Below are 46,453 nucleotides of genomic sequence, written 5' to 3' on the forward strand. Positions count from 1 at the left end.
ACTACAAACCTGACTACGAACCTGTCATTTAAAACTTAGATGGAAGGACTAAAGTCCTTACTACGAACCTGTATCATTTGCCATTTTGCAACTTTCTTACCTCTTTGTGCACGCTCATCCCAATTTCCAAAGCCTCATTTAGCAAGCGCCCGTATTCGCTGGCGCGATCGCTCACATCCAATGCCATCAAAGCTGCTAAATTACTTTCAATATTAGCAAATAACTCGTAGCGGCGACCGATAAATTTCTGGTTTTCCCGGAGAATCCTCTCTGTTTTTAAAGCACAGACCAAACTTTCTCTAGTGATTTGTAATGCCTCAATTGCATCTTGTCGGTTAATTAAATTGGGTTGTAAATTGCCAGCCGCGGTTAGGCGATCGATAATATCTAAAGCCTGAATCACCTCATGATACTTCTCAACTTCGTCCAACAAACCCGCCAGGGTTTCTAAAGGCTTGGCTTTCACCCATTGATAGACATTCCAAGCAACCGCAATCGCCAGCGACAAACCCAAAGTTAATTGTAAAACTCGGACAAATATTTCAGCATCGCTAACTGAACTAACCTCATGTTTGTTGGCTAATAAAGCAACAGGGAGCGACACAACAAGCGTCACGCAAAATATCAGCAACTCATGCAACAAAAGAGCAAACAGCTTTTTGCCGTCCCGGAGTGTAGCAGGCCGATAAAAATTCCCTGAAAAACCGTCGCCCAAAGCTATTCCGCTCAAATCTTCCAATTCCTTCTCAGGAATTCTCAACCCATCCAAATCCGCTTGCATCACTATGGCAAATCTCCTTAAATTGGCATTAATTAAAATCCTCCCAGAGACCTAATTGAATCCCACACACTCAGATAAAAATTGCTGTCTCTGCCTCGGAACAGTTGAAAAGCTCTTCCAGGCGCCCCAAAAAACGGTCTCAGCGTCCATCCCAACTGACTGCCCACAAAGGCATAAAGTCCCAACCAGAAACGCAAAATATTTAGTCTGATGTCTTTGCCTTCGGAATCTTGTTCGGACAGAAAGTGCATTCCTTGATAAATGAAGCTTACCCCTAAAAATCCTGTAATTGCCATGATAGCCACATTCAACAGCAGATAAAAATTGTAATTGGTACTGCTGATTAAGAAAAACAGGCTGACAGGTGCAAATCCAAACAGCAAAACGCTAATCATCGCCATCGATGTCATCAACAAGGTCAAATACTGTTCAAAAGTGCGTCTTGAACCAAACATGACATTAAAAAAGTACAGTGTGGGAAAGCAGATAATCAGCGTCAGCAAGTAAAGTGCTGGCAACTTGATTGCTGAAACTAGACATTGCATCCACGTACTGGATGCACCTAATATTGCTCCGTAAATGCCAAAAAATATGGTACTGGCAATCAACAAACCAAAAATTTTAGATTTGAGCTTGACGCCTTCGCGAATTTCTTCGAGAAACTGTTGCCGTTCCCGCAGCAAATACATTACTACTGAAAAATATTTCACGGGTTCTCCTTGTGACTGATGCGACTCCGAATCAGTCATAGCTCAAGCTGAGGGCGATCGCCAATCTTGCCAACTGAGGACACTCTATGTTAACCGCGCTTTGGCTTGTTCTGACTCTTTGACAGGTAAGTAATTGCAAATACCGTCAAAGCAATCAAAGCAAACGAGAAAATGGTTGTCAGCGTACCCAAAGCATAAAGCGCTGGGGATGTGACGTTGGTAGTCATGCCAAAGATTTCTAGAGGGAGGGTGTTGGTGTCGCCCGATGCTAGAGAAGTGCGCGTAAATTCATCGTAGGACAAGGTAAAACTCAGCAACGCCACCCCAACTACACTCGAAGCAATTAAGGGAAACACAATCTGCCAGAATGTCGTGACATCATTGGCACCTAAATCGCGGGAGGCTTCCTCATATGCTGGATTAAACCGCCCAAAAATCCCCAGCATGATTAAGAACGCAAACGGTATAGTCCAGGTGAGATGTGCTCCTAATGCCGAAGTGTACCAGGCGTTTCCCCAGCCTAGTAAGTTAAATACTACTGCGATACCTAGGGAAATCAAAATGCTGGGGACGATTAAGCTAGAAATGGTGAGGTAAAAAATTAGATTCGATCCTTTGAAGCGGTTGCGAAATGCCATCCCTGCCATCATGCTGGAGATGACTGTCAATACCATGACAATCAATCCTAACCAGAGCGATCGCCAGAAGGCATCGGTAAAGTTGCCTACCCGTTGTTCTTCAAACACCGATCGCATCCACATCAAGCTAAACCCTTTCATCGGAAAGGTTAAGCTGCCTTCTGGGCCTTGTAATGATAGCAGAAAAATTGCCGACATTGGCCCGTACAGAAACAACACAAACAATCCAAAGAATCCGGCCAGCAGATAATAGGATAGCGGGCGCTTTTTGTTTTCCATAATTCCTCTACAGTTCCTTGCGAATATCGACGACACGCAAAATGGCAAACACCATAATTAGGGTCACAATCAGCAGAATCACTGCATTTGCAGCAGCTAGGGGATATTGCAAACTGCCAATCTGGTTTTTAATCAAGTTTCCCATTGAAGCTACCTGTCCGCCTCCCATCAGCCGCACGGTAGCAAACTCTCCCATCACCAGCGTGACAATAAAAATGGTGCCGATCGCAATTCCCGAAGCAGACAGGGGCACAATGATTTCTTTTTGAATTTGAAACGGTGAAGCACCGGCATCTTCAGCCGCAGACACCAGAGCGCGATCGATCCGCATCATGCTGTTGAAAATCGGTGCCACCATAAACAGAGTATAGAGATGCACCATCGCCAAAATCACCGAAAAGTCGGAGAAGAGAAACATTTCAATTGGTTGCTCTGTGAGGTGCAATCCCATCAAAGCTTGGTTCAGCAACCCTTCCCGTCCCAAGAAGGGAATCCAGGAAATCATCCGAATAATATTCGATGTCAGAAATGGCACAGTACAAATTAGAAACAGAATTGTTTGCCACTTGGAACTTTTAACGTGAAACGACAGAAAATAGGCAACTGGATAACTAATCAGCAAACAAATCAACCACACAACGGCTGCAAACTTAAAGGTATTGAGATAAGTGGCGAGGGTGACTTTTGAGGTGAATACTGTGATGTAATTCGCTAGTGTAAAACCGGGTACCATTGCGTAGCCGTTGAAATTCCAAAAGCTGACGACAATAATTGCCGCGATCGGCAATACTAAAAATAAGAGCAGAACAATGGTTTGCGGTGATACCAGCAGGTAGGGCTGGAGTGCTTTCCAATTGAAAGGTTTAGCTCGACTGGGGCGAACTGGTTGTGAAGGAGCCGACTGGTTCTTAGTGGTTGTCATGGTGTTTAAGTTCGCTAGACAATTGGACTAAAAGGCGGGGATAAGTCAATACGCTGGCGTTAATATTGTTTGTTTCCCGGAGATCCCCCTCGCATCCCCCTGATATTCGGGAGACTTTAAGAACTCTCTTGTCCCGCCCTTTTTTAAGGGGGTTAGGGGGGATCGGCTTTATCCCAAGCGTATTGAGCGATTAGTAAGTTGAGGCGATCGATAAACGCATTCAAACCAGCCGCCAACTCGTACCGAATCAGAGCGCAGTTGCCGCGATTCAACCGTTTAAGCTGCCACAAACTCGTTCCACTTCTGAACCAAGTATGTCTGCTCCTGCATCACCGAGTTCCAGCAAGCAATGTTGGCAAAGCGCTCCTGAAAAGAACCGCCATCTCGGAGTGCGCCCTTCGATTCAATCTTTTTGCCAAAGGGATCTACGATATCGATCGCCGCTGGTTTGCCTTCATACCAAAAATCCCACTCCTCCGGCTTCATAAACTTGCGGGCGGTTTCTGGTGCCGCGCTGTAATAGCCTTGGCGACCTAAGAATCCGCCCATCCATCCATCCAGCATCCAGTTGAGATACTCGTAGGCCGCATCGAGAGCAATACCTTGTAAATTTCTCGAAATCCCAATACCACCGCCCCAACCGCGATAGCCTTCCTTGAGGGGAGCATAAACGCACTTAATCCCTCGCGATTTCACCGCAGTCACCGCAGGCGACCACATCGATTGCAGCACCACTTCCCCCGATGACATCAAGTTGACCGACTCGTCAAAATTTTTCCAAAATGCCCGAAACTGTCCGCTCTTCTTGAGTTCGATCAGCATTGCGGTTACTTTGTCAAGTTCTTCTTTGGTCATGTTGCCCTTGTCACCAAATTTCATCCTACCGGCTGCTTCTAACACCATCGCAGCATCCATAATCCCGATCGACGGAATATCGAGCAGCGCAGTTTTTCCCTTATATTTGGGATCGAGCAATTCTGCCCAGGATTCAATTTTCTTGCCAGTTAGATCGGGACGGTAGCCCAAGGTATCAGCATTGTATTGGAACGGAATCAAAGTCGCCCAATCCGTAGGCGTGGGCGAAAACTCCTTGGAATCTTTGTCTTTGACATACATCACCTTAAAGGGAGCCGTCCCCTGGGAAATGTTCACCTTTGCCCCTGCGGCGAACTTACCCGTCGTAAAGTAGGGAACGATTTTGTCCCAATTTTTGATTTTCTTGACGGAGAGCGGTTGCAGATTTCCCGATGGAAACACCAGGGGCAAACTGAAATATTCCCCATCAAAAATGTCGTACTGTTTGGGCTGAGTAATCGCGATCTGATTGTTTTCTTCCGTACTCAATGCCCGCAGTTGAATCTTGAAGCCCAAATCCTTTTCGGCTTGCGCTTTAATCTCTTTACTTTGAGCTGCTCCAGTGCCAATAAACCGCAGGGTGACATCTTTAAGGGAATTGGTAATCACCCCGGGTGCAGCTCCGGTCGAGGCTTCTTTTTTGGGACTGCAACTTGCGGCTGCAACCATTGCTCCAGCGGCGAGTCCGGTTGTGATTAGTTGACGGCGACCGATCTTTGACATGGCGATTACTGCTCACAAAATACAATAAATTCACAAAACGTCTGCGAAACAAACCCGCCCCGAGGATTAACATCCGGTGCGATCTTCATTCAGTTGACAGTTGACAGTTGACAGTTGACAGTTGAAAGAAGAGCCCGATCGCAAGCGAGAAGGGTTGACAGCACTTGACAAAAGAAGTCCGAGGATTGGAGTAATGAAAGTCTGATTTTAATTTCTCCCTACAAGGGTTCCTGCTTTAAACCAATTCTTTCTGGTAAATCTACAGAATGCGTTGCTAATGAGGCAGAAAAACGCCATCATCTTTTGACCAACTCAGGACAACTAACTGCCCTTCGCTCAGGGAATTACTGTTCCAGTCATTGGTGCGAGCTTTATAGAGCAGTTCTTGTCCAGTTGCCTCACCCATTAACGAAACTCGTGTCACGTATCCGGTCATTTCTACAGCAGTAATTCGAGCAACAATCTGGTTGCCTGCCAAGGTTGATTTGACTGGAATATCTGGGTTGTAACCCTCTACATGAAGCAAGTCAGGACGAACCGAACAAGCTGCTTCTGTCCCAACGGGGCTGGCGTAGCCTCGGCAGTAAAAGATTCCCAAATTCTCGCTCTCTAGCTGAATCACATCCAGTTCGCCGTCATTCATGACATTTTTGACTTTGCCGCTGAAGATGTTGTTGTCGCCCATGAATTTGGCAACAAATTGAGAGCCGGGACGATCGTACAATTCATCGGGAGTCGCAACTTGATCCAGCCGACCGTGACTCATGACAACCACCATGTCAGAAAGGGAAAAGGCTTCTTCTACGTGGTGGGTGACTTGAATGAATGTCAAACCAAACTGTTTTTGAATTTTGCGGAGTTCCGTTCGCATCCGCACCCGCAGGTTTTCATCCAAGGCGCTGAGGGGTTCGTCTAGCATCAACACTTGGGGACGGGTGACGAGGGCGCGCGCTAAGGCAATCCGCTGTTGCTGTCCGCCGCTGAGTTGGGTTGGTTTGCGATCGGCAGTGTGGCTCAGACCGATAATTTCCAGGAGTTCTCCGACACGGGCGCGACGTTGTGCTTGCGGCACGTTCCGCATTTTCAAACCAAATTCGATATTTTCCCAAATCGTTTTGTGCGGAAACAGAGCATAGCTCTGAAACATCATGGAAGTGTTGCGTTTAGCCGCTGGCAAATCATTGACGCGCTTGTCTGCGATCAGAATATCGCCGCTGGTAATGTCTTCGTGTCCGGCGACCATCCGGAGAACCGTAGTTTTACCGCAACCGCTGGGCCCTAAAAGACAACAGTATTTGCCTGCGGGAATATCGAGTGTAATGTTTTCCACGGCTGTCACGGCACCGTATTTTTTGGTGACAGATCGCAGAGATACCCCAGCAGCCGCCCCGGCCAATGCCTGCTGAATGTCTGTGACAGAAGATGAGTCTGTTATGCTGACTCCCAGGGTTTTTATTCCGGTGTCAATTGTCATGGTTACTCCTGTGGGAAAAGGATGAATTTCATGAAAACTTGTAGATTCAGTGAAATGTCTGAATCCTTACTCATTAGCTGAAGGCTGCCTCACCATGGCATGACTAAGAATTTATGTTTGCTTGTCACCATACTTTAGACAGATTTTTTATTAAGGTGAATAGTAAATTATCAAAATCAAAGAACTCCTGGAACTGGCACATATATCTTTGATTGTCAGCGATAATTGTATACAGTTTTTGTACAGGACTTCTCTGCTCAAAAAAGTCTATTTAGATACAATTCAAAATGATTGCTAACACCATTTGATGAAGTGATGAGCAATTAGGTGTTAATTAACTTGCACTGCAATTTGTACACAAAAATTGTCAAAAAGATCCAGGCTATTGCAAATCTATGAAAATCATGGCGATCAACCCAAACACAACAGCCAGTATGACAGAAAAAATCGGTGCAGTCGCCCGATCGGTTGCCAGTCCTGGAACTGAGATTATTGCCTGCAATCCGCAGTCAGGGCCTGCTGCGATCGAGGGACATTACGACGAAGCCTTGAGTGCGATCGGGGTACTGGAGGAAATTTGTAAAGGAGAAGCAGAAGGCATGGATGGATACGTGATTGCTTGCTTTGGCGATCCGGGACTATTGGCAGCACGCGAGTTGGCAAAAGGGCCGGTGTTGGGAATTGCCGAAGCCGCCATGCACGCTGCGAGTTTTATCTCAACTGGGTTTTCCGTTGTCACAACTCTGGGACGGACAAGGACGATCGCTCAACATCTAGTTGATAATTACGGGATGACGCGGTTTTGTCGCAATGTTCGGGCGATCGACTTACCGGTATTGAGTTTAGAAACTCCTCAGGCCAAAGCTGCAATTTGGCAAGAATGCCGTTTGGCGCTGGAACAAGACCATTGTGGGGCGATCGTCCTGGGCTGTGCTGGTATGGCCGATTTACCGATGCAATTGAGTCAGGAATTAGGCATTCCAGTTATTGATGGGGTGAGTGCAGCAGTTAAATTTGTGGAAGCTTTAGTCTGTCTGGGTATAGGAACCAGCAAGGTAGGCGATTTGGCATATCCAACGTCCAAATCTTATTTGTCGGCCTAACCAGTTGAAGAGTAAGCGCAAAAAGTCGAGGGCGGACTTAGCAGATATGGAGACTGTTCTAGATCTGCTCTCCCGGTTGTGGAGTGGTGAAACAGTTCCCTAGGGTTTCTCAGGATATTCTGACTTTCTGTTTGGAGCGGGGTGAGTATCGCCAAAACATGATACTCACTTGATACTCACTTGATACTCAAAAAACGGCATCTGACCGTCAACTTCTAGTCATTTGATACTCAGTTGATACTCACCTCAACCCCTGATTCACCTGTATTTCCGCCAATAAAAAACCTCAAACCGTTGATTTCTCGTTGGTTTGAGGTCTTGATTGTTGTAAGCGGGCAGCGGGAATCGAACCCGCATAATTAGCTTGGAAGGCAGCCAGCAAAAATAGACAAACCTCATATGCAGCAATAGTTTCCGAAACAATTGAATTTACTTGCGGTATTACCGTAGTCATTGCGTAGTCAATTTGATAAAATTGGTTGGTCAAGTTTGGTAAAAGTACATGACTAAAACTCCTGAATCTGGTGGCAAAGCTTCTCACGGTTCTGTTGTAGTGGCGACTCGCGAAGGAAGGCTGCGACTGCAACTGCCGAGACATTTGTATGGGGGGGAGCAAAAATACTTATCTCTGGGGATGCCGGACACCGCTGAGAACTGGAAGTTGGCAGAGAGAGGCTAAAGCACAGTTGATTGAATCCGATATCAAGTTCGAGCGGTTCGACCCCACACTCAAAAAGTACAAGCCCCAGGCTCACTTGACCGTCATCGAAACCATCAAGCCCCAACCGGAAGTAACCTTCTCCCAGTTGTTTGTCAAATATTTGCAGTACAAGAAGCCCACAGTCAAGGAAACGACTTTTAACTACTTGGTTGTGATTCAAAGCTATATTGACCGCTGCCCCTATCAAGGAGTTTCGGAAGAGAGCGCTTTGCAAGTGCGCCAGTGGCTGCTAGACAACACCACTAGCAGTATGTCTAAACGGATTCTTACTCATCTGAATGCTGCGGTGAAATGGGGGGTTAAATTTAAGGTCATCAAAGGTTTGGCTCTGTCGCCACTTGAGGGAATGGCTGCTGAGCTACCTAAACATAACTGGGAAACAAACCCAGAACCTAACGCTTTTTCGGCGGTGGAAAAACAGCTAGTCTTAGAGGCTTTCAAAAGTCATAGCGGAACTTGGAACGGTCGGGGATACGCGGGTCAAAAGCTTTGTTTTTATTACCCTTTGGTTAACTTCTGGTTCCTAACTGGGTGCCGTCCTTCTGAAGCTGTCGGACTGAGGTGGTGCGATGTTGCTTCAGACTTTTCTCACATTGTGTTCAACGGCAGCATCCAGCATCCGGGCGGTGTTGAGACAAGGGTTGTGGGCAGCAAGAACAACAAGCAAAGGAAGTTTTACTGCAATCAAGAGCTAACCAGTTTGCTGATAAGTCTCAAGCCTGAATCTTTGTCGGACAACAGTCGCCTGGTGTTTCCATCTCCAGTCAAAGGTGGCGCTATTAATTACAACAATTTCTGCAAGCAAGTGTGGGACAAGTTGGTTGACCCAATTACTGACGGCATACGCCACCAAGAACAGGACTATAAAAGGACTACCCCATACTCTTGTCGGGATACTTTCATCAGCGAACAGATTGCTAAGGGTGTGCCGTGTGCCGTTGTGGCGCGGTGGTGCGATACGTCGGAGAAAGAGATTAATTCTAAGTATTTAGACGGCAAAATACTGGAGCATCTGCGTCCGTTGTGATGCTGTTAATATGTTGATTCTACTGGCAACTTTGTGAAATAAAAGTTTACAGTCGCACCGTTGACAAATGGCTGTAGACCTGCGATCGTATGTAATCAAGGAAGATTGATGCGCGACTGCTAAGCACTGACAATGCTCACCAAGTCACGACTTCCCCAAACGTTTACTACCAACGGTTTGGAGCTAATAGATTATGACACTTTCAAACGATTGTCCTATGGGACGATCGCAACTCTTTACGTTTGAGTTGGCGGGGGGCTTGGCATGACTAAACCCACCGTCAACTACCGTCGGATTGACAAATTACGGGCGATCGCCTTTGACCGTGGATTCACAAACGAAGATGCAAAACAGTTCGGAAAACTTTCTAAAACTGCTACATGGGAAGCGCTGCTAGAACTGTACCTCATTGACGGTGAATCCCTAGACACACCACTAGACGCTGTGGACACCACACCTGAAACCCTTAATCAGCCTGACGTAGACACTGTAGACACCCTGGAATGGACTAACGACTGTTCATTTCCTGTGTGTAACTTTACCCGTCAAAATTCCACCTTTTTAGAGTGGGTTGATTTCTCCCAACTCATGGCACTCGCACTCGCATCGGCGGGAGTATTTGTGCTGGCGATGTCCCTGTGGAGACAAATCAATCCGCTTAATTTATTTCCCCCAGTCCGCATCACCATTCAAGTAGGACAAAAATAATGAGTTTACAACTGCGACTGTTTGGTGGCACAAAAACTGCTGCTGGAAACTTGGCCGCTACCAATGAAGGCAGCCACGCGATCGACAAATCTAAGGTATTACAAGCAACCGCCCCCGGAGTTATTACCCCCAACAATCCCGGCAACTTTGGTTCAGTCCGCACAGTCCCCGTACTGCCCGAGCCGCGCTACTTTGACCGCGAAGAAGCCGACAGATTGAAAGAACTTGCCAAGGAAAAAACCGACGGCGCGCGCCAGTCCAAGCGAGCCTACAAAGCTTTAGGCAAGATTGAAGAAGCTGACAAAACAGTCCACAAAGCACACCGCCAGTACGAAGGAACAGTCGCCGAAAATGAACTGGGCAAGAAACGCGCTGATGCCGGACTAGCAAAAAAACTGCACGGACTCCGACCCGGTTATGCCCGCTTGGGACTGGGCATTGACAAATCCGACAGCGATGCCCGCACCCGCATTGACGCCATAAAAGCCAAGCTGACAGGGGGTAACGGCTGATGAAAGCGATGTATCTGGTCAACTATTTTGTTGCCGGGTGCATCGCTTCCTCCCTTCTGGGATGGATAGCGAGCTTGCACCCGATGTCGTTTAGGGCGATCGCTTTTTTACTGGCAGCAATTGCCGTCGCTTGGGGAATGTGCTGGCTGCTGGATTACTCCCTAAGCCAAACACTGAAGATTTCAGTACCCCAGTTGCAAGCGCTTTTAGTCAGCAGCTTGGCTGTATTGCTGATAGGTTTGGGGGTGTTCCTATGTACCTAAAAATGTTCGTTTTGAGTGCGTCAGCAGTGGCGCTATGGCTGACTCCTTTGAGCGCACTTGACAAAAAGATAGGCTGGCACAAGGCGATTCAGGGCTTGTCGCTTTGCGGTGCTGCCGCCTGCGCGATCGGGGCGGGTAATATCGCCCGACATCTGGCAGAGGAAAACGAGATTGAGGAAATTAAAACCAGGGCGATTAAGGCTGATGTTGTTGATGAAATCTCTGTTGCCACCTATGTAAGTCAGCAGCAGCGTCAACAGGAAGCCGAAGCAATCTTAAATCCTGTTGAAGCCCTAGAACGCGCTCTAGCACTGCCTGATGCCGATGGGTTGGATTCGGAAACGGAACGTTCAAAACAGCTAGTTGAACCCGAACAGAACGGCTCGGAGAACGGTGAATCAGAACGCGCTGAACGAGTGCTGCAATTAAAGGCAAAAGGCTGGGGCAAAGCCAAAATCATCCTTGAGATTTGGGGAGTCAGCAAGGGGGGTTCGCCGAAATACAAGGCTGCCGAGGCTGAGTATAAACGCTTAATTGGAGAGTAAAAACGCTCTATTTTGCCTTGAAAATAGCCTCCCCCTGAAACCCGCTCTCTGTCTCGTTTTCTCTCTAAAAACTCACTCGTCGGATCTTAGAACCGACGTGGTAGAGACTGGTTAGAGAAATAGAGGTGATTTTCAAGGCAAAATTCGTCCAAAATTTCGGACAAAATTCGGTCTCGCTCCCTGGAAAAACTCACTGGTCGGTATTAATATCAATCACGTAGAGTCCGGTTATAAAAACCCTTACCTAGAGAGGGTTTCTCTCCTAAAACTCACTCGTCGATGTTATAGGTCGAGGTGGTAGAGACTGGCTGGGAAAATCAGCCCTCCAAAAATACCATTTATTGAGGAAATCATGCCCACAGGAAAACCAAAAATCGGAGTGGTGTATTGCAGCGCAGGCGCACCCGTAGACCCGCCCGCTTGTATTCCCGCCAAAGTCTACGAGAGGAAATACTTTGTCTCTCGCTTTCAAATCAAGCGGTTATTGGCAAAGGAGCTGCTGCGCGGAATGCAGTTCAAGCGACGGTTATTTGTTGAAGATGTACCGCCACCGCTCTAAACGTCTATTCCCACATCAAGCCTTTGGTAACATTTAAAAATGGACACTAAATCAGTCGTAAGGATCGAGCGGCCAAATACCCCCTCCACCAACACGGTGGGGAAATTTGTCATAGGCGGACGCATTCAGAAACTGATAGCCCCTGCACGGGCGCTAATTGAATCCAGCGCTACCTTAAGACGGTTGTATGATTACCTGTTCCGAGACAAGTGCCCTGGTGGACTTGAGACCGCTAGAAACTTAAAAAAGCAAACTCTAGCAAGAATTCGGGCAATCCTTGAACTCATAGAAGAGCAAATTCAAGCGGAGTTAGCGAAATTAGAGAGACTCCTAGTTGAGCCAGCCCAAAAGCTTTGTTTCTCAGGAAAAGTATTAACTAAGCCAGGGGTACTCGTTAAGCCTAGGTATGGATTTTTTTCGGCGCTCGATCCGTCGCAACTGTTTATCCCTATCCCCAATAAGACTGAACTTGGTGGCTGTGCTCGCAGTGACTCACTTGTCCGCTTGCTTGTTTTCTAGCGGGCGGTTCCACCTATTTGCCTATTTCAAAAACCTGTAGACACCAAAAAACCGCTGCCTTCAATTGGAACCTGATTCGCAACGGCTTTTTGACTCACACTCACCAGGCGGTGAGCCGTAATCTCGTGAATACATCATACCCCACTGGGGAAAATTCCGCATTTCCAAAATTTAATTCCTGCATCCGCAAGCACCTGACTGAGTGGGTTGAAGGCTCAGCAGTATCAGAAGCGATCGCCTCTCTCAACATCGAATCGCTAACCGTCAAAGAACTTAACGAGCGCATCCGTCCAGGGGAACCCATTAAAACAGGGGGCTGGTGGTGTCGAGGTGTCCAGTGGAAAACTGGTGAACGGGCCGGCAACTGGTACGGACAAGGCAAGCCAGACAAGCCCCATCAGCCAGAAGGTTCCAAGCCACGCAAATACCTCACAGCCAGTGGCATGGAGCCCGACGCAATCTTCCTTGCGATGCCAGATAAGGACTATTGGTCAAAAGTTTACGCTGACAAGTCTATTCGCCGTCACTGGACAGAGGGAACCAAGAAAGCCGGGGCTGGGTTAAGTATTGAGCTTGCAACCATTGCCCTAACGGGTGTGTGGAATTGGGGCAAAGACGGGGAACTAGCACCCTTTGTGAAGGAGTGGGCACAGCCTGACACTATTCACTACATAGACTTTGACTCGGACTATGCCACTAATCCATCCTGTCGCGCTGCCATTTTGAAGTTTGGCCGCTTGCTAGAAGGACGCGGATGCGAGGTATACGTGACGGCTTGGGATGCCCAATTTAAGGGGATGGATGATTTCATCAAAGCCAACGGTGGTGATGCTTACAAAGAGGTTGTAACTAGCGCGCCAAATCTAGCCAAATGGGAAAAATCTTCGCAGGCAGCAGCAAAAGTTTTAAGCCATCCCAAGTTTGAAGCCCGCGAACTTTCAGAACTGAAAACTGAAGTCTGCCAACTGCTAGGGGAAAATCTCAAACGCTCCGACTTGACAATTGCGATCGGAACTCTGTCACAAAAATACGGGAGACCAACCCAAGAAATCCGCTCGCTCTATCAGGAGCTGGAGCAAGAGCTCGATCAAGAGTCCGACCTTGCAGACACGAGAATCGGAATTGAGCAACTACTTGCCTCCAAGTCTGCCAGCGTCAAACTCTCAGAGATATTCCCGGCATCTCTGGCAGACCCGATCGAAGAAGTAGCGCGACGCATGAACCTCAAACCAGAGTGTTACGCGCTAGCACTAATTTCTGGCATCTCAAGATTCTTAAAGAATGGCAGCAGCACAATGCTTGTGGAGGAGTGGAACAGGTATCGGTGTCGGACTTTTGGCTACTTCGGAGCTCTGATTGCTGAATCAAGCCAAATGAAAACTCCGATTATGAATGCCATGATTACAGACCCGCTGGCAGCCATGCGGAAAAAGAATCAGGAGAAGTTTGAGGCCCAGAAGAAAGCCTACACAGAGAAACTTGAACAGTGGAAAAACAGTAAAGATGAGGACAAGGGCCCCGCGCCTGATGCCCCTGTAGAGACAATTCCCTACATCACTAAAGCCACATGGGAGGGAATAGCGGGGATGGTAGGTCGGAATCCCAGTCAAGGAATACTCTGGCTGTGCGATGAGCTTGCAGGATTTTTCAAATCAGCCAACCAGTACCGCAGTGGCAAGGGAAGTGACAAAGAGGACTTGCTGGAGTGCTGGAGCGGTAATGGTGCTGTGGTGGCACGTGCAGCCGGCACTACTGTCAATGTGGGTGCGGTATCCCTTTCTATTTATGGAAATATCCAGCCCAAAGTCTTAGAACCCTTTCTGGGAGATGGCAGCGATGACAACGGAACCTTTGCCCGATTTGACTTTGTGCAGCAGCCACCAGCGTTAACCCAGATAACTTTAGGTGTGTCAAAGATTGACATCAACCCGATGCTGCAAGCGCTCTATGAAAATGTGGACGCTATCCCGATGATGCAATTCGAGCTAGATGAGGAAGCTCGAGAGTTGTTTGCGGACTATTACAACCACTGCCAGAGACTCCGGCTCAATCATCTCAAGCAAGGGATGCGAGCAATGTTGGGCAAAGCTGCTGAGAAAGTTGGCCGCGTCGCAACCATCCTGCACTGCATCCACGCTGCACACATGGGGATTGAGGTTTCCTCCAAGATTCCTGCCAGCCAAGTTGCGGCTGCTATCAAGTGGGTTGAGTACACAACTGTGCAAGCTTTGAGCATAAATATTGAGGTTTCCAGTCCCGATGCACTTGAGAGCAATCTCGCAAAAATTATCTCGCTGGCAGAACGCAAGGGTGGCACGGTAACGGCACGCGATGTTAGCAAGTCCTTCGATGCCAAATATCGCCCAAGCACCCAAAAAATACAGGAATGGTTTGCGGAATTGGCAGCCATGAATTATGGGGAGGTTACAAGTAAGAGTCAAAGTATTCTGTTTTCTCTTACAAAAACCTCCCCATCCTCCCCAGTAGGCTGTAATCGAGACACAGTAAGCATTACAAGTGGGGATACCTCCCTCCCCACTGTATCCCCACCATCCCCACTAAATAACGTCCCCCCCCCATTTATTCAACCTAGTGGGGAGGAATGGGGAGGTAGTGGGGATACAAACCTCCCCACCTTTAAATCCTTACCGGGTAGGGAATTAAGGTCTAGTGGGGAGGATGGGGAGGTTTTTACACCCTCTCCTGAAAACTCTCAGCCCTCAATGATGAGCTGTACTACAGAAAAATCGCCAAATGTTGAGGCTGTTATCGCCAAGGTGAAAGCAGCAAAAACTTGGGGACAAGTACAGCAAGCAATCGGAGACGATGCGGAACTGCGGGAACAGGTAAAGGTTGCGTTGCCCAAGGAGGAGAATCAGCGCATCGGCAAACTTAAGATGGCTGCGGCTGTCAAGACTATCGGCGCGCGCGTTCGCTACGTCGGCGACAACCAGGCGTCGATCGAATGCTATGGAGGTATTGACTTGGTTGTTGATGAGGTCAAGACTGGCTACGGCATCCAAATTGCTTGCAAGATGCCTGACGGTAGCTTCACAACTTGGTTTAGACCTGAAGAGTTGATACCTGTGTAAGTGCTGATACCGTTTCCATAAATGGATAGCCAAACCCTTGACAACCATTTCCATAAATGGCTAAATATAAATATCAGCCATTTATGGAAACGGCAATGACTATTAAAAACAGAGCTCAGACGGGTAAGTTCGCCGCTAAATCTGAAGCGCCGAGAAAAGTGCGAAGTGTCAATTTGACCGATGCTGCTTGGCAATGGCTGGCACGTACCGCAGCAAAAGCGGGTCTAAGTCGAAATGATTGGATAGAAGCAATGGCGGGACAGCAACCACTTATGGAAACGGTAGCAGCTAGCGTCCCACCACTTATGGAAACGGTAGCAGCTAGCGTCCCACCACTTATGGAAACGGCTAGTGAAGTCGAAAGCTTGCGCCAGAGCCTAGAAAGAAGCGACACGCTTATCAAGTCAAGGAATCAAGAAATCTCTGACCTAAATTCTCGGCTGGCAGCGAAAGATGAAATCATCGCCTCGGCGGACGAGCAAATCGAGAAACTCGAATCCGAGTTTGCCGGCCGATCGCAAACTCCATCTGAAGCATCGGCGTCGGTCGGAACCGATTTATCAAAAGTAGAAGCGGCCGACTTGCTTAACCAGTTGAAGTCTAAGCGCAAAAAATCGAGGGCGGAACTGGTGGATATGGAAACGGTTTTGGATTTGCTCTCACAGTTGTCAAAGGAGTGAGACAGTTCCCGATATTTGTCAGAATGTTGTGGCTTGTCGGTCTGGAATAGGGTGTATTAGGGGGTGGGGTCTGCCTAGACCCAAAAAAAACCGTAGTCATTTCGTAGTCATTTGGAACTAAATTTGGTTGTTTCGTGGTCAATCCGTAGTCAATTTTTAGTCGATCCAACCCCGAAATCCCGGTAATTTCGCCAACAAAAAACCTCAAACCATTGATTTCTCGTTGATTTGAGGTCTTAATTGTCGTAAGCGGGCAGCGGGAATCGAACCCGCATAATTAGCTTGGAAGGCTAAAGTTTTACCACTAAACTATGCCCGCACACACACAGAACCTAAACATACCACAAGCTTCTGAGAAATGCAATAGGCCTGTGCAAAATTTCTCAAGTTCTCCCTGAAAGTGGTTGAAGAGGGACTTGCAGCCCGATCGCCTCCCAAATCCCCTCTCCCACGCTACTAAAGGCTTTACGGATGGAAATAATCGTAGATTTGCTGCGCCAGACGCGGGCCAATCCCAGAAACTTCAGCCAACTGTTCGGGAGTCGCTAAACGCAGATAGTCGATCGACCGAAAATGCGCTAACAAGAGTTTTTGTCGGTGGTGTCCCAACCCCGGAATCTCATCCAAGCGCGATCGCTTCATTCTCTGACTTCTTTGATCCCGGTGAAAACTCACAGCAAACCTGTGCGCCTCATCCCGAACCCGCCGCAATAATTGTACGCCCGGTTGCTCAGAATTAGTTGACAGAGGCAAAGATTCCCCCGGCAAAAATATCTCCTCTCGCTGCTTCGCCAAACTCACAACCCGCAACTCATCTAGCAAATTCATCTCCCGCAAAACTTCCACAACTGCTGATAGTTGACCTTTGCCGCCGTCTATCATAATCAAATCTGGTTTGTCAGCAATCGTAGGAGAAACTGAGGACAAACTGCTGACTTCTTCCGCTTCTGGTGAATTACTAAATTCATTTTCATTGCTTTTATCCGTTAAATCCGTTCCCAAATCCGTTGCTGAACTTTCTTTTTCCTTCTTATTTCGGAATCTCCTGCCGATAACTTCTGCTAAACTAGCAAAGTCGTCAGAATGACCAGATTTAATTTCAGGATTTTTAATTTTGTAGTGGCGGTAGTGTTGATTTGCTGGTAAACCATCGATAAATACGACACGGGAAGCTACCGCATCCGAACCTTGAATGTGAGAAATATCGTAACCTTCTATGCGGTGCGGCATTTCTGGTAAATCGAGAATTTCGGCTAAATCTTCCATTGCTTGAGAATTGCGATCGCTCAATCGTTGCATTCTCGCCAATTCGTACTCAGCATTCCGTTCCACCATCTCAATTAACTCCGCCTTAGTTTGGCGCTGCGGAGTCAAAATAGTCACTTTTCGCCCCTTGCGGTTGCTCAACCAATCTGCTAATATTTCGCCTTCTGGTAAGTCGTACTGCACAGAAATTTCGCTGGGAATTTCTACGGCTTCGACATTTTGATAGTGTTCTTCCAAAACTCGCTGCAAAATCGCCCCGGCTTCTACCCCCCCTCGTTCCCCCCCTTGGTAAGGGGGGGAGGTAAGAGAAGCTTGAGATAATTCTTCTTCTACCCCCCCTCGTTCCCCCCCTTGGTAAGGGGGGGAGGTAAGAGAAGCTTGAGATAATTCTTCTTCCCCGGAATGTAGGGGCGGTGGATGGTGCGTGCGTGCCCTGGGTATTTCTTCCCCGGAATGTAGGGGCGGTGCCCCTGTGCGTGCCCTGGGAATCTCCGCCATAAAGCCCAGTCTGCCGACTAATTGACCTGCACGAATCTGGAACAATTGAATGCAGGCGTGCTGCGTGTCTGCTGCCAGCGCGATCGCATCTCTGGAAACAGTATCATTAGGTAAAGACACTTTTTGACCAGCACTCAAAGATTGCAAACCTTTAATTTGGTCGCGAATCCTGGCCGCAGTTTCAAAGTTCAAATCTTCGGCTGCTTGTTCCATTTGCGGTTCCAGAATATCCAGCAATTCCTGAGTCCTTCCCTGGAAAATCATCGCCACTTTTTGAATGATTTTTCGGTACTCCTCCGGCGAAGTTAGCCCCTGACAAACGCCGACGCAGCGGCCGATGTCGTAGTTCAGACAGGGACGGTCTTTAAACAGCGGCTGGGGGCGCTGTCGCAAGGGAAAAATCCGCTTAATTAAATGCAGCGTACTGCGAAGCGCGCCTGTATCGACGTAGGGGCCGTAGTAGCGGTCTTTTGCATTACCTGGCCGACGTTTGCGGGTGATGAAAATGCGCGGGTATTGTTCCGACCAAGTTATGCACAAATAAGGATATTTTTTATCGTCTTTGAGGAGGACATTAAAATAAGGTTGGTGCTGTTTTACGAGGTTGGCTTCTAAGGCTAAAGCTTCCGCTTCTGTGTCGGTGGCGATGAATTCTATTTCGCGCACTTGCTGTACCATCATCGCGATGCGAGGACTGAGGTTTTGGCTTTCGCGGAAGTAGGAACGGACGCGGTTTCGGAGTTTTTTGGATTTGCCGATGTACAGGATGCGATCGCTCTCGTCTCGCATTAAGTATACGCCAGGAACTGCCGGAATTTCTTTGAGCCGGCTTTCTAGGCGTTCTGCATCTTTAATCAGCGGCAGCGTTTTTGTGGACGGCATATAAATTTGATATTTTATGACTTATATCTACTATTGTAACGCTGTTATCCTAGTCAAGGTAATGAATCAGAAATTACAACCCGAGAAGGGTTCGTAGCGAGGACTTTAGGCCTGTGATATTATGCGGACTAAAGTCCTCACTACGAACCTGTTTATTTTTTTATTGATGAGTTTTTTTCTCTGGTATTATGCGGACTAAAGTCCTCACTACGAACCTGTTTATTTTTTTAGTGATGAGTTCTTTACTCTGGCATTATGCGGACTAAAGTCCTCACTACGAACCTCTTTCGGTCATCCGATAAAATTCGGTTGAATAACCCTATTTATTTTGCTGTCTGTGAAGGCGAACTTCGTTTAACTGTCAACTGTCAAATGTCAACTGTCAACTGTTACAATATCTGAGATAAAAACTTGCGGGTTCGTTCTTCTTTCGGATTTTGGAAAAACTCTTCTGGCCCGGCTTCTTCTACTAAAACGCCACCGTCCATCAATACAATGCGATCGGCTACTTCGCGCGCAAACCCGACTTCGTGAGTTACTACTACCATTGTAATTCCTGTTTTCGCCAAATTCCGCATGACATCTAAAACTTCCCGCACCATTTCCGGGTCTAATGCTGATGTCGGTTCGTCAAATAGCATGATTTTCGGCTGCATTGCTAGGGAACGTGCAATAGCAACCCGCTGCTGCTGTCCGCCAGATAATTGTCCGGGATATTTTTGGGCTTGGGACAAAATCCCGACTCTTTCTAACAGTTGCATCGCCACTTCTTCGGCTTTTTTCTTCGGCCAGCGGCGCACCCATACAGGGGCTAGCATGACGTTTTGCAAGACTGATAGGTGGGGAAATAGGTTGAATTGCTGAAACACCATTCCTACTTCCTGGCGAATTTTTTCGATGTTGCGCAAGTCGTGGGAAAGTTCGATTCCGTCGATCGTAATTTTGCCCTGTTGATATGCCTCTAGAGCGTTGAAAGTGCGAATAAACGTGGATTTTCCGGAACCTGAGGGCCCCATGACGACGACGACTTCGCCTCGGTTGACGTTCATGCTGACGCCGCGCAGTACGTGAAATTGTCCGTACCATTTGTGGACGTTTTCTGCGACGATTACTGTTTCTGGAACTGTTAGTTTATCTTGCATAGTTTTGTCCTTTAAATAATGAGTGGTAATTATTGCCTGATGAATGATGACTAATTCAGTGGAGGGAGAGTTTATATATATTTGGGTTGGGAGGGCGGGTTTATATATATTTAGCTTGGGAGTTCTATTTTGTTGGTGAACCCGCCCCTACAAACAACTAACCAATGACAACTGACAACTGACAACTGACTAATGACTATTCTCTAAACTTCTTTCTATTTTGCGGCTGGCGAGTGACATTGAGTAGCAAAATACCCAGTAAATGATGCCGACGAATATGTAAACTTCGGCGTACCTGCCGATGTAGGATGGATTTGCTAAAACGGCGCGGGAGATGCCGATTAATTCTAACATTCCGAATAGGGAAAGCAGCGATGTATCCATGAATAATCCGATGAATTGACCGCCGATCGCCGGAATGACTGTTCGCAGCGCTTGAGGTAGTACAATCAGAATGGTCAATAGGGGTGTGTTTAGCCCGATCGACCTTGCTGCTTCTATTTGTCCCCTGGGTACGGCCTGCAAACCGCCGCGCACGTTTTCCGCCAAGTAGGCCGCACTGAATAATGTTAATCCGGCGATCGCCCGAATCACTCTATCTAATTTGGGATATTCGGGCGGCAAGAATAATTGCAGCATGACTTGACCTAAAAACAAAATGCCAATTAACGGCAAGCCGCGCACTATTTCAATGTACAATGTTGACAGCAGTTTGACGACTGGCAAAGAACTTTGTCTCCCGAGGGCGAGCAATACTCCCAAGGGAAACGACAGCACAATGCTAATAATTGCTAAAAACAGCGTCAGCACTAAACCGCCCCAATCATTTGTCGAGACTTCTCTCAAACCTAACCCGCCTTTAATTAGCCACAGAATTAGCGGGAAGGAAAGAGCCCAAATTCCCGGCATCCAGCCCATGATTTTAGGGTTGATTTGTCTGGCGGCGACATAGCCCGCAGTGGCTGCGATAATCATTCCTAAGAGGTAGAAGCGAGATGTGAGGTCGATCGGCGAAATGACCGCACCAACAACCGCAGCACCGACTAAAATCAGTGTAGGCTGATTCCACAGACGTTCATCTCGCTGAATATTTCCCCAAGTTAAACCGCCCAATAAGGCAATTATTCCCGCTACTATCCACAGCCGCCAGTAGGATTCGCTGGGAAATCTGCCGACGAAAAATAGCGGCAAGTTGGCTTCTAACACGCGCCATTGAGCTTTTGTAGTTGCCCAAACGATAATTCCTGTGATAATTTGGAAGGCGACAATCAGGCAAACTACTGTCAAAATGCTGTTGTACCAGGTACTAAATAGGTTTTTGCGCGCCCAATTCCAAGGGGTGGGCGATTCGGTGGCGGGAGGCGGTAAGACGGGGTGAGTTTCCATATTTTAGATTTTAGATTTTAAGTTTTAGATTTGCGGCCCAATTGCACTTGCTAATATTCCTAAGATTTTTTTGACATCTATTAGGTAATATTCCCTCAAGTCAATTTCAATTACTTGTTCTTTGAGTCTTAAAAATCTCCAGATTTGGCCGCTCGTAACAGCCCCATAAGTTATTGTTGCATTTGGTTCCCTTCACCTTCGTTAAATATTCTAGCTGCCAAGATTTCGGCTACACATGACCCCAAGCTGGCATTAATATCTTCGTTTGGCGCTTCTACGATGGTAACTACTGGTGCAGTAAGGATTAACAAGTGTGAAGAAAGACTAATCAAAAAATCGCAAGTTCCTTCTAATCCTTTGGCGGCATCAACTGTAAAATCTATTCCACAAAAAAGACCAATTTGATGGTTCAACAGTTTTCTGAGTTCGATTAAAATCGGTGCGGTAATCAGGGACGATCGAGATTTGTCAGTATTGCTGCTTAAGGCAATGGGTACGTTTTCTTTGAGAACTTCTACAAGTAAGGAACTTGGTTCTAATTCTGGCACACTAGCGAACATATCGATGCCATCGCTAATTGTCAAATCGAAATTTTTTGTGACATTTTTTAAAGTGAAATCCCTGTATGTCATTTCAAGTTTATTTCGATATATTGTAACGCAACTTCTGATTTCGCTATCAACTGCCAACTACCAACTGCTAACTGCTTTCGGAGTCAACTGTCAACTGTCAACTGTCAACTGTCTACCTTTCCTTGAGTTGTACGGTTTTATTGTACCAATTCATGAACAGAGAAACTATCAAGCTAATTGTGAGGTATGTTACCATGATAATTAGCATTGTCTCGATCGCCCGACCGGTCTGATTCAACGTCGGAGAACCCACCACAAAGTAAACGTCGGGATAAGCCACCGCCACGGCTAAACTCGAATTCTTGGCTAAATTCAGATACTGACTGGTTAAAGGCGGCACTATCACCCGCAAGGCTTGCGGCAAAATTACCATCCGCATCAGGGTTCCCGATTTCAGCCCTAAAGACTTTCCTGCTTCCCACTGGCCCCGCGAGACTGACTGAATTCCAGCGCGGACAATTTCTGCAATGTAACTCCCAGTATACAAGCTGAGTCCTGTCACTAGGGCTGCAAATTCGGGAGTTAATTTTAATCCTCCTTCGAGTTGCAATGCTGGTGTCAGGCGCGGAAAATCTAGGCGAAAAGGTAAATTTTGGGTGATAATTCCAGCTAAGATTGCACTGAGGACGATCGCGCCAGCAGCCCAAAATAACTGTCTTCCCGGCTTAGCTTGTTCCAACATCACCCGCGCCCGCCACATCCACAGCCCCGCCGCAGCCAAAACTCCCACAGTTAGCAAAATCAACCAAATCTCAAAACCTGGCAAAGGCGCAGGCCAAGGTACAGCAATGCCGCGATTTGTCAAGTAAATCGGGCCGCGCATCTGTTGATTGTCTTCCAGTTTGGGCAGGGAAATGAACACTGCAAAATACCAGAAAAATAATTGCAGCAATAACGGTGTATTTCGCAGAATTTCTACGTACAAAGCCGCCAAATTCCGCAGCAGCCAATTGTCGGAAAGGCGGGCAATTCCTACCGTCAAACCCGCAATTGTTGCGATCGCAATCCCCAGCCCCATTACGCGCAGCGAGTTGATTAATCCGACAAAATAAGCTTGTCTGTAACTGTTTTCGGGACTGTAGGGAATCACGCTTTCGCCGATGTCGAAAGATGCTTGGGAATTGAGAAAGTCAAATCCAAACGCAATCCCCAGTTGCGCGTAATTGGCGCTGAGGTTGTCCCAGAAAATCGCGATGACTGTGATTACTAAGATTAGAGCGATCGCCTGTCCGGCTATTTTCCAGAAGCGATCGTCTCGCAGCAGTGTTGATAAATCTTGAAATTTTGATGATTTCTCGGATTTGCCCGGTTGAGGTTCTGTATTCATAATTGTTTAATGTAGATCGAGCTATATCTAACTGTATTTATTGTAGGGTGCGTCAGGTCAAAATGTTTTGAGCGGAGACTAACAATTTTTACCCTGACGCACCCTACGGTTTGTTAGCTGGCGATTGCTGCGTTTCTCGCAATAAAATATTTAAGTTTAACTAAGCTGTTCCCAATGTCAGGCGATTGCTTTATTCCTCGCAATGACATATTTAAGTTTAACTAAAAAGTCAGGCGATTGCTTCGTTCCTCGCAATGACACATTTAAGTTGGTTGATATTGAGCTACTTATCAGTTGGGTAACGCTAGTGCTTTACCCAACTTTCTAGGATCGGATCGCCCTAAAATTAGCGGAAGGGTGGCGAGTACAGCAAACCGCCATCTTTCCAGAGTTTGTTTTGACCCCGGTCTAACTTAAGTGTACTTTTGGGGCCGAGGTTGCGATCGTACATTTCCCCGTAATTCCCAACTTTCTTCACAATGCTGACAGCGAAGCTGTTGGGGAGGCCGAAACCTTTACCTAAATCTCCTTCTTTTCCTAGCAAACGTTTGACATTCGGATCTGTAGTGCTTGCCGCAGTTTGGTCTACATTTCCTGAATTAATGCCCAAATCTTCAGCTTCAATCGCCGCAAAAATAATCCATCTCACCGCATCCGCCCATTTAGGATCGCCGCTTTTCACTGCTGGGGCTAACGGTTCTTTGGACATGACGATCGGCAAAACAACATTATTCTCGGAATTCGGTAGAGTTGTGCGTTTCGATACCAGTTGCGATCGATCGGCTGTAACACCTTGACAGCGACCTTCTTGATAAGTGCCAAAGGTAGTGTTCGCATCTTCAAACACCACAGGAGTGTATTTAACTCCTAATTTTCGCATTTGGTCGGACAAATTTTGCTCCGTGCTCGTACCTGTCTGCACGCAGATAGATTTGCCCGCAAAATCTTTTAAACTTTTGATGCCACTATCTTTTTTGACCATGATGCTTTGAGAGTCATAAAAGATCACCGGGGCAAATTCCAGTCCCGTCGTGCTGTCGCGGCTCGCCGTGTAGGTGGTATTTCGGCTGAGAATGTCGATTTCTCCGGCCTGCAAAACTGTAAATCTATCTTTGGCGTTGAGCTTTCGGTATTCGACTTTTTCGGGATCGTCAAATATTGCCGCCGCCACAGCCCTGCACACATCCACATCCAATCCCGAGTATTTGCCTTTTTCGTCTACAAAGCTAAAACCCGGCAGTTCGCCGCTGATGCCGCAAATCAGTTTGCCGCGGCTGACAATTGTATCTATCCGGCTCGGGCCTTGTTGCGACTTACCCTCAGCAGTTGTTGCTGGTGTTTGTCCGACTTGTGCCGATCGATCCCTACAAGATGCCAGCGGTGCCACAAGCAACACACTTGCCAACAACAGAAATCCCCATTTACGCATAGATTTTACTACCAGTAGAACACTTTCTCGATGATACTAACCTGTAGTTGTCGAGAACTGTTCCGAGCGGCATCGCACAACACTCCGCCGTTTCAAATTAACCATTCTCAACCCGGTGCCGCACCCTGACAAGTCCACCGGCTAACCGCCTATTATTTTTCCCGCTGCGGGCGATCGACCTTTCCTGTATATTTTTTACCCAATTTTGATTTTCTGCACTCAGAACCGCTCTGGTGCTAGGCGCTGCTCAGCTAAATCGCGGATTAGCGACAGCCGAGACTCGATGTACTCGTTCAACAAATCTGTTTCGTTTCCATTGAGCGCAGAGTTCATCTTCAACTGCTTCAGCAGCCACTGTACCAGGGTGGCATCGTCCAAATTGACTAACAGAGTCGCTTGGGTGGTTTCAATTAAAGACCAGAGTTGGCGTAACATGACTGGAGTCATAAAACCTCGTTGAGCGTAAATACGCACTTAGTGGGCTGGCTGGGTGATGAGTTGGTCTTAGTGTTTCAAGCCGATAGACGAAAAGTAGCCTAAGAGTCATCGGCTTAATGATTATTTTATATTTGACCACAATAACTTAATATAGTAGTGTCAAAAGCTACAACACACAAGATGTTATAAGAGTTCCCAATCTCGTAACATAGAGATAAATATCTTGATAAAAAATTAATAATCTTTACACGGCATCGCTTGCATGGGCTTCTAGGAGCCGTTGGCGATCGGGCTTCTGGGCCCGGAGAGCCAGAAAATTAAGCAGTTGTACATTGTAAATTGCTTATTTAAATTCCCATTCTCGCGATCTCCCCATCTCCCCATCTCCCCATCTCCCCTTACTCAAGGGCCACCAACTTTTGAACCCCCGCCAGAATTATTTCTAATTCAGCGATGATTTTTGTGGCGCCTTCCAAATCGTTGGATTCGGCCAGAGTTTGAAGCTGAGCAGCCATCTGGGGCATTAACCGCACCGCCGCCGTAGCGCTGACACCTTTAATTTGATGCGCGCGGCGGGCCAGTGTCTCCAAGTCTCCCGAGGCGATCGCCCCCTTAGCATCTTCTAAATAACTGCCAGTATCCACCACAAAAGTTTGCAGAATTTCCCGCTCAAACTCTAAATCTGCGCCAGAAATTTCGTGCAAACGTGCCATATCCACTACAGATTCGAGGTCGGGCTCGGAGTCTTGGAGTTCCTCGCCCTTAAACTTGGGAATTTCAATTTTCAAATGTGCCGACCAATTTTCTAGTACAGATTTTAACTTTTCGATCGCAATAGGCTTGCTAATATAATCGTCCATTCCCGCCGCCAGACACTTTTCCCGATCGCCCTTCAAAGCATTCGCCGTCATCGCAATCACCACCGTCTTTCGAGCCTGCTCCCTCGAACCAGCAGCAGCGCCTGCCGCCTCCATGCGGCGCAACTCCAGCGTAGCTTCGTAACCGTCCAAAACCGGCATCTGACAGTCCATCAACACAATGTCATACTTTTTGATAGCCAGCATCGATAGCGCCTCAGCGCCGTTATTCGCCACATCCGCCGCGCATCCCAAAACTTTGAGTTGATTCAGACCAACTTTTTGATTGATCGGAGTATCTTCAACTAACAAAATCTTTAAGCTAGCTAACTCCCGGTTGTCAATAGCTGAGGCTCGATTGAACGTTGGATTTGCGATCGGCTGATTAATTGTCTCACCAGGGGCGATCGCATTCACCAAGCAATCAAACAGCCGATGAGCCTTAACAGGCTTAGTTAAATAGCCGCTAAAACCGATATCTACCAAGCGTTTCGCCTCCGATATCTGAGTAATGGAAGTCAGCACCACCCAATGCGTCTGCTGCATTGCCGACTCAGCAATCATCAAACGTTCCAGACTTCCCGCCACCATTTCCGGCAACTGAATATCAACCAAAACAATATCGTAAGGGCAATTAACGCTGACAGCTTTGTACAGAGAGGCGATCGCCATCCAACCGTTCTCAACCTCCTCAACTTCCATTCCCCACAAAACAGCCATTCTCAGCAGCACTTTTCGCACTGTGGGCTTGTCGCTAGCAACTAACATTTTTCGCCCCGCCAGCACCGTTTGCAAATTCACTTTGCACGCTGTCCCAGCAGCAGTTAAATTCTCCTTGAGAGCCGGCACAGTAAACCAAAAATTCGAGCCACTGCCGGGGGTACTTTCCACACCTATTTTACCCCCGATTAACTCCACCAACTGCTTAGAAATAGCCAGACCCAAACCTGTACCACCGTACTTTCTCGTAGTAGAAGCATCAACTTGAGTAAAAGATTGAAACAGCTTTTTTTGGTCTTCCGGATCGATCCCGATTCCTGTATCTGTGACTTGAAACAGCAGGAACAGCGAGCGATTGCTTCCAAGTTTTAACGGTTGAATTTTCTCTAAAACTTTCTGGTCGTCGCTGGCTGCCAATCTCCCCGGAATCCTGCCAGTCGAAACCTCAATTACTACTTCTCCTGCTTCTGTAAACTTAATCGCATTGTTGATTAAATTAGTGAGAATTTGCCGCAACCGCGCAGCATCGCCTCTAATTTGCAGCGGCACGTCGCTATCAATCAGCGCCACCAATTCTATACCTTTAGTTTGTGCGGGAGTTGCCAACAAATCCAGCACTTCATCCAGACAGATACTGAGGTCAAATTCGATCGTTTCTAAGCGCATTTCTCCTGCTTCCAGTTTGGAGAGGTCAAGAATATCGTTAATGATGGACAGCAAATTTTGGCCGCTGAGTTTCAGCGTTTGCACAAAATCTAGCTGTTCGGGAGTAAGATTTGTTTTCAGCAGCAAATCAGTCATCCCCATCACTCCATTCATCGGAGTGCGGATTTCGTGACTCATATTTGCTAAAAATAGCGACTTCATTCGAGATGCTTCCAGGGCGGTTTCTCGGGCCTGCTGCGCTTGCTCGAACAGAGTAGATTGCTGAATGGCGATCGCCAACTGCACGCTCAACCTTCCCAGCAAATCCACCTCAGAATCAGTCCAAGCGCGCGGGCCGCTGCACTGATGCGCCACCAGCAACCCCCACAACCGATTTTGACTCTGTTCCAAACTCCCGATCTGCGATTTTATTCCGGGAGTTGACGGCGAATCTTCTGTTGCCAACTCCTGACTTTCATCGCCGATAAAAATTGGTACAACTAAATTAGCCCTTACCTGCAAGCTCGCCAGGAAATCTCGGTGTATTTCGCTCAAACTAGCCAGATCAATATCTTCAATTGCTTGAATTTTTCCAGCGCGGTACATCGATATATAACTTTCCCCAAAACAATTTTCCTGAAGTTTTCTGCCCAGCATAGGCATCCAATCAGATCCTACAGATTCGACAACCACAATCCCTGTGTCATCGGAATCAAAACGATAAATTACCGTGCGGTCAGTTGCCAGTAACTGCCGCACTTCTTGTACAGCCGTGCTCAGAGTTTGAGTGAGGTTGAGAGACTGCCGGACTCGCTGGGCGATCGCCGAAACCAGTCGTTCCCGTTCTGCTTGTTCCCGCAGCATTCTCTCAGCTTGCTTGCGTTCCGTGATATCGCGAATTACCGCAGCAAAACACAGCGGTTCATTGCTTTCAGGGTGTTTGACCAGAAAAGCATTCATCACCACATCAATGGGTTTGCCGCTGCGCAAGTGCTGCAATTTACCTTCTCCTTGCCACTGGCCATGACGGATGATTTTTGGCAAAATCTTTTGAGTGAATTCCTGTTTAAAAGTTTGACCGATATAATCCCATATCTCCGTATAAAGCACTTCCGAAACAGTCTCTAATCCCACCAGTTTTCGTCCGGCTTCGTTGACAAATAGTGTTTGGCCTTCGAGAGTAGCCATACCGATAAAATCGCTGCTGTTTTCAATCAGCGACACAAATTTTTGCCGTTCTTCTTCTCCTTTTTTGCGTTCGGTAATATCGCGCTTAACGCAGACGTGACAAATTATATCGCCGCTATTGTTAATCACAGAATATGCCGCCACGTCGATCGCCAGCGTGTTACCTTTTTTAGTACAGTTAGTAATTTCGCCCCGAAAAGTTCCAGTTTTCGCTAAACTTTTGGCAATTGCCGAAAACCGCTCTCCCGCCACCAGCGGCGGCGCTTCTGCTTCTAATTCCGCGTCTGTGTAGTCTAGCAGCGATTGATGGGCGCGATTTTGTTCGAGGAAAAACCCATCAGCATCGATAATCACCATAGCATCGTTGGAGTTGAGAAATATTTCTCGGTAAAGTTTGAGTTTTTCCTCAGCTCGCTTGCGTTCGGTGATGTCTCTTTTGACGCTGACGTAACAAACTACATCCCCAGCATCATTCAGAACCGCAAAAGCCGAAAGTTCCGCCTCAACTGTTCCCCCTTGCAAAGCCTTAACACAGGTGATTTCGCCTCGGTAACTCCCTGTTTCGGCCAAGCTTTGCAGCACCGATGCAAATGCGTGGTCTCCCGTATGAGTTGCAGGGGTTTTCCCCCACAATTTCGATGCACTGTAACCCAGCAAAGCCGTGTGAGCTTGATTTGTTTCTAAGTAATAGCCTTGGGGGTCTAAAATGGCGATCGCATCATGAGACTTTAAAAATATTTGTTGATAAAGTTGCAGCTTCAATTCAGCTTGTTTCCGGGCGCTAATATCCGTGAACAAGCCATAGTAAACTACTGCCCCCGATCCTTGCATTTCCGGCTGCGCATCCCCTTGAATCCATTTAAGTTTGCCAGAGGGGGTAATAATTCTACCCTCCCACCGCCAAGGCTGCAAATTTTCAGCAGCAAGCCTCACCGAGTTGACAAAATCATCTCGATCTTCGGGATGAATCATCTCAACAATTACATGAAGATCCTGCTGAGCCGCCTCGGGTTCTATTTCATACAATTCTCGGCACCCCGCGCTCACAAACGAAAACGCCATCGAGCCGTCTGGATGCAAGTCAACTTGATATACCGTACCCGGTACGCTAGCAGTAATTTTTTGCAGTTTGGCTTGGCTTTGATTCCGGGCTTCATCTGCTGCGGAGTATTCTGTAATCTCGCGAGAAAAACCCAAAACCGCAAATATATTGCCCTGGGCATCGCGCAGCGGCAGTTTTCGCGTGTCAAAGACGTGCTGTTTTCCGTTGTCAAAGGCGATCGCCTGGTAGGGATTGCGAACCATCTCCCCCGCCAGCACAGCTCGATCGTCCTCGCGGATGCCCCTGATTTCGCCATGGCGATCGCCAAATACTGCTGCTGCTGAAAAACCTAATTCGATATCATCTTTCCCAATAATTTCCTCAACATTTTTACCCAAATATGCAGCAAAACTTTGATTTACCAAAATGTATCTAAAATTTCGATCTTTCGCAAAAACTTTGTCCGGCGTACCGTCCATTAAAGCCCGCAACAATAGTTCTTTGTTTTCCGAATCGAGAGCCAAATAATTTTGAGCTTTCCCCTTGACACTGGTGGATTTAGCTGCTATGATAACTAACGATTTGGCACAGATTTGAGCAGCAGTATGGAGCAAACAAAGGTGTTCAAAATTAAAAGCAGTTGCCTGCTCTGCACCGATGAAAAATACTCCCAACAATTCTTCACTTTCATCCGGGTGAGCCGGTGCCATCAACACCGACTTAAACTCAGCAATTGGTGGGCCAGCGATGTTGTACGCCCAATCCCGATTTCCCGCCAGCCATTGGGCGCGAGCAGCTTGCAAGCACTCTTCAATTTCAAATTTGGCTGATTCAGTTAACGGCTGTAAGTGTTGGACGTATAGTCGATCGTCCGAATTCGTCAAAAGTGCGATCGTCTCCCCGGGCATCAGGCGCCCGAGATGTGCCAGACAGGCCGACAAAATTTCATCCGCAACCGCGGCGATTTGTACATTCTCCGTAAGTTCGTTGAGAACTTGCAGTTCCAAGGTACGCTGGCGGACTTTTGCCTTGAGGCTGGCGGCTAGGATTTGCATAGTGCTCACCACACTGGTTTGCTTATATTATAATTATTCATTTTCAAACTTTTTCAGACAATCATTTTAACAGTTCGCGATCGCATCAAGACCTTCATAACAGGGTTTTTTACCGAAACGGCTGGCTGTAACGAAGTAAAGGCGTGAAAAAACCCGGTTTTTAAGGACTGGTGCGATCGCGAACTAATCTGTAGAGTCAATCGCAAATCGCAAATCGCAAATCGATTGACGGCGAAACTACCCCATTAAAATTACATTATCGATCACGTGGATGACGCCGTTGTCAGCTTCGATATCTGCCGCGACAACCGTAGCATTTTTCACCTCAAAACCGTCAGAACAATCAATCTTAATCGGCGAACCTTCCAAAGAAGTAACAAAACCGAGTTTTGCCAAATCAGCCTTCATAAACTTGCCAGAGACGACGTGAAACATCAAAATCCTGGTCAGTTGGGGAACATTCTGCACTAGGGTGGTGATAGTTCCCGGCGGCAATTTGGCGAAAGCATCGTCAGTGGGTGCAAAGACAGTGAAAGGGCCCGGACTTTTGAGCGCATCTACTAAATTAGCTACTTGCACCGCCGTTACCAGGGTTTGGAAGGAACCCGCACCTACGGCAATATCAACAATATCAGGCATTGTGTTCTACCTCGTTTGGCAAAAAAGTTATATTAAGTATCGTAAACTGATGCGTGCAACAATACCTAGTATCTTTGTTAAAAATTTGGTAATTCGTTTGTAGTGAGGACTTCAGTCCTGTCTTTTTTTGCGGACTAAAGTCCTCACTACGAACCTGGTTGGAAAATGTTTGTCGTCAGGACTAAAGTCCTATCTTTTTTTGCGGACTGAAGTCCTCACTACAAACCTCATAATAGTTATTTTACCGACCCCATATTATTAACTAATTTGTACTTTACTATGAATCTGGTTGGAAAAGGTTTGTCGTCAGGACTAAAGTCCTGTCTTTTTTTGCGGACTGAAGTCCTCACTACAAACCTCATAATAGTTATTTTACCGACCCAATATTATTAACTAATTTGCACTTCAACCCTGCGGTACTTTTAAATTGCTACAACACTGCTGGCGGTTGTGACACCAAAACCTTTGTTTCTAAATCTGGTATTTCAGAATTTAAGCTTTCTCCCTTGTGAATGCTAAAACTGCCGTACACAATTGAAATCTCAAAAATGTCTGTAGTCAAGACAGCCGGCTGCCGGTGAGAAGATTCGCCCAAACAAATTCCGAAAAATTCAGCTTCCAGTTCCCCAACTTCCTCTTCATCGTGCACAGTCCACCTGAGATCGCGACAGTCTTTAAATGCCAGCACATAAGGGATCTTTCTTCAGGATTGTAGACGCATTCGATTAATACTTCGTTTCCCCACAAAGCTACTTTGATATTTGTGACTAAAGATGTCAAACCACCCAAGCCAAGCAAGTTATAGTCGTCTTTCCAATCACTCATTTAAATTGCTACAAGACTGCGGTTGCTTGTGATAATAAAACCTCGCTTTCTAATTCTCCTAGTTCTGAATTTAAATCCTCTCCCTTATGAATACTGAAACTGCCATACAAGATTGAAATTTCAAAAATATCCGTATGGATTAAAGCTGCTTTTCGGTGCGCATCTTCACCCAAATGAATGCCAATCAAATCAGCTTCGGGATCTTGTACATCTTCTGGATGGAAAACCTCCCAACTGATATCTCGGCAGTCATGAAATATTATGGTATAGGGCAAGCGATCCCGTGTAGGATCGTAAATACATTCAAATACAATTTCATTTCCCCAGAAAGAGACATTGACATTGGTTACTAGGGATGTCAGTTCACCTAAATTAAGCAAGTTGTAGTCATCCGGCATATTAATCCCTCACTTTTTCTCCCGTATTGTGTGTCCCCAGAATTTGGTTGCCAAACTCATCGCGTGTTTTGACCAAGCTGCCGTCTTTATCAAGACGTAAACCTTTGTTTATTTTTCTGCCATCAGAACCGTATCTAGGCGCTGGGGTTCGTATAACTTCACCATCAGTACGAATATTGACTCGCGAACGATCGGCAAATTCGTATTCAAGATAACCACCTTTAGTCGGCCTGATTTCTGCACCCAGTCCGCGCAAAAAGTCATCGACTTCTTGGCGAGTCATCCCGGTTAAGTCTCCAAATTCCGATGCAGTTCCATTTCCTCCAACTCCCTGACTCGGCACGCAAGTCTCCTCATCACCATTGCTGATTTTAGTTTAGCACGGTTGGAGAATCCGAACCGCACACAGTCCGTCAAAGCAAATAGGGCGCGCACCGCACGCCCTATCAGCAATTAGCTAACAATTATTGATTAGCTGAGTTCAACTTTGACTACACGGTTCTTTTCCGCTTCTGCTTTAGGCAAAGTCAGGTTTAAAACCCCATTTTTGTACTCAGCTTGTACGCTGTCATTTTGCACCCGTGCGGGTAGGGGAATCACCCGGCGGAAGGAACCGTAGCGGAACTCAGAGCGAGTTATGCCTTTATCTTCTGTCTTGGTTTCCGATCGCCTTTCGCCACTGATCGCAACAGCTTCTGCTGTGACTTGTACGTCCAAATCCTTAGCTTCCATCCCCGGAATTTCTAACTTAAGGTGGATGGCTTCGGGAGTGTCATTGAGTTCGGCGGCCGGTACAAAAGCCACACCGTTAGATGCGCGATCGGTTGCCGGAGTCAAGCTATCAAACAACCGATTCATTTCTCGCTGCAAGGAGTCCATTTCCCGCAAAGGTTCCCAACGAATAAGTGTCATAATTGATACCTCAAATCTCTTCAGTTTCTAAAGGTTGAGACACACTTGATTCAACCTGTATCTAATATATTCAAGATCCAGAAACTGGGGGATTCGGTTTTCTGGAATTTGCCGATCGCATTTCCGAACATTTGCGAACGTTAATGCTGAGCCAGTCAAACGATTTTAGATTTTAGAATTGACTTTACTGATGAATCTGGGAGATTGAACTCCTAGCTGAAATTTTTCACTTTCCACGACTCCTGTGGGAAAGCAAATATCCGTTTTTGGGCGAGATTATTGCAGGTGGCACGATTCGACGCACCGCAACCCAGCAATTTGAGATTTTAGATTCAATCGAGAATTCCCGACCTAAAATCTCAAATCCCAGATTTCAAATAGAAACACAATTAACTCCACCGCGAATGCTGATAAGCAGCGTAGGTATCAAACAAAGCACCCACCAAACCAAAAGCTAGACCAATCACCAAAAATCCCTGGAGGGGACAGCCACTGCCGAAAGTAGCTAAGAACTGCAAAATCTGGTCTTCTCCAGAACGACCGACTGCTTGCAGAGCAGGCACGAGACAGATCAACGAACAGCTAGTCAATCCGGCACCGATTAACAATAAGGGAGCGACAAAGCTCAACAGGCTGGTCAGCAGTAAAGAGCGCAGAAAATTAGGAAAGATGCTCATAAGAGTCAGTAAATTCAGCTAAACTGCCGAAAGGTGCAAGTAAAATAAACTTGTCCTTTTCTACGATAGGCAGCGATCGCCATCAGCGGCCAGTTATGTCAGAAATCTTAAATCTTAGAGAAGAAACTTGTTTAAGATTTGTAGATAGATTTCATTTTTGCAGTTGTTCTACAGTCAAAATCCCTTGAGCACAACTACACCATCGAGCCTCAGTTTGTGGAGTCAGCGGTTGTTCGCAGCAATTTTATTGGGCGGCCAAGTCATGCTGCACTTGCTAACTCGCAAAATTAACCGCCGCAACACCCTCGACCAAATGGCAGCAGTCGGCCCGGAATCGCTGCTGATTGCTTTGCTGACTGCGGGTTTTGTCGGCATGGTATTTACGGTTCAGGTAGCGAGGGAGTTTATTAACCTCGGTGCGGGTAATGTCGTCGGCGGCGTTTTGGCTTTGTCTTTGACTCGCGAACTCGGCCCGGTGTTAACAGCCGTAATCGTGACGGGACGGGTTGGTTCGGCTTTTGCGGCGGAAATCGGCACGATGCAGGTCACAGAGCAGATAGATGCCCTGCTGATGCTCAGAACAGACCCGATCGACTATTTAGTAATTCCCCGCGTCTTGGCTTGCTGCTTGATGCTGCCAATTCTGACAATATTATCCCTCGTCACGGGCATCGCCGGCGGGCTGCTGATTGCGACGACAATGTACGGCATCTCTCAAAACGTGTTTTTAGAATCAGTCCGCCATTTCCTGACTCTGTGGGATATTTGCAGCGCTGCTATTAAGGCTTTTGTGTTCGGTGGTTTGATTGCTGTCATCGGTACTAGCTGGGGTTTGACCACCACCGGCGGCGCCAAAGGCGTCGGACAATCGACTACCACGGCGGTGGTGACGGCTTTGCTGGCGATTTTTATTGTTAACTTTTTCCTGACTTGGCTGATGTTCCAGGGCACTGGCTCTACCGTACTCAAAGGCCTTTGACACTCCCCAGCTATCGAGGCGTGGGGATTCTTGGCTCGCAGGGATTCCAATGAATTTACCCGAACCCAAGCATCACAGGCGGTATGCCCTACGGCTGCAAGCCCTCTCATTAAGACTAAAGCGTGCTGCTGCAATGTCTCTATCCGTTGTATAGCCACAACTGGAACAAGCATGAGTGCGCTCTAATAGTGTTTTTTTGCCAGTTTCAACTCCACAATTAGGGCAAATTTGACTGGTTTTTCTTGCGTCCACTTGTTGAAAGTACACGCAGTGTTTAAAGCAAGCTTGTTCTAATATTGCGAAGAATTGACCCCAACCCGCGTCCAAGCAATGCTTGCCTAACATTGCCCTCGACAACCCGATTAAGTTCAAGTCTTCGACAAAAATCATGCCTGCATTTCCCGCAAGCTGGTGTGCTAATTTCCAGTGCCAGTCTTTCCGGCTGTTGGCGATGTATTCGTGCAGTTTGGCAACTTTTTTCTGAGCTTTTTTCCAGTTATTAGATCCCGGCTTTTTTCTACTGACACGATGTTGCAGCAATTTCAGCTTGCGTTGCGCGTCAATGAAAAACCGTTGGCGCTTGACTAAAAGCCCGTCCGAAGTTGCAATGAAATTGGTTAAACCAACATCAATACCCAGTCCTTCACCGTGAGGCATCGCACTCGGAACAGATACGTCCCATTGCAGGCTCAACAGCACATACCAACCACTGACCCTTTTAACTACCCTTGCTTGCTTGATCTTTGCACCATCGGGAATGGGGCGCGATTGGCGGAACTTAACTAAGCCAATTTTAGGGAGTTTTATTGCTTGGCCTTGGACTGGGTTTGCCCCTAATTGTGGAAACACAAAAGAACGCATTTTTCCGGCTTTTTTAAACCTGGGAAAACCATGATTTTGCTCCCACATACTGACAAAAGCTTTTTCTAACCTTTTTAGTGTTTGTTGTAACACTTGTGACTGCACTTGCTGTAAGCCGATGCTCGTTTTTCTATAGGCTGTTAACCCCAGGCACTGGCTAGCATAAGTTGGTCGCTTTGTCTGAGCTGGAATGATGAACTCGGAACGGATAGAACAAGCGTTAATTTGACAACTACGAGACCCAAACCAATGCTTGCGCTCTGCCAGTGAGTAGTTATAAACGCGACGGCAAAGTTCGAGCCAATCTTCAAAAATTGCTGCTTGTTTGGTGGTTGGTTTCAGTTTGAACTTGTAGGTTAAATTAAACACTTGTTCGATCCTCCTGTTTAATTGTACAATATTCCTAGCAACCGTCAAGACGTTTGCTAAAAAATCTAGCCGTCCTAGAAGGACGGGACTTTAGACCCAGTTTTTCGGTAAGCTAGGAAACGGATAAAATATGAATAATTGGCAACATTCCTTTAACTACCCTTGATTTAAACCCGTGACTACAACTACCTCTGGGACTGCGCCCACAGATACGATCGAACTTGCGCCGAGTTATGCGATTCCCCTAGTCCTGGTACTGGCCTCTGTACCACTGCTGTTCGTGCAGAAGTGGGTGAGTTTGCCGCTTGCGCTGTTCGGCTTGTTTCTGATGTACCAAGCCGCCACTATCCGGCTACAGTTTACTCCAACGGATTTGGACATTTATCGATCGTCCAACTTAATCCGCCGCTTTCCTTTCCGAGAATGGCAAAATTGGCGGATATTTTGGCCCGCAGTGCCAATTTTGTTCTACTTTAAAGAAATTAACAGCATTCACTTTCTGCCGGTTCTGTTCGATCGTAAAATGCTACAGACCTGCTTAGAACAGCGCTGTCCCCGTCAAGACTAAACAAGTTGTTAATTTTAAGTTTTTAACTTCTTCTGTGCCCCACGCCGAACAAATTTCCTATGAATTCAGACGAATCTCCAACCCAAGAACCGCAATCGCAACCAGTCGCTGACGGCGAACCAACTCTACCCGCGAATGAGACGGAAAATCTATTACCATCTCAAATACGGGAATTGTCGATCGCCCAAAACGATCTCACATCCCAAATTCCTCCCGAAGTAGACCCCTGGGGCGAGGAAAATCCCCTTGGAACCCCTGTGGTGGACGAACCGGGCGCGATCGCCCAAAGTTCGCCAGAAACAGAGGATAGCGAATCTGAAAGTGCGCGAGAGCAAATCGAACCAGAAACCGACTCCCAGCCAACAACAACCGCAGAAACGGTAACGCCCGTACCAGAAAATGTTACCGAAAATTTGGCAGAGCGAGTCAAAGCATTGCAGCAGCAAGAACAAGATTTGACCGCAAGAATTGCCGCCTTGGAAGCTGACAAATCTAAGGCGTTAGAAGCGTTGGGCGAGGCTCAAGCATCGATCGGGCGTTTGGTACAAGACGGCTTGATACAGCTAGATAATCGCAAACAAGCGCTACAAATTGAAGTAGAAAAACTCGAACGCAGGCGCGATCGAATTCAAAAGGAAATGCGTACAACTTTTGCAGGCGTTTCTCAAGATTTAGCAATCCGAGTCCAAGGTTTCAAAGACTATCTAGTCGGCAGTTTGCAGGATTTGGCCGCTACCGCCGAACTCTTAGATTTGACGCCACCGGTGCAAGAAACTCCCAAGCGAATTTCTGCTGACGAGTCTCAATCCTCTTCCCCGGTAAATCCCAGATTTGCCGAACAGGGATTTCAAGAACAAGCCAAACAAATTCGCCGCACCCTAGACCAATATCGCACTCTCCCAGACTATTACGGCCCGCCTTGGCAACTCCGCCGGACTTTTGAACCCATCCACGCCGAACGAGTTTCTAACTGGTTTTTCACCCAAGGAGGAAGGGGCGCTTTGCGGACTATGGGTTCGCGGTTGCAAAATATCTTGATTACTTCGACAATTATTTCTGTACTCAGAAGCGTCTACGGCGGACGGGTGCGGACTTTGGTGCTGGCGAACAGTCCCGAACGTTTGGGTGAGTGGCGCCGCGGTTTGCAGGATTGTTTGGGGATTACTCGCACCGATTTTGGCCCGGAAGGTGGCATTATTATGTTTGAGTCTGCGGAGGCTTTGGCTCAAAAAGCCGATCGACTGGTGAAAGATGGCAAGTTGCCGTTAATTGCGATCGATGAAACTGAGGATTTAATTAGTTTGTCAATGCTGCAATTTCCGCTGTGGCTGGCCTTTGCTCCCGATCCGCAAAGTTTGATTACTCCTAAGGATTTTTGAATTGGTAATTGGTAATTGGTAATTGGTAATTGGTAATTAGTCATTGGTCATTAGTCATTAGTCATTGGTCATTGGTAGTTGCTAGTTGCTAATTGCTAATTATTCAAGAGGAAAGCTTGCAAATTGTAAAATAAACGAAATCTCAAATTAAAAAATGGCTAGCTGGATAATTTTAAATGGCGCACTGTTAATCGCAGCTTACTTGCTGGGTTCCATTCCAACTGGGTACGCTTTGGGTAAATGGATGCTGGGGATTGATATTCGGGAAGTAGGTTCTGGTTCGACTGGGGCGACGAATGTACTCAGGACTTTGGGAAAGGGGCCGGGGTTGGCGGTGTTGCTGGTTGACGTGTTGAAGGGCGTAAGTGCGATCGTCCTAACTCGCTACATCTACTCTCTAGATTTTACCAGCCAGCTAGCGATCGCCGCCGGTTTAGAAAATACAGCAACCGTCATCCCTTGGATGGCAACTTTAGCGGGTTTGTTTGCAGTTTTGGGCCACAGCAAATCTATCTGGCTGGGGTTTACGGGCGGTAAATCTGTGGCGACGAGTTTGGGAGTTTTGCTCGGTTTGTACTGGCCAGTTGGGTTGGGAACTTTAGGAATTTTTGGAATAGTTTTTGCAGTGTCGCGAATTGTTTCTTTGAGCTCGATTATCGGAGCAATTAGCGTTGCTGGATTGATGTTTGCTTTACATCAGCCGCTGGCTTATGTATTGTTTGGCATTGCGGGCGGCCTGTTTGTGATTGTGCGGCACCGCAGCAATATTCAGAGGCTTTTGAAGGGTACTGAGCCGAAAATTGGACAGAAATTGGAAACAGCCGCTAGCGATTGATAATTAGTACCATTTTATCCCCAATCTTCGATAAATAAACCCGCAATTTCCTCTAACTTAGGATCGTGAATTAAATAATTTCCATTTTTATTATTGTGGGATGGGCGTCCCGCCCGTCCCCGATAGACGGGCGGGACGCCCATCCCACAACAGAAATGAAAACTGCATTTTATTTAATTCTCATTCGTTAGCTGTCTCAAATCCGGCTTTTGTAGGATGTGTTGCAACGCATCCTAAAGCTCAGAAGCCCTGAACTGATATAATCCGGTTTTGGAGTTGACTGGGCGTTACACCATAAACAAAACCTATTAAATCTCCCGAATCCCTAACTTTGATGAGAGTCCCTGAAATCACAAACGTTGAAGGAATTAAAGCATCGGCTGGGTAGCTAGTGCGTTTCGCATATTCTGAAAAATCAAAATCTCTTAACAGCAACACATTTGTCAAGTTATCCAAAACTATATCGTTAACAGTCAAACCTCCTGCTAATCCAATTCGATCTAAACCGAGTTGAAAATTGTTAATAAAATCGGCCTTATTGATATCAGTAATTCCTGATTCTACTTGGAGGACGTATAAGTTACTTCCACTGGTTTTCGGCGAAGCATCACCATTATCCACACTTGATAACCAGTCTCGACCCAAACCTCCAATCAGAGTGTCATTCCCATTGCCACTGTATAAAATATCATTGCCTCTGCCTCCCAATAAAATATCATCTCCTGTTCCACCGATAATCCAATCTGTATCTTGACCGCCACTCAGACAGTCATTTCCCTCGCCTCCCCACAGGTCATCTTTCCCTTTTCCCCCAAATAAAGAATCGTTGCCAAAATTTCCTACCAGCGCATCTTCTCCGTCATTGCCAAATACTAAATCGCTGGTTATTGCGCCATAGACTGTATCGTTACCTCCCAACATCCAAACTCCCGAAGGGAAATTATTTATACCTCCGAATTGGGAATTAGCGGTGGATAAAAAAACTGATTCGGATGTATTGTCGCCAATTAATCGGGGTACTCCTGATGGGTCTGCTCGTAAAACCATAAAATATTTCCTCCCTGAAATCTCGGATATCAACATGATTAAAGAAGCCACTCTCCAAGTCAATTCATATATTCATAACTTTGAGTTCATAAAAGTCATAACCTTGTGTTCATAAAAGTCATGTTTGTGCTACGATCGACCTCAACGACAGCAGCAAGTCGGGGGATTGTAAAAAATTATGTGTTTGAATCCAGGGGATATTCTGCGCGATCGCTACCAAATCATCGAGAAATTAGGTGAGGGAGGGTTTGCCACAACCTATAAGGCTAAGGATTTAGACAGCCCTGACAATTCCCCCTGCGTCGTTGTCAAGGAAATTCTCCCGCCTCAATCTAAAGATCCGCTGGTGTTTGAGGAAGCCCAACAGCACTTTGAAAAAGAAGCTAAAACCCTGAAGCATCTAAAAGATAAGTGTCCGCGCATTCCAGCATTAATCAAACACTTTCAAGAAAATGGCAAATTTTACTTAATTCAAGAATACATAGAAGGAGATCCGCTGAGCAAAGAACTTGGTGACGGCAAAAATTTAGAAGAACAACAAGTCATCGCTCTATTGCTGGATATTTTAGAGGTTTTAGATTGCGTCCACAAACACAAGATTATTCACCGCGATATTAAGCCGTCCAACTTAATTCGGCGACAGCGTGACGGCAAAATAGCAGTAATCGATTTTGGGGCTGTAAAAGCGATCGGCAGTTTGGCGATCGAGTCTGGGAACATAACTCAAACTCGCGCAGTTGGTACAGATGGTTATATGCCAGCCGAACAGTTGAAAAATCATCCGAGATTTAACAGCGATATCTATGCCGCAGGAATCGTCGCCATTCAAGCGATCGCAGGTTTAGATATTGAAGACATTTTCCATTATAAAAAGACTTGCGAACTCGTTTGGCGCTATGCAACACACGATCGCCCGATAGTACAAATTAGCGATAAGCTGGAAAAAATTTTAAACAAGATGGTACGCTACCACTTTGAAGCTCGCTATCAATCCGCTGCTGAGGTGTTGCAGGATTTGCGTGAAGCGAAGCTATCCCGTAGGGAATCGCTGGCGGTTGAGACTGCGATAGTGGAAGTCGAAGATGCGATCGCCCGTGACAGCAGCATACCTGTCCCCTCAAACCCTCGTTTAGTCCTCCCAGATGGTTTAAGTGGCGGAGAAAAAATTCTCCTGACAAGTTCTCGTCCTCGGTTAAAGCAAAGAGGAGTTAAAGAATTTGCAGCTTCAAATTCCGAACAAGCTTTGAATAAATTCAAAGAATCATGGCAGAAAGAATTTGGCAAAGATCCAGAAACTTTAATTTACACAAACAATGCTTTTCTAGAGGCCAGCAACGCTCCTTATTACACAATGGCTGTAGTCCTTTCTATTTGTCGCAGAAATCAGCAGAGTGATGCTCTGCTTTGTGCTCAGGCGAAAGAATATCTGCGCGGAGTAGCTCAAGCGCAAACAGAAGTTAATCTGGCACTGTCCAATAAGAGCGATCTGGACTTTCCCGGTCAAGGTTTTTTACCGACTAAAGCCATTAACGGCAAAGGACTTAAAATCATTATTGCTGACGATGCGAACGATGAAGAGGATGCAAAACAAATAGCAATTTCACTGGTAAATCAACCGGATATTTTAGCAGTTGTCGGTCACGGTAGCAGCGAAATGACGATGCACGCTGTAGATATTTACAATAACAATAATCTGGTTTTGATGTCTCCGGGTGCAGCCACCGAAGAGTTGACGGATGAACCTAGGAATTTTTTCTTTCGGACTCAATATACGACCAGTTTAATCGCTAGAGATTTAGCGAACTACCTCCTAGCCAAAAATCAAAAACAAGTAGCAATTTTATACAATCCGGGAAGCCCATTCGGCGCATCTTTTGTGGAGGATTACACCAACTATTTTCAAGATGGGGGAGGAGGAGAAATAGTCGGAATTCGCGATTTCGATTTATTAATAAATCACTTCAACGCCGAAAGAGCGATCGAGGAAATCCAAGCAAACGGAGAAACTGCGATCGTGTTAGTTCCAGACCCCCATCATACGAGATCCCTAGACAGGGCATTTGAGATAATAAAACTTAACGGCTCTCGCAATTGGATTGTCGGCGCATGGATGCTGATGTGTCCGGAAATGCTAGAACTTGTATCCCAGCAACAGGAAAAAGAATTGTTTAAAAAGCTAATTTTTTCTGTGGGCTGGCATCCATTAAATAGTCCTAACGAAGCATTTCCCCAACAGGCTCGATCGCTCTGGGGAGAAGAGGGAAATACTCGCATAGCTTCAGCTTACGATGCGGCGCGCGCGATCGTCAAAGCATTGGAAATGCAGCCAAAACCCAGTCGTGAAGGAATGCAGCAAATGCTGTCATCTCCTGATTTTAGCGCAGAGGGAGCAACTGGAACCATTCAGTTTAACTGGCCGCACAATGGCGATCGCAAAAATCATCCGAGCGATTTAGTGCATATTGTAGAGTGTCCAACAGAGAAGTTCGGCCTCGCTTTTGTTCCCGTCGAATATTCGACAGCCACAGCGGCAGGTTTAAAGTGCGATTGAACTCGCGGGCGATCGATTTGATTGTCCGCCAGAATTGCTTCTGAAGTCGTCATTCCGTAGACAAGATTGCATAAATCTTTGATTAATACAGTCACCGCAGATTTCAAGCAGATGAACACAGATCGACGCAGATAGTTTCAAGATAAGAGAGTGAATGAATGCAAGAGGTCTCGTTACCTTTCAACTACACTAAAAAACAAAATTTGCCCAGCAGCACCCGCTGCTAGACAAGTTGAGAAAAGCAGACAGCTACTCTAGGTGTGACTACTCTAGGTGCCGATCGATTAGGGCGATGAGTTGAGCGATCGCCGCTTGTTCTTGCAACAACAGTTCCTTGAGCTGGCGCATCTGTTCGGTATTTGGCGGACGGTGTACCAAATCATCAACATAGTCTAGCAAAGGGGACTTTCTCAAAGGTCTGCTCAAGGCAGCTTCCGTCTGCAAGCGCTTGGTTCGCTCCAGTTTTTCTCGTTGCAATCGGTTTTTCTTTTGACGGCGTGCGATAAGTCGGTCAAGTCTTTGACATACGTTTCCAGTCCTCTTCGTCTCCATATATAGCGGTTCTCAAAAACATGAGGATAGCCCATAGCCCATAGCCCTATGCCCTATGCCCTATGCCCTATGCCCTATGCCCTATGCCCGACATACCTCACCTTTTTGAGAAAGGCTATATGTCTTTCACTTGTTGTTTCAACTCGGTTATCTGATCGGTAAGACTTGCTATCTGGTCTTCAATAGCGTCTGTTTTATCCTCCTGAATTTCCAGAGAAATCTCCACAGATTCGACATATTCTGTTAACTTTTGTATGGGATCGCGTTGGGGCCTGTCACCGTTAGATCCATTGCCGTTGGTCATGGTCAGTCCTCGCTGGTGTCTTGATGGAAGAAACTGGCGATCGAGCTTTTGATACACATAAAACGATCGCCAGCATTGCTACAAAGTTGTTACCAAGTTTGGCGATTAGTTAGTTCGACAAGGGCGGAATCCGTTTGGTAACGATGCTCATCATTTCGCTAGAACCGGGCGCAGGTATGGGGAAACGACCTTCGGAGATTTGAGCGAAATTAAGCCCCCAAAGCCAGCGGATCGTATAGTTAATCCCGTAGTTCGAGCCAAAAACCACTACCCTCACCAGTTCGTAGCCATCAGAGCAAGGTGGCAAGCTGTCCGCACCAGGAATGACCGACGGCAAAGTATCGCCGGATTTAGGCACAAAACCCAGAGTTTGCGAATAAACCAATTGTGGCGGAAAACTTGGTGTTGTTTCCCAACCAATGCCAAAGTTTGTCATGATAATTTGAGCCTCCTAATGACTCTAGGTGGTTAGTCGCGCCGAGGATGGTCTAGATCCTCTGCGCGGTGCGATCGGTTGTATTTGATTTCGATCGCTTGGTGTGAGTGCCCCACCCGCCCTTAAAGATTGCGAGTCATCAGGGACGGGGTTTGGTTTTGGCGTTCAACCATGCCTGTGTATGCACATAGTTAGCTATGTATGCACAGACATAACACTTTTGTTTCTGGGTTGTCAAGCCCTATGATGAAAATTGTTATTTTGTGTATACGCAGACATGGCTAGAAAACCTGCTGAACGCAGCGCTTGGGGCGAAAATAAAGAGCGTTACAGTATTTTTGTAACTCCCACCGCAATGAAGGCGATCGACGGCAGGGCTGAGACTCTTGCCGTCTCCCGCTCCGAATTCTTGGAACAGTTCGCCCGAGGCCGCGCGGGGATGACCGACTCTGAGCTAACAAAGGAGGATAGGGAGGCGATGTGCAAAAGCCTTGGAATACTGTATCGCTATGGCGCGCGAAGAAATTGCGGGCAAGGGCTTGTTCCTCAAGCGCAAAGCCAAGGGCGATCGCGCTCAATTGCTAAAAAATCAAATTATTGAATGGGAAACACTACTTGAAAAGCTAAGTTGAACAACGAGCTTTAACAGGTGGTCTGGGATATATAACGCTTACGCATGGCGTAAGGTGAAGGCCGAATGGGGCCAGAGGCAGGAATACAGAAAGCTAGACTAGCTCAATAAAAAAATCCGCCCTACCTTTGGAATGAAAATTTAATAACTTAAGCAACGTTCCCCTCTCACTCCTTGCTCGCAGACTGTCCAGGCATGAAAATGCCGAACTTATTGAATTTTCATTCCTTTGGGGCGATTCTGTCATAATTGCCTTCTCCAATGTCAGATAGCCCGATCGGGCATGAGCGCGATCGCGAAGCAGGATTTGATTTCGATCGCATTATTTTTTCACTATACCCCCTTCTGAGTCCCTTGGTAAACCCTTAGAATGTTATTTTATGTGCGATCGGGAATCCAGAAGGACTTAGTAGTCCCTAAATCCTTGTAGGATAAGCAATATATGAATGTGGAACATTGAAAATGCCCGAAATTGATGCTCCGAAAATGGTGCGCATAGATTTTTCCGTACCTGCTCCGCTTTTAGAAGAAATGCAAGAATTAGCGAAAGACGAGGGCTGGAAACCAGCGGAATTACACCGGATGCTCTGGGTGTTGGGTTTTGCAGCCTATACCGAGCAGAGCAACAAACGTTTGGTAAACCATCGGCTCAGAGCAAACCAGGCAAAAGAGAACCTCGAACCGCAGTAATAACGCGCCGTTGCCTCGCGTACAAAAAAGTTAAAGGATTTTTTTAATCCGTATAATATACAGTCAGACAGCTTTTCAATAATCTAATTTTAAAGTCAGCATGACCTAACACCATTTTTCTAAAGTAGTGTTATACAATCACCCCCCCCAACCCCCCCGATGCTTTGGGGGGGCTAAGAGTTCATCTCTAGCAAATCTTTATAAAATTGGTATAACACCTATTTCCCTAATTCTTGGGAGCGCAAACAAGCTGCTTTCACTGCTTCGATTAAGGCCGATCGAAAGCCGTTACTTTCTAATGTAGCGATTCCAGCAATAGTTGTACCGCCGGGACTTGTCACTCGATCTTTTAATTCTGCTGGGTGCATTCCTGTTTCTTGTAATAGCTTCGCTGTACCGAATACTGTTTGGATTGCTAATTGGGAGGCGATCGCCCGTGGCAGACCAGCACAAACTCCGCCATCTGTCAAGGCTTCTACCAAAATTGCTACATAACCGGGGCCGGAACCGGAAAGGCCAGTCACTGCATCCAGCATACTCTCAGGCACTTCTACGACTTCTCCCACGGCCTCAAACATCCGCTTGACTAATTCTAGATCGGCTGGTTGCACGAGTTTCCCTGGGGCGATCGCGCTCATGCCCGCGCCTACCGTTGCCGGAGTATTTGGCATCACCCGCAGCACTGAGCGCCCCGGGAACGCCGGTTCGAGCTTGCTGAGCGGGACTCCTGCCAAAATCGACACTATCACCGCTAATGGCTTGGAATCAGCCGTTTCTCCATTATTTCCTTGTTTGCGATCGATCGCCACCGTCAATTCCAAAGCTACTTTCTCAAAAATTTGCGGTTTAATCGCCAAAAACAGCACTTCTGTAGCGGTAGCAACTTCTAGATTGCTGGCTGTTGTTCCGATTCCGTAGGTTTCTGTCAAAAATTCGCGCCGTTGGGGTTGCGGATCGCTCACCAATATTTCTGATGGCAAATAAACTTTTTGTGCTATTAAGCGGGATAAGAGAGCTTCTCCCATTACTCCGCCGCCGATCGTACCAAATTTTATCATAGTTATTGGTTATTGGTTATTAGTTATTAGTTATTGGTTATTGGTTGTTGGTTGTTGGTTGTTGGTTGTTGGTTGTTGGTTGTTGGTTGTTGGTTGTTGGTTGTTGGTTGTTGGTTGTTGGTTG

The 46,453-nt window shown here is 46.7% G+C and carries 44 protein-coding genes and 1 tRNA gene; 17 read left to right on the forward strand and 28 right to left on the reverse strand.

Translation table 11 applies throughout. From position 1 onward, the window contains the following. Nucleotides 1–73: 73 nt before the first annotated feature. From QUB64_RS04800 to QUB64_RS04830, 7 genes are all read right to left on the reverse strand, one after another. Nucleotides 74–781 carry a hypothetical protein gene (locus tag QUB64_RS04800; protein WP_333270611.1) on the reverse strand — a complete coding sequence of 236 codons (708 nt, stop codon included), beginning with the start codon at nt 779–781 and terminating at the stop codon, nt 74–76. Between the two features lie 32 nt (nt 782–813). Then, nucleotides 814–1,491: an actin-binding WH2 domain-containing protein gene (locus QUB64_RS04805; RefSeq protein ID WP_333270371.1), complete on the reverse strand. Its 678-nt coding sequence runs from the start codon at nt 1,489–1,491 to the stop codon at nt 814–816. 89 nt (nt 1,492–1,580) lie between these two features. Further along, the gene (locus QUB64_RS04810) at nt 1,581–2,408 is read right to left on the reverse strand and encodes an ABC transporter permease (RefSeq protein WP_333270374.1); all 828 of its coding nucleotides are present in this window, start codon (nt 2,406–2,408) and stop codon (nt 1,581–1,583) included. A gap of 7 nt (nt 2,409–2,415) precedes the next feature. Next, nucleotides 2,416–3,330 (reverse strand): ABC transporter permease, encoded by a 915-nt coding sequence (locus QUB64_RS04815; RefSeq protein WP_333270377.1) that lies wholly within the window; start codon nt 3,328–3,330, stop codon nt 2,416–2,418. A gap of 152 nt (nt 3,331–3,482) precedes the next feature. After that, nucleotides 3,483–3,620, reverse strand: a complete 138-nt coding sequence (locus tag QUB64_RS04820) for a hypothetical protein (RefSeq protein WP_333270380.1) — start codon at nt 3,618–3,620, stop codon at nt 3,483–3,485. Further along, nucleotides 3,607–4,908, reverse strand: coding sequence for an ABC transporter substrate-binding protein (locus tag QUB64_RS04825; RefSeq protein ID WP_333270383.1), 1,302 nt, complete (start codon nt 4,906–4,908; stop codon nt 3,607–3,609). The genes QUB64_RS04820 and QUB64_RS04825 overlap by 14 nt, the downstream gene beginning before the upstream one ends. Nucleotides 4,909–5,182: 274 nt before the next feature. After that, nucleotides 5,183–6,382, reverse strand: a complete 1,200-nt coding sequence (locus QUB64_RS04830) for an ABC transporter ATP-binding protein (RefSeq protein WP_333270386.1) — start codon at nt 6,380–6,382, stop codon at nt 5,183–5,185. A 404-nt stretch (nt 6,383–6,786) separates the two neighbouring features. Between QUB64_RS04830 and QUB64_RS04835 the strand changes: the two genes are divergently transcribed. The 10 genes from QUB64_RS04835 (at nt 6,787) to QUB64_RS04880 (ending at nt 16,111) form a co-directional block, all read left to right on the forward strand. After that, a complete protein-coding gene (locus QUB64_RS04835; RefSeq protein WP_333270614.1) occupies nt 6,787–7,485 on the forward strand; it encodes an aspartate/glutamate racemase family protein in 699 nt (232 codons plus the stop codon). A 502-nt stretch (nt 7,486–7,987) separates the two neighbouring features. After that, nucleotides 7,988–8,164, forward strand: a complete 177-nt coding sequence (locus QUB64_RS04840; protein WP_333270388.1) for a hypothetical protein — start codon at nt 7,988–7,990, stop codon at nt 8,162–8,164. 7 nt (nt 8,165–8,171) lie between these two features. Beyond that, on the forward strand, nt 8,172–9,233 hold the full coding sequence (locus QUB64_RS04845) for a tyrosine-type recombinase/integrase (RefSeq protein WP_333270391.1): 1,062 nt from the start codon (nt 8,172–8,174) through the stop codon (nt 9,231–9,233). A gap of 264 nt (nt 9,234–9,497) precedes the next feature. Next, entirely contained in the window at nt 9,498–9,941 is a 444-nt protein-coding gene (locus QUB64_RS04850; protein WP_333270394.1) for a hypothetical protein, read from the forward strand. Further along, the gene (locus QUB64_RS04855) at nt 9,941–10,453 is read left to right on the forward strand and encodes a hypothetical protein (RefSeq protein WP_333270397.1); all 513 of its coding nucleotides are present in this window, start codon (nt 9,941–9,943) and stop codon (nt 10,451–10,453) included. Before QUB64_RS04850 ends, QUB64_RS04855 begins: the two co-directional genes overlap by 1 nt. Continuing rightward, on the forward strand, nt 10,453–10,716 hold the full coding sequence (locus QUB64_RS04860) for a hypothetical protein (RefSeq protein WP_333270400.1): 264 nt from the start codon (nt 10,453–10,455) through the stop codon (nt 10,714–10,716). The genes QUB64_RS04855 and QUB64_RS04860 overlap by 1 nt, the downstream gene beginning before the upstream one ends. Then, nucleotides 10,707–11,261: a hypothetical protein gene (locus tag QUB64_RS04865; protein WP_333270401.1), complete on the forward strand. Its 555-nt coding sequence runs from the start codon at nt 10,707–10,709 to the stop codon at nt 11,259–11,261. The genes QUB64_RS04860 and QUB64_RS04865 overlap by 10 nt, the downstream gene beginning before the upstream one ends. Nucleotides 11,262–11,613: 352 nt before the next feature. After that, on the forward strand, nt 11,614–11,820 hold the full coding sequence (locus QUB64_RS04870) for a hypothetical protein (RefSeq protein ID WP_333270404.1): 207 nt from the start codon (nt 11,614–11,616) through the stop codon (nt 11,818–11,820). Nucleotides 11,821–12,464: 644 nt separating this feature from the next. Continuing rightward, on the forward strand, nt 12,465–15,431 hold the full coding sequence (locus QUB64_RS04875; RefSeq protein WP_333270406.1) for a DUF3987 domain-containing protein: 2,967 nt from the start codon (nt 12,465–12,467) through the stop codon (nt 15,429–15,431). A gap of 56 nt (nt 15,432–15,487) precedes the next feature. Further along, entirely contained in the window at nt 15,488–16,111 is a 624-nt protein-coding gene (locus tag QUB64_RS04880) for a hypothetical protein (protein WP_333270408.1), read from the forward strand. A gap of 248 nt (nt 16,112–16,359) precedes the next feature. Here QUB64_RS04880 and QUB64_RS04885 read toward each other — a convergent pair. The 15 genes from QUB64_RS04885 to QUB64_RS04955 all read right to left on the reverse strand — a co-directional run bounded on the left by QUB64_RS04885 (nt 16,360) and on the right by QUB64_RS04955 (nt 34,069). Continuing rightward, nucleotides 16,360–16,430 (reverse strand) — tRNA-Gly (locus tag QUB64_RS04885). Between the two features lie 146 nt (nt 16,431–16,576). Further along, nucleotides 16,577–18,757: an excinuclease ABC subunit UvrC gene (gene uvrC, locus QUB64_RS04890; RefSeq protein ID WP_333270410.1), complete on the reverse strand. Its 2,181-nt coding sequence runs from the start codon at nt 18,755–18,757 to the stop codon at nt 16,577–16,579. Between the two features lie 389 nt (nt 18,758–19,146). Further along, on the reverse strand, nt 19,147–19,899 hold the full coding sequence (locus QUB64_RS04895; RefSeq protein ID WP_293261102.1) for an amino acid ABC transporter ATP-binding protein: 753 nt from the start codon (nt 19,897–19,899) through the stop codon (nt 19,147–19,149). 189 nt (nt 19,900–20,088) lie between these two features. Continuing rightward, a complete protein-coding gene (locus QUB64_RS04900) occupies nt 20,089–21,285 on the reverse strand; it encodes an amino acid ABC transporter permease (RefSeq protein ID WP_333270416.1) in 1,197 nt (398 codons plus the stop codon). A gap of 170 nt (nt 21,286–21,455) precedes the next feature. Next, nucleotides 21,456–21,917, reverse strand: coding sequence for a hypothetical protein (locus QUB64_RS04905; protein ID WP_333270419.1), 462 nt, complete (start codon nt 21,915–21,917; stop codon nt 21,456–21,458). 112 nt (nt 21,918–22,029) lie between these two features. Continuing rightward, entirely contained in the window at nt 22,030–23,244 is a 1,215-nt protein-coding gene (locus QUB64_RS04910; protein ID WP_333270422.1) for an amino acid ABC transporter permease, read from the reverse strand. A gap of 346 nt (nt 23,245–23,590) precedes the next feature. Further along, a complete protein-coding gene (locus tag QUB64_RS04915) occupies nt 23,591–24,673 on the reverse strand; it encodes an amino acid ABC transporter substrate-binding protein (protein WP_333270425.1) in 1,083 nt (360 codons plus the stop codon). Between the two features lie 219 nt (nt 24,674–24,892). After that, entirely contained in the window at nt 24,893–25,120 is a 228-nt protein-coding gene (locus QUB64_RS04920) for a hypothetical protein (RefSeq protein WP_293148799.1), read from the reverse strand. Nucleotides 25,121–25,509: 389 nt separating this feature from the next. Continuing rightward, nucleotides 25,510–30,618, reverse strand: a complete 5,109-nt coding sequence (locus QUB64_RS04925; protein ID WP_333270617.1) for a PAS domain S-box protein — start codon at nt 30,616–30,618, stop codon at nt 25,510–25,512. 237 nt (nt 30,619–30,855) lie between these two features. Then, the gene (locus QUB64_RS04930) at nt 30,856–31,257 is read right to left on the reverse strand and encodes a fasciclin domain-containing protein (RefSeq protein ID WP_006634220.1); all 402 of its coding nucleotides are present in this window, start codon (nt 31,255–31,257) and stop codon (nt 30,856–30,858) included. 430 nt (nt 31,258–31,687) lie between these two features. Then, a complete protein-coding gene (locus tag QUB64_RS04935) occupies nt 31,688–31,945 on the reverse strand; it encodes a hypothetical protein (protein ID WP_333270431.1) in 258 nt (85 codons plus the stop codon). Nucleotides 31,946–32,090: 145 nt separating this feature from the next. After that, nucleotides 32,091–32,480, reverse strand: a complete 390-nt coding sequence (locus tag QUB64_RS04940; RefSeq protein WP_333270434.1) for a hypothetical protein — start codon at nt 32,478–32,480, stop codon at nt 32,091–32,093. 1 nt (nt 32,481) lies between these two features. Beyond that, nucleotides 32,482–32,823 carry a hypothetical protein gene (locus tag QUB64_RS04945; RefSeq protein WP_333270437.1) on the reverse strand — a complete coding sequence of 114 codons (342 nt, stop codon included), beginning with the start codon at nt 32,821–32,823 and terminating at the stop codon, nt 32,482–32,484. Nucleotides 32,824–32,951: 128 nt separating this feature from the next. Next, nucleotides 32,952–33,392 (reverse strand): Hsp20/alpha crystallin family protein, encoded by a 441-nt coding sequence (locus QUB64_RS04950; RefSeq protein WP_333270440.1) that lies wholly within the window; start codon nt 33,390–33,392, stop codon nt 32,952–32,954. Nucleotides 33,393–33,781: 389 nt separating this feature from the next. After that, the gene (locus QUB64_RS04955) at nt 33,782–34,069 is read right to left on the reverse strand and encodes a hypothetical protein (protein WP_333270441.1); all 288 of its coding nucleotides are present in this window, start codon (nt 34,067–34,069) and stop codon (nt 33,782–33,784) included. Between the two features lie 184 nt (nt 34,070–34,253). Between QUB64_RS04955 and QUB64_RS04960 the strand changes: the two genes are divergently transcribed. Further along, nucleotides 34,254–35,048, forward strand: coding sequence for an MlaE family lipid ABC transporter permease subunit (locus QUB64_RS04960; RefSeq protein ID WP_333270443.1), 795 nt, complete (start codon nt 34,254–34,256; stop codon nt 35,046–35,048). 72 nt (nt 35,049–35,120) lie between these two features. Here the strand turns inward: QUB64_RS04960 and QUB64_RS04965 are convergent, their stop codons facing one another. Continuing rightward, nucleotides 35,121–36,278 carry an RNA-guided endonuclease InsQ/TnpB family protein gene (locus tag QUB64_RS04965; RefSeq protein ID WP_333270446.1) on the reverse strand — a complete coding sequence of 386 codons (1,158 nt, stop codon included), beginning with the start codon at nt 36,276–36,278 and terminating at the stop codon, nt 35,121–35,123. A 175-nt stretch (nt 36,279–36,453) separates the two neighbouring features. On the opposite strand from QUB64_RS04965, the gene QUB64_RS04970 reads away from it, so the two are divergent. The 3 genes from QUB64_RS04970 (at nt 36,454) to plsY (ending at nt 39,060) form a co-directional block, all read left to right on the forward strand. Next, nucleotides 36,454–36,846 (forward strand): DUF3119 family protein, encoded by a 393-nt coding sequence (locus QUB64_RS04970; protein ID WP_333270449.1) that lies wholly within the window; start codon nt 36,454–36,456, stop codon nt 36,844–36,846. A gap of 59 nt (nt 36,847–36,905) precedes the next feature. Next, nucleotides 36,906–38,225: a DUF3086 domain-containing protein gene (locus QUB64_RS04975; protein WP_333270451.1), complete on the forward strand. Its 1,320-nt coding sequence runs from the start codon at nt 36,906–36,908 to the stop codon at nt 38,223–38,225. 154 nt (nt 38,226–38,379) lie between these two features. After that, nucleotides 38,380–39,060 carry a glycerol-3-phosphate 1-O-acyltransferase PlsY gene (plsY, locus tag QUB64_RS04980; RefSeq protein ID WP_333270454.1) on the forward strand — a complete coding sequence of 227 codons (681 nt, stop codon included), beginning with the start codon at nt 38,380–38,382 and terminating at the stop codon, nt 39,058–39,060. 240 nt (nt 39,061–39,300) lie between these two features. Here plsY and QUB64_RS04985 read toward each other — a convergent pair whose 3' ends face one another. After that, nucleotides 39,301–40,107 carry a calcium-binding protein gene (locus QUB64_RS04985; RefSeq protein ID WP_333270457.1) on the reverse strand — a complete coding sequence of 269 codons (807 nt, stop codon included), beginning with the start codon at nt 40,105–40,107 and terminating at the stop codon, nt 39,301–39,303. A gap of 178 nt (nt 40,108–40,285) precedes the next feature. On the opposite strand from QUB64_RS04985, the gene QUB64_RS04990 reads away from it, so the two are divergent. Further along, nucleotides 40,286–42,658 (forward strand): bifunctional serine/threonine-protein kinase/ABC transporter substrate-binding protein, encoded by a 2,373-nt coding sequence (locus QUB64_RS04990; RefSeq protein ID WP_333270459.1) that lies wholly within the window; start codon nt 40,286–40,288, stop codon nt 42,656–42,658. Nucleotides 42,659–42,922: 264 nt separating this feature from the next. Here the strand turns inward: QUB64_RS04990 and QUB64_RS04995 are convergent, their stop codons facing one another. From QUB64_RS04995 to QUB64_RS05005, 3 genes are all read right to left on the reverse strand, one after another. Continuing rightward, the gene (locus QUB64_RS04995; protein ID WP_333270460.1) at nt 42,923–43,135 is read right to left on the reverse strand and encodes a hypothetical protein; all 213 of its coding nucleotides are present in this window, start codon (nt 43,133–43,135) and stop codon (nt 42,923–42,925) included. Between the two features lie 190 nt (nt 43,136–43,325). Then, a complete protein-coding gene (locus QUB64_RS05000; protein WP_333270463.1) occupies nt 43,326–43,514 on the reverse strand; it encodes a hypothetical protein in 189 nt (62 codons plus the stop codon). A gap of 109 nt (nt 43,515–43,623) precedes the next feature. After that, nucleotides 43,624–43,950, reverse strand: a complete 327-nt coding sequence (locus QUB64_RS05005) for a hypothetical protein (protein WP_333270465.1) — start codon at nt 43,948–43,950, stop codon at nt 43,624–43,626. A 277-nt stretch (nt 43,951–44,227) separates the two neighbouring features. Between QUB64_RS05005 and QUB64_RS05010 the strand changes: the two genes are divergently transcribed. Beyond that, on the forward strand, nt 44,228–44,551 hold the full coding sequence (locus tag QUB64_RS05010; protein WP_333270467.1) for a hypothetical protein: 324 nt from the start codon (nt 44,228–44,230) through the stop codon (nt 44,549–44,551). Nucleotides 44,552–45,043: 492 nt separating this feature from the next. Further along, nucleotides 45,044–45,271: a hypothetical protein gene (locus tag QUB64_RS05015; protein WP_333270470.1), complete on the forward strand. Its 228-nt coding sequence runs from the start codon at nt 45,044–45,046 to the stop codon at nt 45,269–45,271. A 218-nt stretch (nt 45,272–45,489) separates the two neighbouring features. Here the strand turns inward: QUB64_RS05015 and proC are convergent, their stop codons facing one another. Further along, nucleotides 45,490–46,335 (reverse strand): pyrroline-5-carboxylate reductase, encoded by an 846-nt coding sequence (proC, locus tag QUB64_RS05020; RefSeq protein ID WP_333270620.1) that lies wholly within the window; start codon nt 46,333–46,335, stop codon nt 45,490–45,492. Between the last annotated feature and the right edge of the window lie 118 nt (nt 46,336–46,453).

This window comes from Microcoleus sp. Aus8_D2 (assembly GCF_036702665.1).
GTDB lineage: Bacteria > Cyanobacteriota > Cyanobacteriia > Cyanobacteriales > Microcoleaceae > Microcoleus.

What these genes read in the sequence shown, in the direction of transcription:
- QUB64_RS04905 (WP_333270419.1), bottom strand. Translation starts at nt 21,917, where the DNA reads ATGACATACAGGGATTTCACTTTAAAAAATGTCACAAAAAATTTCGAT.
- QUB64_RS04855 (WP_333270397.1), top strand. Translation starts at nt 9,941, where the DNA reads ATGAGTTTACAACTGCGACTGTTTGGTGGCACAAAAACTGCTGCTGGA.
- QUB64_RS04865 (WP_333270401.1), top strand. Translation starts at nt 10,707, where the DNA reads ATGTACCTAAAAATGTTCGTTTTGAGTGCGTCAGCAGTGGCGCTATGG.
- QUB64_RS04910 (WP_333270422.1), bottom strand. Translation starts at nt 23,244, where the DNA reads ATGAATACAGAACCTCAACCGGGCAAATCCGAGAAATCATCAAAATTT.
- QUB64_RS04840 (WP_333270388.1), top strand. Translation starts at nt 7,988, where the DNA reads ATGACTAAAACTCCTGAATCTGGTGGCAAAGCTTCTCACGGTTCTGTT.
- QUB64_RS04925 (WP_333270617.1), bottom strand. Translation starts at nt 30,618, where the DNA reads ATGCAAATCCTAGCCGCCAGCCTCAAGGCAAAAGTCCGCCAGCGTACC.
- QUB64_RS05010 (WP_333270467.1), top strand. Translation starts at nt 44,228, where the DNA reads ATGGCTAGAAAACCTGCTGAACGCAGCGCTTGGGGCGAAAATAAAGAG.
- QUB64_RS04985 (WP_333270457.1), bottom strand. Translation starts at nt 40,107, where the DNA reads ATGGTTTTACGAGCAGACCCATCAGGAGTACCCCGATTAATTGGCGAC.
- QUB64_RS04930 (WP_006634220.1), bottom strand. Translation starts at nt 31,257, where the DNA reads ATGCCTGATATTGTTGATATTGCCGTAGGTGCGGGTTCCTTCCAAACC.
- QUB64_RS04835 (WP_333270614.1), top strand. Translation starts at nt 6,787, where the DNA reads ATGGCGATCAACCCAAACACAACAGCCAGTATGACAGAAAAAATCGGT.
- QUB64_RS04800 (WP_333270611.1), bottom strand. Translation starts at nt 781, where the DNA reads ATGCAAGCGGATTTGGATGGGTTGAGAATTCCTGAGAAGGAATTGGAA.
- QUB64_RS04870 (WP_333270404.1), top strand. Translation starts at nt 11,614, where the DNA reads ATGCCCACAGGAAAACCAAAAATCGGAGTGGTGTATTGCAGCGCAGGC.
- QUB64_RS04900 (WP_333270416.1), bottom strand. Translation starts at nt 21,285, where the DNA reads ATGGAAACTCACCCCGTCTTACCGCCTCCCGCCACCGAATCGCCCACC.
- uvrC (WP_333270410.1), bottom strand. Translation starts at nt 18,757, where the DNA reads ATGCCGTCCACAAAAACGCTGCCGCTGATTAAAGATGCAGAACGCCTA.
- QUB64_RS04955 (WP_333270441.1), bottom strand. Translation starts at nt 34,069, where the DNA reads ATGAGCATCTTTCCTAATTTTCTGCGCTCTTTACTGCTGACCAGCCTG.
- QUB64_RS04920 (WP_293148799.1), bottom strand. Translation starts at nt 25,120, where the DNA reads ATGACTCCAGTCATGTTACGCCAACTCTGGTCTTTAATTGAAACCACC.
- QUB64_RS05005 (WP_333270465.1), bottom strand. Translation starts at nt 43,950, where the DNA reads ATGACAAACTTTGGCATTGGTTGGGAAACAACACCAAGTTTTCCGCCA.
- QUB64_RS04830 (WP_333270386.1), bottom strand. Translation starts at nt 6,382, where the DNA reads ATGACAATTGACACCGGAATAAAAACCCTGGGAGTCAGCATAACAGAC.
- QUB64_RS05015 (WP_333270470.1), top strand. Translation starts at nt 45,044, where the DNA reads ATGCCCGAAATTGATGCTCCGAAAATGGTGCGCATAGATTTTTCCGTA.
- QUB64_RS05000 (WP_333270463.1), bottom strand. Translation starts at nt 43,514, where the DNA reads ATGACCAACGGCAATGGATCTAACGGTGACAGGCCCCAACGCGATCCC.
- plsY (WP_333270454.1), top strand. Translation starts at nt 38,380, where the DNA reads ATGGCTAGCTGGATAATTTTAAATGGCGCACTGTTAATCGCAGCTTAC.
- QUB64_RS04860 (WP_333270400.1), top strand. Translation starts at nt 10,453, where the DNA reads ATGAAAGCGATGTATCTGGTCAACTATTTTGTTGCCGGGTGCATCGCT.
- QUB64_RS04825 (WP_333270383.1), bottom strand. Translation starts at nt 4,908, where the DNA reads ATGTCAAAGATCGGTCGCCGTCAACTAATCACAACCGGACTCGCCGCT.
- QUB64_RS04895 (WP_293261102.1), bottom strand. Translation starts at nt 19,899, where the DNA reads ATGCAAGATAAACTAACAGTTCCAGAAACAGTAATCGTCGCAGAAAAC.
- QUB64_RS04990 (WP_333270459.1), top strand. Translation starts at nt 40,286, where the DNA reads ATGTGTTTGAATCCAGGGGATATTCTGCGCGATCGCTACCAAATCATC.
- QUB64_RS04915 (WP_333270425.1), bottom strand. Translation starts at nt 24,673, where the DNA reads ATGCGTAAATGGGGATTTCTGTTGTTGGCAAGTGTGTTGCTTGTGGCA.
- QUB64_RS04940 (WP_333270434.1), bottom strand. Translation starts at nt 32,480, where the DNA reads ATGCCGGATGACTACAACTTGCTTAATTTAGGTGAACTGACATCCCTA.
- QUB64_RS04880 (WP_333270408.1), top strand. Translation starts at nt 15,488, where the DNA reads ATGGCTAAATATAAATATCAGCCATTTATGGAAACGGCAATGACTATT.
- QUB64_RS04815 (WP_333270377.1), bottom strand. Translation starts at nt 3,330, where the DNA reads ATGACAACCACTAAGAACCAGTCGGCTCCTTCACAACCAGTTCGCCCC.
- QUB64_RS04810 (WP_333270374.1), bottom strand. Translation starts at nt 2,408, where the DNA reads ATGGAAAACAAAAAGCGCCCGCTATCCTATTATCTGCTGGCCGGATTC.
- QUB64_RS04950 (WP_333270440.1), bottom strand. Translation starts at nt 33,392, where the DNA reads ATGACACTTATTCGTTGGGAACCTTTGCGGGAAATGGACTCCTTGCAG.
- QUB64_RS04850 (WP_333270394.1), top strand. Translation starts at nt 9,498, where the DNA reads ATGACTAAACCCACCGTCAACTACCGTCGGATTGACAAATTACGGGCG.
- QUB64_RS04975 (WP_333270451.1), top strand. Translation starts at nt 36,906, where the DNA reads ATGAATTCAGACGAATCTCCAACCCAAGAACCGCAATCGCAACCAGTC.